The sequence below is a fragment of the Deinococcus alpinitundrae genome, assembly GCF_009982895.1.
In the GTDB taxonomy this organism is placed as follows: domain Bacteria; phylum Deinococcota; class Deinococci; order Deinococcales; family Deinococcaceae; genus Deinococcus; species Deinococcus alpinitundrae.
Genome location: NZ_WXZL01000016.1, coordinates 54,821 through 99,197 on the forward strand (window position 1 = coordinate 54,821; position 44,377 = coordinate 99,197).

Annotated in this window: 42 protein-coding genes and 1 tRNA gene (1 of these 43 only partly in view); 21 read left to right on the forward strand and 22 right to left on the reverse strand. The window is 66.2% G+C overall.

Features of this window, described 5'->3' with window-relative positions:
- Nucleotides 1-1,770, reverse strand: partial view of an ABC transporter ATP-binding protein gene (locus tag GUI70_RS14795; protein ID WP_161883091.1) — the 5' portion only. It extends 21 nt beyond the left edge of the window; the window shows 1,770 of its 1,791 coding nt (coding positions 1-1,770); it begins with the start codon at nt 1,768-1,770; its stop codon lies off the left edge, out of view.
- Between the two features lie 544 nt (nt 1,771-2,314).
- On the opposite strand from GUI70_RS14795, the gene GUI70_RS14800 reads away from it, so the two are divergent.
- The gene (locus GUI70_RS14800) at nt 2,315-3,235 is read left to right on the forward strand and encodes an acyltransferase (RefSeq protein ID WP_161883092.1); all 921 of its coding nucleotides are present in this window, start codon (nt 2,315-2,317) and stop codon (nt 3,233-3,235) included.
- A 17-nt stretch (nt 3,236-3,252) separates the two neighbouring features.
- On the opposite strand, the gene GUI70_RS14805 is transcribed toward GUI70_RS14800, so the two are convergent.
- From GUI70_RS14805 to GUI70_RS14825, 5 genes are read right to left on the reverse strand one after another with little or no spacing between them, the layout of a single operon-like run.
- Entirely contained in the window at nt 3,253-3,522 is a 270-nt protein-coding gene (locus GUI70_RS14805; RefSeq protein ID WP_161883093.1) for a hypothetical protein, read from the reverse strand.
- A 31-nt stretch (nt 3,523-3,553) separates the two neighbouring features.
- Entirely contained in the window at nt 3,554-4,303 is a 750-nt protein-coding gene (locus GUI70_RS14810; RefSeq protein WP_237724947.1) for a sulfite exporter TauE/SafE family protein, read from the reverse strand.
- Between the two features lie 37 nt (nt 4,304-4,340).
- The gene (locus GUI70_RS14815; protein WP_237724948.1) at nt 4,341-5,630 is read right to left on the reverse strand and encodes a S41 family peptidase; all 1,290 of its coding nucleotides are present in this window, start codon (nt 5,628-5,630) and stop codon (nt 4,341-4,343) included.
- Between the two features lie 38 nt (nt 5,631-5,668).
- Nucleotides 5,669-6,994, reverse strand: coding sequence for a class I SAM-dependent methyltransferase (locus GUI70_RS14820; RefSeq protein ID WP_161883095.1), 1,326 nt, complete (start codon nt 6,992-6,994; stop codon nt 5,669-5,671).
- Nucleotides 6,991-7,743: a fumarylacetoacetate hydrolase family protein gene (locus GUI70_RS14825; RefSeq protein ID WP_161883096.1), complete on the reverse strand. Its 753-nt coding sequence runs from the start codon at nt 7,741-7,743 to the stop codon at nt 6,991-6,993. The genes GUI70_RS14820 and GUI70_RS14825 overlap by 4 nt, the downstream gene beginning before the upstream one ends.
- Nucleotides 7,744-7,844: 101 nt before the next feature.
- Here GUI70_RS14825 and GUI70_RS14830 point away from each other — a divergent pair, with 101 nt between their 5' ends.
- Nucleotides 7,845-9,281, forward strand: a complete 1,437-nt coding sequence (locus GUI70_RS14830) for a class-III pyridoxal-phosphate-dependent aminotransferase (RefSeq protein ID WP_161883097.1) — start codon at nt 7,845-7,847, stop codon at nt 9,279-9,281.
- 93 nt (nt 9,282-9,374) lie between these two features.
- Nucleotides 9,375-10,508 carry a citrate/2-methylcitrate synthase gene (locus GUI70_RS14835; RefSeq protein WP_161883098.1) on the forward strand — a complete coding sequence of 378 codons (1,134 nt, stop codon included), beginning with the start codon at nt 9,375-9,377 and terminating at the stop codon, nt 10,506-10,508.
- A 66-nt stretch (nt 10,509-10,574) separates the two neighbouring features.
- Here the strand turns inward: GUI70_RS14835 and GUI70_RS14840 are convergent, their stop codons facing one another.
- The 3 genes from GUI70_RS14840 to GUI70_RS14850 all read right to left on the reverse strand — a co-directional run bounded on the left by GUI70_RS14840 (nt 10,575) and on the right by GUI70_RS14850 (nt 13,384).
- On the reverse strand, nt 10,575-11,744 hold the full coding sequence (locus GUI70_RS14840; protein ID WP_161883099.1) for a CAP domain-containing protein: 1,170 nt from the start codon (nt 11,742-11,744) through the stop codon (nt 10,575-10,577).
- Between the two features lie 309 nt (nt 11,745-12,053).
- The gene (locus GUI70_RS14845; protein ID WP_161883100.1) at nt 12,054-12,506 is read right to left on the reverse strand and encodes a hypothetical protein; all 453 of its coding nucleotides are present in this window, start codon (nt 12,504-12,506) and stop codon (nt 12,054-12,056) included.
- Nucleotides 12,507-12,598: 92 nt separating this feature from the next.
- Nucleotides 12,599-13,384, reverse strand: a complete 786-nt coding sequence (locus tag GUI70_RS14850) for a PSP1 domain-containing protein (protein ID WP_161883133.1) — start codon at nt 13,382-13,384, stop codon at nt 12,599-12,601.
- A 164-nt stretch (nt 13,385-13,548) separates the two neighbouring features.
- Between GUI70_RS14850 and kynA the strand changes: the two genes are divergently transcribed.
- On the forward strand, nt 13,549-14,445 hold the full coding sequence (kynA, locus tag GUI70_RS14855; RefSeq protein ID WP_161883101.1) for a tryptophan 2,3-dioxygenase: 897 nt from the start codon (nt 13,549-13,551) through the stop codon (nt 14,443-14,445).
- Here the strand turns inward: kynA and GUI70_RS14860 are convergent.
- From GUI70_RS14860 to GUI70_RS14880, 5 genes are all read right to left on the reverse strand, one after another.
- Nucleotides 14,442-15,695 carry a dihydroorotase gene (locus GUI70_RS14860; RefSeq protein WP_161883102.1) on the reverse strand — a complete coding sequence of 418 codons (1,254 nt, stop codon included), beginning with the start codon at nt 15,693-15,695 and terminating at the stop codon, nt 14,442-14,444. The two genes, kynA and GUI70_RS14860, sit on opposite strands and share 4 nt — an antisense overlap.
- A gap of 2 nt (nt 15,696-15,697) precedes the next feature.
- Nucleotides 15,698-16,195 (reverse strand): hypothetical protein, encoded by a 498-nt coding sequence (locus GUI70_RS14865; protein WP_161883103.1) that lies wholly within the window; start codon nt 16,193-16,195, stop codon nt 15,698-15,700.
- Between the two features lies 1 nt (nt 16,196).
- Nucleotides 16,197-17,123, reverse strand: a complete 927-nt coding sequence (locus tag GUI70_RS14870; RefSeq protein ID WP_161883104.1) for an aspartate carbamoyltransferase catalytic subunit — start codon at nt 17,121-17,123, stop codon at nt 16,197-16,199.
- A complete protein-coding gene (gene pyrR / locus GUI70_RS14875) occupies nt 17,120-17,674 on the reverse strand; it encodes a bifunctional pyr operon transcriptional regulator/uracil phosphoribosyltransferase PyrR (RefSeq protein ID WP_161883105.1) in 555 nt (184 codons plus the stop codon). Before pyrR ends, GUI70_RS14870 begins: the two co-directional genes overlap by 4 nt.
- Before the next feature lie 247 nt (nt 17,675-17,921).
- Nucleotides 17,922-18,491 carry a DUF2231 domain-containing protein gene (locus GUI70_RS14880; RefSeq protein WP_161883106.1) on the reverse strand — a complete coding sequence of 190 codons (570 nt, stop codon included), beginning with the start codon at nt 18,489-18,491 and terminating at the stop codon, nt 17,922-17,924.
- A gap of 220 nt (nt 18,492-18,711) precedes the next feature.
- Between GUI70_RS14880 and GUI70_RS14885 the strand changes: the two genes are divergently transcribed.
- Entirely contained in the window at nt 18,712-19,173 is a 462-nt protein-coding gene (locus GUI70_RS14885; protein ID WP_161883107.1) for an Hsp20/alpha crystallin family protein, read from the forward strand.
- A 127-nt stretch (nt 19,174-19,300) separates the two neighbouring features.
- Complete coding sequence (locus GUI70_RS14890) at nt 19,301-21,382, forward strand: ABC-F family ATP-binding cassette domain-containing protein (protein ID WP_237724950.1); 2,082 nt, start codon at nt 19,301-19,303, stop codon at nt 21,380-21,382.
- 95 nt (nt 21,383-21,477) lie between these two features.
- On the opposite strand, the gene rpsT is transcribed toward GUI70_RS14890, so the two are convergent.
- Nucleotides 21,478-21,759, reverse strand: coding sequence for a 30S ribosomal protein S20 (gene rpsT, locus GUI70_RS14895; protein ID WP_161883109.1), 282 nt, complete (start codon nt 21,757-21,759; stop codon nt 21,478-21,480).
- A 275-nt stretch (nt 21,760-22,034) separates the two neighbouring features.
- Here rpsT and GUI70_RS14900 point away from each other — a divergent pair, with 275 nt between their 5' ends.
- From GUI70_RS14900 to GUI70_RS14910, 3 genes are all read left to right on the forward strand, one after another.
- The gene (locus GUI70_RS14900; RefSeq protein WP_237724951.1) at nt 22,035-22,553 is read left to right on the forward strand and encodes a RecX family transcriptional regulator; all 519 of its coding nucleotides are present in this window, start codon (nt 22,035-22,037) and stop codon (nt 22,551-22,553) included.
- 113 nt (nt 22,554-22,666) lie between these two features.
- Nucleotides 22,667-22,743: transfer RNA gene (locus GUI70_RS14905), tRNA-Pro, on the forward strand.
- Nucleotides 22,744-22,849: 106 nt separating this feature from the next.
- Nucleotides 22,850-23,563, forward strand: coding sequence for a metallophosphoesterase (locus tag GUI70_RS14910; RefSeq protein WP_161883110.1), 714 nt, complete (start codon nt 22,850-22,852; stop codon nt 23,561-23,563).
- A gap of 18 nt (nt 23,564-23,581) precedes the next feature.
- Here GUI70_RS14910 and GUI70_RS14915 read toward each other — a convergent pair whose 3' ends face one another.
- On the reverse strand, nt 23,582-24,256 hold the full coding sequence (locus GUI70_RS14915) for a spermidine synthase (RefSeq protein ID WP_161883111.1): 675 nt from the start codon (nt 24,254-24,256) through the stop codon (nt 23,582-23,584).
- Nucleotides 24,257-25,126, reverse strand: a complete 870-nt coding sequence (locus tag GUI70_RS14920) for a prephenate dehydratase (protein WP_161883112.1) — start codon at nt 25,124-25,126, stop codon at nt 24,257-24,259. It abuts the gene before it with no gap.
- A 55-nt stretch (nt 25,127-25,181) separates the two neighbouring features.
- Here GUI70_RS14920 and GUI70_RS14925 point away from each other — a divergent pair, with 55 nt between their 5' ends.
- Both GUI70_RS14925 and GUI70_RS14930 read left to right on the forward strand, forming a co-directional pair.
- A complete protein-coding gene (locus tag GUI70_RS14925) occupies nt 25,182-26,633 on the forward strand; it encodes an amidase family protein (RefSeq protein WP_161883113.1) in 1,452 nt (483 codons plus the stop codon).
- Nucleotides 26,634-26,733: 100 nt separating this feature from the next.
- Entirely contained in the window at nt 26,734-27,264 is a 531-nt protein-coding gene (locus GUI70_RS14930; protein ID WP_161883114.1) for a YqgE/AlgH family protein, read from the forward strand.
- Nucleotides 27,265-27,295: 31 nt separating this feature from the next.
- Here GUI70_RS14930 and GUI70_RS14935 read toward each other — a convergent pair whose 3' ends face one another.
- The 3 genes from GUI70_RS14935 to nirB are packed head-to-tail and all read right to left on the reverse strand — an operon-like array spanning nt 27,296 to nt 31,049.
- Nucleotides 27,296-28,126 (reverse strand): uroporphyrinogen-III synthase, encoded by an 831-nt coding sequence (locus tag GUI70_RS14935; protein ID WP_161883115.1) that lies wholly within the window; start codon nt 28,124-28,126, stop codon nt 27,296-27,298.
- A complete protein-coding gene (gene nirD, locus GUI70_RS14940) occupies nt 28,105-28,470 on the reverse strand; it encodes a nitrite reductase small subunit NirD (protein WP_161883116.1) in 366 nt (121 codons plus the stop codon). Before nirD ends, GUI70_RS14935 begins: the two co-directional genes overlap by 22 nt.
- Nucleotides 28,471-28,502: 32 nt before the next feature.
- Nucleotides 28,503-31,049: a nitrite reductase large subunit NirB gene (gene nirB, locus GUI70_RS14945; protein ID WP_161883117.1), complete on the reverse strand. Its 2,547-nt coding sequence runs from the start codon at nt 31,047-31,049 to the stop codon at nt 28,503-28,505.
- Nucleotides 31,050-31,270: 221 nt separating this feature from the next.
- Between nirB and GUI70_RS14950 the strand changes: the two genes are divergently transcribed.
- The 6 genes from GUI70_RS14950 (at nt 31,271) to odhB (ending at nt 40,592) form a co-directional block, all read left to right on the forward strand.
- The gene (locus GUI70_RS14950; RefSeq protein WP_161883118.1) at nt 31,271-33,364 is read left to right on the forward strand and encodes a molybdopterin oxidoreductase family protein; all 2,094 of its coding nucleotides are present in this window, start codon (nt 31,271-31,273) and stop codon (nt 33,362-33,364) included.
- Nucleotides 33,365-33,436: 72 nt separating this feature from the next.
- Nucleotides 33,437-34,663 (forward strand): MFS transporter, encoded by a 1,227-nt coding sequence (locus GUI70_RS14955; protein ID WP_161883119.1) that lies wholly within the window; start codon nt 33,437-33,439, stop codon nt 34,661-34,663.
- Nucleotides 34,664-34,776: 113 nt separating this feature from the next.
- Complete coding sequence (locus tag GUI70_RS14960) at nt 34,777-35,190, forward strand: MerR family transcriptional regulator (RefSeq protein WP_202630489.1); 414 nt, start codon at nt 34,777-34,779, stop codon at nt 35,188-35,190.
- A complete protein-coding gene (locus GUI70_RS14965) occupies nt 35,187-36,164 on the forward strand; it encodes an aldo/keto reductase (protein WP_237724952.1) in 978 nt (325 codons plus the stop codon). Before GUI70_RS14960 ends, GUI70_RS14965 begins: the two co-directional genes overlap by 4 nt.
- Before the next feature lie 136 nt (nt 36,165-36,300).
- On the forward strand, nt 36,301-39,156 hold the full coding sequence (locus tag GUI70_RS14970; RefSeq protein WP_161883120.1) for a 2-oxoglutarate dehydrogenase E1 component: 2,856 nt from the start codon (nt 36,301-36,303) through the stop codon (nt 39,154-39,156).
- A 128-nt stretch (nt 39,157-39,284) separates the two neighbouring features.
- Entirely contained in the window at nt 39,285-40,592 is a 1,308-nt protein-coding gene (gene odhB, locus GUI70_RS14975) for a 2-oxoglutarate dehydrogenase complex dihydrolipoyllysine-residue succinyltransferase (RefSeq protein ID WP_161883121.1), read from the forward strand.
- A gap of 74 nt (nt 40,593-40,666) precedes the next feature.
- Here the strand turns inward: odhB and GUI70_RS14980 are convergent, their stop codons facing one another.
- Together GUI70_RS14980 and GUI70_RS14985 are read right to left on the reverse strand one after the other, a co-directional pair.
- Nucleotides 40,667-41,359, reverse strand: a complete 693-nt coding sequence (locus GUI70_RS14980) for a hypothetical protein (RefSeq protein ID WP_161883122.1) — start codon at nt 41,357-41,359, stop codon at nt 40,667-40,669.
- Nucleotides 41,360-41,412: 53 nt separating this feature from the next.
- Nucleotides 41,413-42,711 (reverse strand): GH39 family glycosyl hydrolase, encoded by a 1,299-nt coding sequence (locus GUI70_RS14985; protein ID WP_161883123.1) that lies wholly within the window; start codon nt 42,709-42,711, stop codon nt 41,413-41,415.
- A gap of 73 nt (nt 42,712-42,784) precedes the next feature.
- On the opposite strand from GUI70_RS14985, the gene GUI70_RS14990 reads away from it, so the two are divergent.
- The 4 genes from GUI70_RS14990 to GUI70_RS15000 all read left to right on the forward strand — a co-directional run.
- Entirely contained in the window at nt 42,785-43,309 is a 525-nt protein-coding gene (locus GUI70_RS14990) for an RNA 2'-phosphotransferase (protein ID WP_161883124.1), read from the forward strand.
- 81 nt (nt 43,310-43,390) lie between these two features.
- Nucleotides 43,391-43,573: a PadR family transcriptional regulator gene (locus tag GUI70_RS24390; RefSeq protein WP_237724953.1), complete on the forward strand. Its 183-nt coding sequence runs from the start codon at nt 43,391-43,393 to the stop codon at nt 43,571-43,573.
- 18 nt (nt 43,574-43,591) lie between these two features.
- Nucleotides 43,592-43,765 (forward strand): hypothetical protein, encoded by a 174-nt coding sequence (locus tag GUI70_RS24395; RefSeq protein WP_237724954.1) that lies wholly within the window; start codon nt 43,592-43,594, stop codon nt 43,763-43,765.
- A gap of 62 nt (nt 43,766-43,827) precedes the next feature.
- Nucleotides 43,828-44,377, forward strand: a 550-nt coding sequence (locus tag GUI70_RS15000; RefSeq protein ID WP_237724955.1) for a permease prefix domain 1-containing protein, incomplete at its 3' end; no start/stop codon positions are given.

A 44,377-nucleotide genomic window follows, 5' to 3' on the forward strand; every position in this document is an offset into this window, starting at 1 on the left:
CTGCAAGCGGGCGTAGACGCCGCCCAGTGCCATCAGTTCGGCGTGGGTGCCCTGCTCGCTCAGCCCGGCCTCGGTCAGCACGACGATGCGCCCAGCATTGCGCACGGTGGAGAGGCGGTGGGCGATGACCAGTGTGGTTCGCTGCCGGGCCAGGTTTTCCAGCGAGGCCTGCACCAGAGCTTCGGATTCGTTGTCCAGGGCGCTGGTGGCCTCGTCGAAAATCAGCACCGGCGGGTTTTTGAGAAAGACCCGCGCGATGCTCAGGCGCTGTTTTTGCCCGCCGGACAGCTTGACGCCGCGCTGCCCGATGTCGGTGTGGTAGCCGTGCGGCAGCGCCTCGATAAAGTCATGTGCTCCGGCCTGCCGCGCGGCCTCCACGATCTCGGCCTCGCCCGCGTCCGGGCGTCCGTAACGGATATTGTCCAGCACCGTTCCAGCGAACAGGTACACGTCCTGCTGCACCACGCCGATCTGCCGTCGCAGAGAAGCCAGCGTCAGAGCGGTGATCGGTGTGCCGTCGAGCAGAATCCGGCCCCCGCTGACCTCATAAAAGCGCGGAATCAGGGCACAGAGCGTACTCTTGCCCACCCCCGACGCGCCCACCAGCGCGACGTACTCGCCCGCCCGGATCCTCAGGTTGATGCCTTGCAGGGCGGGCGGCAGATCCGGGCCATACTGGAAAGTCACGTGCTGAAATTCGATCTCGCCGCGTACGCCCTGAAGCTCCAACGCCTGCGGCGCGTCCTGGATGCTGGGCACGACCGCCATCAGTTCCAGAAAGCGCTCGAAGCCCGTGACCCCTTCCTGAAGCAGCCGGGAGATGTTCACCAGCCGTGAGACGGGTTCGAGCAGCAGCCCCACGCACAGCAGGTAGGTCACCAGTTCGTCGAGCCGCAGCGTTCCGCGCAGAATGGCGAGGCCGCCGAAGGCCAGCACGGCGATCAGCATCAGTTGTGAGAAGGCGGTCATGCCCTGGTAGAAGTACGCCTCGGCGCGGTACTCGGCCCGGCGGCTGTCCACGAAGCGGGCGTTCTCGGCCTCGAACCGGCGCTGCTCGGTGGCCTCACCGGTAAAGGACTGCACCACGCGGATGCCTGCCAGGGTGTCTTCGGCCTGCGCATTCACGTCGGCGATTCTGGCCCGGCTTTGCATCAGGGCAGCGTTCATGCGGAGATTGAAGAAGACCGCATAGAGCGCCATCACTGGCAAGAAGGCGAACAGCAGCAGCGTCAGCTTGACATTGATGCTTGCCAGAATGACGAACACACCCACGAATTTCAGCAGCGCGATCAGCAGATCTTCGGGGCCGTGGTGCGCCAGTTCACCGATGTGGTACAGGTCGTTGGTGAGGCGGCTCATCAGGTGCCCGGTGCGCTGTGCGTCGTAAAAGCCGTAGGGCAACGCTTGCAGGTGCCGGAACAGATCACGCCGCATGTCGCCCTCCATGCGCGTGCCCATGATGTGGCCCTGGTAATCCACGAAGGTGTTGCACACCAGATGCAGCGCCACCAGCCCCAGCATGAACAGGCCCACGCGGGTCAGGTCGCTCAGAGCCTGCGGGCCGACCTCGCCGAATTCAATTGGGTTCAGTCCAGCGCCGCCCAGTACCGTGCGGGTCACGTACCCGGCGCACAGCGGGAAGATCAACGTGATGCCCGCCACAACAAAGGCGCACAGCAGATCGAGCGTCAGAATGCGGCGGTAGGGGCGGTAGTACGAGGCGAAGAGTTTCAGCCGGGCCAGAACCGGCAGCGCGACTGGCCCGGTCATCGGCACGCCCTGAGGCAAACAGGGGCGGCGGGGAGTTGAACTGAGACTAAGTCAGGGGTGGGATTCCACCCGTGCAGCAAGGAGAATTTGGCAATAGGCATGAAGAGCAACGTCCTCCGGGGAAAGCGGCAATCTGATTCGGGGCAGGCGCTGCGTGGGTTTTCATGGTTGGTCTCCTGAGTGCGGTTCTGGCGTCAGCATAGGCAGAGGCCGGGGCGCGGGGCATGGGCCAATCGGCTTAGGGCGAATGCCGGAAGCTGTTGTGTGTCGGCACTCGTCTGTGGCGGTGCCGATTTCAGGAACGCCGGGGAGGCTGCGGCGCGTCTGGTCGAAGCGCTGGACCTGTTCCCACGTCGCCGCCGGGTGCCGCCCCCGTTCAGCCCGTAGACGGTCACTTTCATTCGTTCGGCCTGCCGCGCCCCAGTGCCTCCCGCCTCAGCGAAGTGGCGGAGGCGAAGGGGAGCGGATCATTTTCTCAAGCAGTTGATGAAAATTGTAAACAGACCGCGCTCTTTGCCGGGAGGGCGCTGCTACACTCGCTGCCATGACCTGGCTCAAACCACTCGCCACGCCCGACGCCGCCGAGCACGCCTACACGGCCTACTTCGCCGATCTGGAGGCCAGGCTTAGCGACCCGGCGACCAACCGCCCGGAACTGGTGCGTGAGTTGCTCTCAGAGCTGGTCTACGGGCGCAGTTACGCGACCCTGCAAGCCGACGCGCCGCTCTTGGCCCTCAACCTCGATTCGCGCAACGTGACCTTCGAGGCCGAGTACTACATGGCCACCGACGACGCCGCGTTTCAGCGGGTCAAGCCGCTGCTGTGGCTGTGGAAGAATGTGGACCTGACCCCGCTGGGCCACAATCCGCTGTTCGGCATTCCGCTGCGGCAGGTGCTGGCAGGGCACATCTTCAAACGGGTGGGCCGTAACTTCAAGTGCTGGCAGAACGTGGAATTCTCGGTGGGCTACAACATGGAAGTCGGCGACGACGTGGTGGTTCACCGCAACGTGTTACTGGATGATATTGGCGGCATTGAGCTTCACGACAGTGCGTCGGTGAGCGATTACGTCAACATCTACAGCCACACCCACTCGGTGCTCGACGGCCCCGATGTGACCCTGCGCAAAACCGTGATTGGGCGCGGCGCACGCCTGACCTACCACTCCACCATCCTGGCCGGAAGCGTGGTCAGCGACGACGCCATGCTGGCCACCCACGCCCTGCTGCGCGGCAACATTGAGCCGCACGGCATCGCCATGGGCCTGCCTGCCCGCACCACCCGGCTTAAGGTCCGGGATTCGGGACCGGTGGAGGGCATCGACTCGCGTACCCATGAGGCGCAGCCGCCGCGCAAGGCCAACCCGCAGTTTCCCGAGCCGACCCCCAACCAGACCCGGCGGGTGGACGAAGCAGCCGAACCGGTAATGGCGCGTATGGGCTTCGTGGCCGGCAGCAAGCGGTAGAGGGAGGCGACCGCCCCCTACTTGAGCAGTTGCCGCCCGAGCAACACCAGACCCACGCCCAGCAGTGCCAGCAGGGCCGCCATGCTCAGGCGGCGGTCGCTGCGCCAGTTGCCGATGACCACCGCCAGGGCAGCCAGCACCGGCACCAGCATCAACCAGTAGACCGCCCAGTGGGCGAAGGCGGGCCAGATCACTCCGACGACCAGCAGGGCCAGGCCCACGCCGAAGCCCGCTGGAAAGAGCCAATCCGGCAGCCCGGCCTGTTCGCTTTTCTTCTCGTTCGTCACTGCGCTTCACCACCCTTCAGGCCTGCCGACTTCATGCCCAGTACTTCCACAGCATCTGCCCGGCGGTAAAGATCAGCAGCAAGCTGAAGGCCAGCTTCAGATTCTGGGCACTGATGCGGGTTGCCAGCCCGGTGCCCGCCCGCGCGCCGATGAGAATGCCCGCCGCTACCGCCGCCGCCAGGTGAAAGTCGAGGAAGCCCCCGGCGCTGTAGATCAGGGCGTTGGCCACCGCCGTCAGGCCCATGATGAAGGTGCTGGTGGCAATCGCTTCCCGAATGGGAATGCCCGCCAGCAAATTCATGACCGGCACCTGCACCGTGCCGCCGCCGATGCCGAGCAGTCCGCTCATGATGCCCGCGAATCCCATGGCGGGCGGCACCAGCTTGCTCGGCTCGCGCTCCTGCTCGACGCGCTTCAGGCCGCGCAGCAGGTTGTAGGCGCTGTAGAGCAGCAGGGCGGCAAACACGGTCGCCACCGCCCTGGCCGGAAGAATCAGGCCCAGGTAGCTGCCCGCCGCGCCGCCGATGATGGTGTAGGGCGAGAGCAGGTAGCCGGTGCGGGCGCGGATCAGCCCTTTTTGCAAATAGCCCGCCGTGCCCGCCACCCCCACCGCCAGCACCCCGATCTGGCTGATCGCGACGGCCTGGGTAATGCTGATGTTGTTTCCGAACAGCGGCAACACGTATTGCAGGGCGGGCACCACCACCACCCCGCCGCCCAAGCCCAGAATCGCGCCCAGCACCCCTGCGAAGAGGCCGATCAGCACAACCGCCAGAATCAAGTGGTGCTCCAATCAGGGCGGCTGGTCCGGGTTAGGCTCACTTGGCCGGGTCCATCACAGCCCCGATTCCCAGCGCCTTGAAAGCAGCGTCCAGGGTGGTGTCGTCGCCGTTCTTGATCAGCGCCTGAAGGTCGGTGGGGGCGCTCACGTCCGGCGTGATGTGGTCGGGCAGCGCTGCGCCACTCTCGTCAAAGGCCCGCAGCATGGTGAGGCTCAGCAGCCCGTGGTCGGGCAGCGGAAAGAAGTTCACGCCACTGTTGCCCACCCCCTTGGTCGCTGTACCGATCACCTTGACGCCGGTTTTCTGGGCGAAGAAGCTGAAGACCTCGGCACACGAGGCGGTGTTCTCGCCCACCAGAATCGCCGCTGGGCCGTTCCAGATATGAGCGGTGCGGTCGATGCGCGCACTCAGGGCCGGGGCCTGCTCGCCGTTGAGACCGCCGAAACTCCAGCCGCCGCTGCGGAAGCGGGCCTGATACACCACCGGCTTGAAGATGCTGGCGGCCGCCACGCACTGATCGAGCCGTCCGCCGCCGTTGTAGCGCAAATCGATGATCAGGTCGTGGGCACCCGCCGCTTGGGCCGCCTTGACTTTCTCCAGAAACAGCGGCGCGCTGTCGCCCGACAGGAAGGTCGGGAAGTTGATCAGTGCCACGCCCGGTGACGGATAACTCAGGCTCGGCTCATCGCGGGCCTTCATCTCGGTGGGGGTGACGCTCAGGGTCAGAGAAGCGGTGCCAGGCCGCTCGACGACCAGGGCCAAGGGCCCGGCGGCGCGTTCCAGGCGCACGAAGGCCAGCGAGTCCACCACCTGATCCTTGCCCGCGACCTCGCCGTTGACCGACGTGATCAGATCGTAGAGCTTGACCCCGGCCTGCTCAGCGGGGCTGCCCGGCTGCACGCCCACCACCAAGAGGCCCTGGGGCTGTTTGATAACCCTGGCTCCGGTGCGCGGCACACTCAGATCATTCTGGACTTCCATCAGGCGCTGGGCGGTTTCGGCGTCACGGACGCTGGTGTGGTCGTCGTGAAAGTGATCGAACATCTCGGTCAGCACCGCCCGGCCCGTCTCGAAACTGCACGCCTCGCCCTCGGGCGCGCAGAGCGTCTGCAACTCGGCGGCGTACTGACTGACCAGAGCGCTGCGGTCCTCGTCCGACCAGCCGTAGTACTCGCTCTGAAACAGCTCGCTCGCCCGGCCAAACAGCTCGCTGGCGGGACTGGCCTCGGCACAGGTCAGCAGTGCGCCGCACAGGACCAGTGCGCCCAGCGCCGCCCGACCCGTTTGATTGAACTTGATCACGCCCCAGCCTAGCGCGCCGGGCACAGGCGCGAGTGTGATGACCGTAGCTTGCGTGCAGGCGACTACTCCACCCGCAGGTAAATGGCCTTGAGGTACTCGGCCTCCGCAAAAGTGGCGTGGTGGTCGGGGGCGTGGCGGGTGGTGCGCAGCTCCTTCCAGGCCCGGCCACTGCGCCGCGCCACGGTGCGCACCGCCTCGAAGAATTCCTCGGCGCTGACGTGTGATGAGCACGACGCCGACATCAGCACGCCGCCGGGCCGCAGCCGGTCAATGGCCTGCTCGCTGAGGCGGCTGTAGGCGCGGATGGCCCCCTCGCGCTCGATTTCGCGCCGGGCCAGCGAGGGCGGGTCGAGCACGATCAGATCGAACGGCTCGCTCGCGCTGGTGTCGGCGGCTCCTGGCTTTGGCGATCCGGTCTCGCCCAGCCAGGCGAACACGTCGGCCTGCACCGGGCGGTGAAAGCAGCGCGCCACGCCGGGCAAGTCGCGGTTGAGCGCGAAGTTGCGCTCGCTGCTCTCCAGGGCGTGGCGGCTGATGTCCACGCTGACCACCTCCGCCGTGCCCGCCCGCGCCGAGGCCAGCGAGAAGCCGCCGGAAAAGGAAAAGGCGTTGAGCACCCGCCGGCCGTCGCCCTGCTGCACCAGTTTCTCGACCATGCTGCCCACGATCCGGCGGTTCTCGCGCTGATCGAGGAAGAATCCGGTTTTCTGGCCGCGCACGACGTCGGCCTCGAACTTCAGGCCGTACTCCTGAAAGATGACCGGGCCGCTGATGGCCTCGCCCAGCAGCACCTGGCCGTCGCTGAAATTCTGCTCGGCGGCCTGGGCCTGCATGTTGCGGCTCAGGCGCAGCACCACCCGCAGATCGGGCCACCCGCCGCGCGCCTCGGCAGGCTCGCCCTCCAGCGCCGCAGCCGTGCCGAAACGCTCTTGCAGCAGGTTCAGCAGCAGCTCCAGTTGCGGCAGCCAGGCCGCCGTATACAGCTTCATGACCAGCGTGTGGGCGTAGCGGTCGAGGACCAGTCCCGGCCAGCCGTCACTCTCACCGTTGATCAGGCGGTAGCCGTCGGTGCCCTCCCCGAAGAGGGCGGCCCGGCGCTGCACCGCGCTTTCCAGGTGGCGCTTCCACCACAGCCGGTCGAGATTGAGCGGCGACCCGGCATGCAGCACCCGCACCCGCAGCGGCGATGTGGGGTCATACAGGCCCACTGCCAGGAAGCGGTCCTGCCGGTCATAGATGATGGCCAGCTCACCGCTGTCGCCCTCGCGGTTTTGCTCGCGCACGCTGCTTTCATACACCCAGGGATGCCCGCGCCGGATGTGCCCCTCGGCGGCGGCGGTGAGGCGCAATCGCAGGCGCGGGCGCTTGGCGGGGCCAGCCTCGGTCATACGATATGGGTGGTCAGCCGGTCGAGGCCCTCGATCTCGACGCTCAGGGTATCGCCCCGCGCCAGCGGCCCCACTCCCGAGGGCGTGCCGGTCAGCACCACGTCGCCACGCTCCAGGGTCACGTAGCGGGTCACGTACGTCAGAATCTGCACCACGTCGAAGATCATGAAGCTGGTGCGGCTGTCTTGTCTGGTCTCGCCGTTGATCAGCGTGCGAATCTGCACGTCGGTCGGGTCGAATTGGGTTTCCAGGGTCGGCCCCAGCGGGCAGAAGCGGTCGGCGGCCTTGGCCCGGAACCACTGCAAATCGGTTTTCTGGAGGTCGCGGGCGGTGAGGTCCAGGGCGCAGGTGTAGCCGAGAATGGCGGCGGGCACCTCCACTGGCGTCAGGTTCTTCGCCGTCTGGCTGATGACCAGCGCCAGTTCGCCCTCGAAGTGAAAGTTCTCGGACCATTCGGGGTACTGAACATTGCCGCCGTTCTCGGCCAGCGCATTGGCCGCCTTGAGAAACAGGCCCGGCTCGCGCGGCAGCTCGCCGGTGTCGTTGCCGAGTTCCTTGATGTGGTCGATGTAGTTGCGCCCCACGCAGACGATCTTGCTGGGTTCGGCGGGAGCCAGCACTTGCACCCTGCTGAGTGCGACCGTCTCGCCGCTGACCTCGCCGCCCATGCCGGACGTGACCTCGATCTGCTCGCCTTCCAGGCGGCCCCAACGCGCGCCCGCTTCGTCCTTGAACCGGATCAGTTTCATAGCCAAGAGTGTAGCGGGGTCCGGCTTCGCTTTGAGGAGAACGCTGCGTCAGCTCCCCAGTTCTGCTGCGTCCTCAGCGGCCCCAGCACTACAATGCCCGCATGACTTCTCCCTCATCCTCCGGCTTTATTCGCGCCGACGACGTGCTGGAGGGAAAACTCTCCGGCGCTCAGGCCACCGCGCTCGAAAAGCACTCGGGTCACGGCAAGCTGATCCGGCTCCTGGAAGTGGTCGGCGTGGGCGGTCCCTTCACGGTGGCCTCGCCCTGGGAACTGGATGACCAGCGCGGGCAGCGCATCATCAACGCCTCGGGCTACGCGGCGCTGCCGTTCGGCGACAACCCACCGGAACTCAATGCTTTTTTGCGCCAGGTGCTCGAACAGACCGATCAGGTGATGTTTGGCCAGCAGTCGATCACGACTTGGCGGGCGGCGCTGGAAACCAACTTGGTGCGGCTGCTGGCCCGCGAGAGCGGTGACCATCACGACTCGCGCGTCTTCTTTTCCAACAGCGGCGCGGAGGCCATTGAGGCGGCCATCAAATTCGCCCAGGCGGCCCGGCCCCAGGCCAAGTACCTGATCAACTTCACCCGCGCTTACCACGGCAAGACGCTGGGGTCGCTGGCCATCACGCCCAATCCCAACCTCCAGGGCCCGTTTCGCAACATTCTCAACCCGGCGGTGATCACCCTGCCGTTCGGCGACGCCGAGGCGGTCGAGCGGGCCATCAAGCGGGTCGGCGATCAGGTCATCGCGGTGGTGCTGGAGCCGATTCTGGGCGAGGCGGGCGTGCGGATTCCGCCGCCGGGTTTTCTCAAGCGGGTGGGCGAGGTGTGCCGTGCGGCGGGCGTTATCGTCATCGCCGACGAGATCCAGACCGGGCTGGGCCGCACCGGCCACTGGTTCGAGAGCGTGGCGCAGGGCCTCATTCCCGACATCCTGACGCTGGCCAAGCCGCTGGGCGGTGGGATGCTGCCGGTGGGAGCCACCATCGTGCGCGACGAGATCTACAAGCCGCTGCTGGGCAGCATCGAGACGGTCAAGCGCCACTCCAATACCTTCGGTGGCAACTCGCTGGCGATGGCGGTGGGCCTCAAGAGCCTGGAACTCCTGATCGAGAACGATTACCCGGCCCGCTCCCGGATGCTGGGCGAGCGCGGGCTGATCCGCCTCAAGGCCTTGCAGCGCCAGCACCCCGGCCTGCTCGAGGACGTGCGCGGCGCGGGCACCCTGTTTGCCATGAATTTCCGGCCTGTTGCCAAGTTGCCGTTCAAGGTGCAGGAAAGCCTCATCTCGGAAGCCACTGGGATGCTGGCGCTGGCGGCTTTCTACCGCCACGGGGTGCTGCTCAACTTCTCACTCAACGCGGCGCGCACCATGCGCCTGACCCCGGCCATGAACATGCCCCAGGAGCTGTTCGACCGGATGTTCGATCAGGTGGAGGCCGCCGCCGCCGATCACCCCAGCAGCTTCTCGCTGGTGCAGAAGTACGGGCTGCCGGAGTTGCTCACGCTGGGTCAGGCTGCCTTTCTGGAGTGAGGTCTCCGCCGGGAGAAGCGGCCCGCCGTTCCCAATGCTGTAACAAGGCCGCTGGCTGGGGAAGCGTGGGGCGGGTGATAGACTCACGCCAACATGACTGACATCGCCAAAGGGTTAGAGGGCGTGCTGTTTACCGAGAGTAAACTCACCTTCATCAACGGATCGGAAGGCATTCTCACCCACTTGGGCATTCCCATTCAGGAGTGGGCGGAGAAGAGCACCTTCGAGGAGCTGAGCTGCGCGCTGCTGGCAGGCAAACTGCCGACGGCCGCCGAGCTCGCCAAATTCGACGCCGCACTGCGCGCCAACCGCGAGGTGCCCGCCGACCTCCTCAAGGAGATCAGCAGCTTTCCGCCGCACGCCAACCCGATGCAGATGCTGCGCACGGCCATCAGCGCTCTGGGCCTCTACGACCCGCAGTCGGAAGACACCAGCGAGGAAGCCCGCTCGGCTATCAGCATCCGGCTGATCGCCCAGTTCTCGACGATTATCGCGGCGATTGCCCGCGTCCGTGGCCGCCAGGACATCGTGGCCCCCCGCGCCGACCTGACGCACGCCGCCAACTTCCTCTACATGCTGACCGGCAAGGAGCCGACCTCGGAGCAGGCCCGCCTCTTCGACATCGCCCTGGTGCTGCACGTCGACCACGGCATGAACGCCAGTACCTTCACGGCGATTGCCACCTCCAGCACCCTGAGCGACATGTATTCGTGCATGGTGTCGGCCATCGGTGCCCTCAAGGGACCGCTGCACGGCGGAGCCAACGAGGCCGTGATGGTCATGCTCGACGAGATCGGCACGCCCGACAAGGCCGCCGACTTCATTACCGCCAAGCTCGACCGTCACGAGAAGATCATGGGCGTGGGCCACCGCGTCTACAAGAACTTCGATCCGCGCTCGCGGGTGCTGCGCGACTACGCCGAGCACGTGGCCAGCAAGGAAGGCAAGAGCAACTACTACCAGATTCTGGAAACCATCGAGAAGATCGTGGTGGACCGCATGGGTGCGCGCGGCATCTACCCCAACGTGGATTTCTACAGCGGTACGGTGTATGCCGATCTGGGCATCGAGAAGGAATTCTTCACCCCGATCTTCGCGCTGGCCCGCATCAGTGGCTGGTGCGCCTCGGTCATCGAGTACACCCGCGACAACCGCTTGCTGCGCCCCGACGCCGTGTACAGCGGGGCCACCGATCAACACTATGTGGAGCTGCAGGACCGCAACTAACCCGCCGCACCCGGAGAGAAGGGCCGCCAGTTCAATTGCGCTGGCGGCCCTTCTCTCTTTGAACGATTAGCGCGAGGTGCCGAAGTCCTGCACCCAGTACTTGCCGTAGCTGCCGCCCTGGACGTAGCCCACACCCAGTTCCTTGAGCGAGGCGTTGAAGATGTTCTTGCAGTGCCCGGTGCTGGCGATCCAGCCGTTGACGACCTCGGTCGGCGTCTGCTGTCCGGCGGCGATGTTCTCGGCCACCGAGCGCCAGATGTAGCCCGCCGCCGTGATGCGGTCGGAGAAGGTGCGTCCGTCGGGGCTGGTGTGCTCGAAATAATTTTTGGCGGCCATGTCGGCGGCGTGGGCCTGGGCCGAGGTCGTCAGCAGCGCGTTCCAGGTCAGCGCCGGGGCCGCAGGGTAGGCGACGCCGCCGCAGCTGCCGCCCTGGGCGCGGGCCAGGTTGGTGAGCCGCAGCACTTCCGCCACGAAGTCGCCGTTGGGTACAGGGGCCGGTGCTGGCGTCGGGGCAGGCACAGGAGCGGGGGTGGGGGGAGGCGCTGGAACTGGTGCTGGAACCGGCGCAGGCGTAGGGGCTGGTGTGACAGGTGGGGCAGGAGCCGGTGTAGGTGCAGGCGTGGGGGCCGGAGCTGGAACCGGTGTGGGCGCTGGCGTCTGGGGAGGAGCGGGTGCCGGAGTCGGTGTCGGTGCCGGTGCTGGCGGTGGCACGGGCGCGGGCTGAATGGGAGCGGGTTGTGCGGGTGGGGGAGCAGGCGGCACCGGACTGGGCTGAACTGGGCTGGGCTGGGCTGGCGGCGGTGGGTCGGCCTGCACCTGCACACTCAGCGCGAACCCCCGCTCCGGGTGGGCGGTTTCGGTGATCTGCACACGGGCCTGTCCCGCCTGGTGGGCACTGAGCATCCCGCTGTCGGTAACCGAGACGATACCTGCGTCGCTGCTCTGCCACCTCAGCCGCCCCGCTGCGGGAGCCTGGCCGCCCATCGTCGGGACCATCTGGAGGGTTTCGCCCACGCGCAGGCTCAGCGCTGCGGGCAGGGTGGCGGTGTCGAGGTCCGGGTCGGGCGCGGGTGTCGCAGGTGCAGGCGCTGGGGTTGCGGCGGGGGGGGAGGCCGCGCCGTGATTGCCCAGCAGTGCGCTGGGACTGGGCAGCGTGAGATTCTGCGATCCGCAGGCGTTCAGCAACAGTGCTGCGCTGGCAAGGAGACCGACCCGTTTCAAAACATTCACCGACATGCGTCAGTTAAGCTTATATAAAGTACTGAAGCCATGAAAAATACCCCAGAAGAAGCTGATTTTGGGAGATAGTTAAAATTCCTCTGACAGTTTTCTAACAGCTCAACCATCAGAAGAGAAGAAACCAACTTTTCTCTTGAATTGCTTTGAACTTGCAGCCACAGTGTAACCCAGGCACTTTAACATCCGAGGGGTGTGTCTAGATTTTCTGATTCGGTGTATCGAGGCATACAGAAAAAACCCGGCGAATGTGCAATCAAAATCTGCATCAACTCGCCGGGTAATACCTGGCTCCTCTGCTGGTTTTGCTCAGGCTTTCAGGCCGTTGCTGCCCTGTAAGGTGCGCTCCACCGTCTCGGTGACTTCAGTCTCGAAGCGGCGCAGATGCTCGCGCAGGCGACTAAGCTCCACGCCGTCGAGGTCGGGCAGCCACAAGACGCTGCGGCCCAGCACGGCGAAGGCCACCTTCTCCTCGTCATCCTCGTCCTCGACCGGGTCGAGCATCAAGGTGCCGTAATCGAGACCCTGGTTCATCAGGTTCATGCCCATCAAGACCTCGGCAATCGCGTCTTCCTCGACGTACAGATCGAGGTCGAGGTGCAGCCGTACCAGCACGCCGCCCTGCTCGTCGGCCTCGGCGTAGAGGGCCACACGCGATTCACCGTCTTGCACCAGCGCGCCGTCGTCCATCATCTCCACGCTCAGCCCGCTGCCCTTCAGGGACGCCACGATGCGGTGAAGCTCATTCATGTTGCGGGTCATGGCGCGGAGTATAGCGCCTGACTTGCAGCGCGATTGGGCGCGTGAAAACCGTTCAGCAAGGGGTCCTCGCTACCTTCTGCCGGGGCGGGTGTTCAGTCGTTGTTGCTGCCCGGCTTGCCGTTCTGCACCGTGTCCTTGGCTGGCCTGAGCGCCGACACCGGCACCCCCTGCATGTACCCCGCGCCTGCCTCGCCCAGCACGTCCACGCTGGCACTCAGCGGGTGCAGCTTGACGACCTTGCCGCAGGCCCCTGACTCGGTGTGACACACGCGGGCGTTCTTGCGCGGCAACTCCTTGAGCAGCTCGACGTACTGGGTGTGCTCGTACTGCAAGCAGCACAGCAACCGGCCACACGGCCCACTGAGCTTCTCGGGGTTGAGCGGCAACTGCTGGTCGCGGGCCATGCGGATGCTGACCGGGGCAAACTCCTGAAGGTGGTTTGACGAGCAGTTCTCGCGCCCGCAGGCTCCCAGCGCGCCAATGATCTGGGCCTGCTCGCGCGGGCCGATGGCGACAAAGTTGACCCGCGCGCGGGTCTGCTCGCGCATGTCCTGAATCAGCGGGCCGAGTTCCAGCCGCTCCTCGGCGCTGTAACTGACCGTCACCAGCGCGCCGTCGAGGGTAAATTCGACCGCCACCACTTTGACCGCCAGCTTGCGGTCACGCGCGCGGGCGCGCAGCAGCCATTTGAGGTCCTCGCCATCGCGCTCCAGGCGTTGCCAGTCGGCCAGGTCTGCCGGGCCAGCGGCGCGCAGGATCATGCCGTAGCGCCCGTTGCCTTCCGGTTCGGCTTCGCCGCGCACAGTGGCGACTTCGGGGCCGCGCTTACCCTGCACCACCACCCGGCAGCCCACCGCGTGCGCTTCCTCGGTGAGCATCGAGTGCAACTTGGGGCTGCGTTCAAAACGAATCGGCTGAATCCACACGTTGCACCCAAGATGGCACGCTCAGGCAGTCGGCGTGGGGGGACGGGTCACGAAGGGCCGCCGGGCGGGCTTAGACTGACCTCAGCCTGAACCTCGAACACCTTTGGAGATTACCCATGCCTGAGTCCGGCCCAGAACCGATCAACACAGCACCAATCAGCACGGACCCGGTCCATCTCGAATCCGCCAGCCCGGACTCGCCCGAGCGTGCTTACAGCGACTTTACCCGCAGCCTGAGTTATGGCGACTACCTGCGAATCGACACCCTGACCAGCGCCCACCAGCCGGTGACCCAGGCGCACGACGAGCATCTGTTCATCGCGGTGCACCACGTTTCTGAAGTCTGGCTCAACCTGATCGTGCAGGAATTGCGGGCGGCCATGACGCTGCTCGCGGCGGGCGTGACCGACGCGCCGCTGAAGATGCTCAGCCGGGTGGTGCGGGCGCAGGAGCAGATGACCAACGCCTGGGAAGTGCTCAAGACCATGACGCCCGCCGATTATTTGCAGTTTCGCAGCGCCTTCGGACGGGCCTCGGGGTTTCAGTCGGCCCAGTACCGGATGATGGAATTTTTGCTGGGCAACCGGAGTGCGACCTTGCTGCGCCCGCACCAGCACCGCCCCGATGTGCTCGGCCCGCTGGAAGCCGCGCTGAACGCCCCGAGCTTGTATGATCTGGCCCTGCGCCTGCTCTCCGAGCGTGGGCTGAATATTCCGGCAGAGGTGCTGGAGCGCGACTTCGCCCAGCCGTACACCCAGAATGAAGCGGTGCTGGCCGCCTGGCTCACCCTCTACCGCGCCCCCGAGCGCTACTGGGACGTGTACGAGCTGGCCGAGAAGCTGCTTGACGTGGAAGACAACTTCCGGCGCTGGCGATTCAACCACCTGACCACCGTGGAGCGCACCATTGGGTTCAAGACTGGGAGCGGCGGTACCAGCGGCGCGGGCTACTTGAGAAAGGCGCTCGACACCGTGCTGTTTCCCGAACTGTGGCAGGTGCGAACGGAGCTTTAGATCTTCCGCTCGAACGCCACCTGACCGCCCACCACCGTCAGCATCGGCCAGCCTTTCAGGTCCTGGCCCACCCAGGGATTGAACTTGGCTTTGCTCTTGAAGGTGGCGGGGTCGACACTCCGCACCGTTTCCAGATCGAGCAGGGTGAAGTCGGCGGGTTGCCCGGCCTCCAGACTCGGCGCGGGCCAGCCCAGCACGCGGGCCACATCTGTAGTCAGCAGTTCCACGATTTTTGCCAGGCCCAGTTCGGCCCCGAAGTTGGTCCACAGCAGTGGAAAGGCGATCTCGATGTAGGCGATGCCTGAAGGCGCTTGCAACATGTCCAGCTCTTTTTCGGCGCGGGTATGCGGGGCGTGGTCGGTGGCGAGACAGTCCACGCTGCCGTCTTTGAGACCCGCCAGCAGCGCCTGGGCGTCACTCTGGGTGCGCAGCGGCGGGGCGACCTTGTACACGGCGTCGAAGCTCCGCAGCGCCTCGTCGGTGAGCAGCAGGTGGTGGGGGCAGACCTCGCAGGTGATATTCACTCCCTGCGCTTTGGCCGCCTTGACCAGCTCCAGAGCGCGGGAAGTGGAGAGGTGCTGGATGTGCAGCCGCCCGCCGGTCATGCGGCAGATCTCGATGTCGCGGGCGATGCGGGCTGCCTCCGCCGCCGCCGGATTACCGGGCAGCCCCAGCGCCTCGCTGACGAATCCCTCATTCATCACGCCGCCGGCCCGCAGGCCCGCGTCCTCGGCGTGCACGCTGACCACGATGCCCAGCGAGTGCGCGTATTCCAGACCCAGCCGCAGCGTGCGCGCGTTCTCGTTGGTGCGCCCGTCGTCGGTAAACACGGCGGCTCCGGCTTCGGCCAGCAGCGCCAGTTCGGCCAGTTGCTCGCCCTCTTGCCCGCGCGTCAGGGCCGCGGCGGGACGCAGGCGGGCCAAGCCCAGCGCGGCGGCCTTCTCGATCAGGGCACGGACGATGGCGGGGTCGTCCACCACGGGCGCGGTGTTGGGCATGGAAATGACGGTGCCGTAGCCGCCCGCTGCTGCCGCCGCGAGGCCCGAGGCGAGGTCTTCTTTCTGCTCCTGCCCCGGCTCGCGCAGGTGGGCATGCGGCTCGATGAAGGCGGGCACCAGGGTCGCACCGTTGCCGTCGAGGGTGTCACCCTCTTCTTCGAGGTTCCAGCCCTTGATCAGACCATTCTCAATCGTCAAGGTTTCGGGTTTGTCGGAATTGGAGCGGCGGATATTGGTGATGGTCAAATTCATGGCTATACCTCGGTCAGTTTGTCGTTGTAGATAATATGAGCAGTGATTGAAATGCCGTATTCCAACCCTAGGCCCTTATAAGAGAGGTCAAGTGTGCAATCACCTATCTTCCATATGGTTGCTTTACAGAGATAAGGAGCGCCATCCATATTGGAGCATTCCAATTCAGAGCCTTGCTGGATCCCTAGAGTCTCTTCGAACTCTGCGGCGCAAGATTCATAATATTTGAAGTTGCTTTTATAATTCTCTTCAGCCCCTCTGCTATCCTTTTCTAAATTAAATTCTCGAAAGAATAGACAAAACGTAAGTGTGTTTTCCAAAACGTTTGCCGCATGAAACACATTATTCCTGATCATTTCAAATCTTTTGCTTACAATACTAAAACCAGTCAATCTGAATTTATGTTGCATAACTCCCCTCTCGAGAGGCGCTTTTGATTTCGCAGCCCCTCGGAAGATGTCGATAACTTTCTCTATAGAATTTCGGATATCAGACGTCACTTTAATTTCTGCCCACCAGCAAGTGATACAGCGTGCTCATCCGCACGGCCTGCCCATTTTCCACCTGCGCCAGGATGCGGCTGCGCGGGCCGTCGGCGGTCTCGCTGCTGATTTCCACGTCCCGGTTCATCGGTCCCGGATGCAGCACGACCGCCTCATTCGGCGCGAAGGCCAGCAAGTCCTCGTTGACCTGATACACCCGTGCGTAATCTTGCAAGCTGCCCACGTACCCGGCGTCCATCCGCTCCTGCTGTAATCTCAACGCCATCACCGCGTCGGCGTTCCCGACGGCCTCGCGGGGGTCGGTGGTGAGCGTCACACTTTCGGCGGCCAGTTCACGCGGCAGCAGGGTGGCCGGGCCGCACAGAATAACCTTCGCGCCCAGCTTGGGCAAGAGTTCTGCATTGCTGCGGGCCACCCGCGAGTGGCGCACGTCACCGATGATCGCCACCGTTTTGCCTTCTAATCCACCGAACTCGCGTCGGATGGTGTAGGCGTCCAGCAAAGCCTGGGTGGGGTGCGCCCGCCGCCCGTCGCCTGCATTGATGACCGGCTTGCCGCTGTAGCGGGCCACCAGATGCGCCGCGCCCGCCGCCTGATGGCGCACCACGAAGGCGTCCACCTTGTAGGCGCTCAGCACTTCGATGGTGTCGCGGATGCTCTCGCCCTTGCTCACGCTGCTGGCACCCGCCGCGAAACTCACCACGTCGGCGCTCATTCGCCGGGCGGCCAATTCAAAGCTGATGCGGGTGCGGGTGGAGTTCTCGAAGAAGACGGTGCAGACCGTCAGGCCTTGCAGGGCCGGAACCTTCTTCACGGGCCGGTCTAACACCTGCAACATGGTGTCGGCGTTGTCCAGTAGAGCGGCGAGGCGCTCCACATTCCAGTCCTGAAAGTCCAGCAGATGTCTGGGTTTGGGCGAAGTCATTCTCGCACACTCTGAATTTCGTCCAGATCCCACAGCTCCACGCCGTCCGTCCCGTCGGTCTCGGTGAGCTTCACCTTGACGACCTCGCTCTTGGCCGTCGGCAGGTTCTTGCCCACGTAGTCGGCCCGAATCGGCAGTTCACGGTGTCCCCGGTCCACCAGCACGGCGAGCTGAATTCCTTCCGGGCGGCCCAGGTCAATCAACGCGTCCAGGGCGGCCCGCACGGTGCGCCCGGTGTAGAGCACGTCGTCCACCAGAATGACGCGGCGCTGCGAGAGGTCAAACGGCACCTCGGTTTCACGGATGATCGGCTGCTTGGCGATCTCGCTCAAATCATCGCGGTACAGCGTGATGTCCAGCCGTCCCAGCGGCACATCTACCCCTTCGAGTTCCTGCAACTTGGCGGCCAGCCGCGCAGCAATCGGAATGCCGCGCGTATGCACGCCAATCAGGGCCAGGTTTTCTGCACCCTTGTTGCGCTCCAGGATCTCGTGGGCAATCCGCGTCAGGGCGCGGCGCATCTCGTCGGCGCTGAGAATCGAGGCCTTCATGCGCTCTGCTCGCCCAGCAGGCAAAAAAAGTGGCCGTCCATATCAACATGGCGGCGGGTCAGGGTGGTTGCAACAGTGGTCATCTGGCTCCTTTTGGGCCTCACGGGGCCGCGTTAAAAGTGCGTGGTTGGGTTGTGTACTCTCAGCAGCGCGTGGGCCGCCCGGCAGCATAGCGCAGCAGGAGGCCGGGGCCAAGCCTGCCCAGGCGCATACAGCGACTCAGTTTGCGGCTGTGAAGGCCAACCCTTCAGCCCTGGGGCGTGGCCAGCGTTTCGTGAACGCCCAGCCCGTGACGGTAGACCAGCTGGCCGCCCAGAAAGCCCCCCACCATACTCAGCGCCAGTCCGCCGTTGGCCAGCCCCTTGCCCAGGAGTCGGCGGCCTCCCCAGCGGCTGAGCAATGAGGCGGTGTAGAGCAGCACGGCGGCGTCGTTGAGCAGCGCGTGAACCGTCGCCGTGCGGCGGGCCGCGCCCCGGGTGTTGCTCCAGTCCACGAGGCCGCTGGCAATGGTGCCCAGCGCTCCCAGCGTACCGGTCAGGAGGGCCAGATCGGCGGCCCGCGCGCTGCCCCGGGCCGGAAGGTGATCGAGCACACCCGCCACCAGCCAGCCGCCCAGCGGCAGATGCACCAGCAGCGGATGCAGCGGATGGCCGATGGTCTGGCCGTGCAAGAAGGCGATCACTGGCTTGGGGACGTGCTCTAGCAGCTCGTTGACCTTGCCCTGAAGCGCCTCGGCAAGCGCCTCTACAGCGGGATGATCGGTGAGGGCGTCTTCCAGACGGTCATTGATGGTCGAATCGCGGTGGGTGGTGGTCATGTCGCCTCCTGTGGACTTCAAGCTAGGGGGAGCGCCTGCCGGAGCGGTGAGAGCGTCTTGGGGCAGCGTTTTCAGAGCGTTGTGGCAGGCCCAATCTCCCGAAGTTTAAGACGCACTAAACTTGACACAACTACGCTCAGGTTATAGGATATGGACATCGGTGAAAGACGTTCCGGCGCTCTCCCGAACCACTTCCCATCTCACCCAAGGAGGAACCCCCATGATGCGATTTGATCCGTTCCGAGAAATCGAAGAACTCAGCCAGCGTGTGGACCGGGCCTTCGGTCAGGCGGCCCAGGCTCCCGCCCGCTTCGCGCCCCCAGTAGACGTTCACGAGGACGAGCAGGGTCTGGAACTCGCGCTCGACTTGCCCGGCGTTCAGCCGGATACCATCAGCGTGGACGCCGAGAACCAGACCCTGAGTGTGCAGGCCGAACGCAAGTACACCCGCACCGAGGGCCGCACCGCCCACCGCGTCGAGCGCGCCTACGGCACCTACTCGCGCACCTTCAGCGTTCCGGCCAAGTATGACCTCAGCAAGGTGGAGGCCAGCTTCGAGAACGGCTCGCTGACCATCAGGGTGCCGCGCAGCGAGGCCGCCCAGAAGCGCAGCATTACGGTGAAGTCCGGCAAGACCGTGAATGCCGAACTTGGCAACGACACCGAAAACCCCAGCGCCTGAGCCGTTCGAACGCCGAAACCGCCCTCAAATTCTGGGGGCGGTTTTTTGTGGTGTGCCGCCGCGGCAGCAGGCGGCTCGGCGAGCTGGACCACAGCCCGGCCCCGCTGCCCGCGCTAGCCTGCTGCCCGTGACTTCCCGTTCCAATCAGACCCTGCTTGCCGCCGAAGATGTGCGGGTCGTGTACGGCGCTCAGCTGGTGCTCGGCGCGGTCTCGGTGCAGGTGTCCGGCGGCGAGCGGCTGGCCCTGCTGGGCCGCAACGGTGCGGGCAAGACCACCTTGCTGCGCGTGCTGTCGGGCGAGTGCCGCCCCGACGACGGCTCGGTGTGGCGCGCTGACGGATTGCGGCTGGCGGTCCTCGATCAGCAACCGATCTACCGCGCGGGCGTGACGGTGCGCACGCTGCAAGACGCCGTCAATCCTTACCGCGCCGTGCTGGCCGAGTTGCGGGGGCTGGAAGACGACCTCTCCGACCCGGCCCGGCTGGAGCGCTGGACGGCCTTGCAGCACCGTTTGGAAGATGCCGATGCCTATGCTTGGCCCGCGCGCGCCGCCCGCGTAATGGCCATGCTCGACCTGACCCGCTTGCTCGGCCGCGAGGCGGCCACCCTCAGCGGCGGCGAGACCACCCGGCTGAGCCTGGCCCTGGCCCTGCTGAAAGGGCCGGACGCGCTGCTGCTCGACGAGCCGACCAACCACCTCGACATCCGCATGCGCGAGTGGCTCGAAAGCTGGCTGACCGGTTACCGCGGCGCACTCATCCTGACCAGCCATGACCGCGAATTCCTGGACAGGGTGGCGACCCGCAGTGTGTGGATTGAGGCCGGTGAGGCCCAGCCCTACCCCGGCGGCTACACCCGCGCCCGTGAGCTGCGCGACCAGGAGCGCCGCGTTCAGGGCAAGGCGGCCCGCCTCAGCCGCCGGGAGGCTCAGCGTCTCTCGGGTAGTGCCGAGCGGCTCGACGTGTGGGGCCGCCGCTCGCGCTCGGTCAAGAGCCGCGCTTCGAGGGTCGAACTCATCGACGCTCCGCAGCCCGAACGCGCCCTCAAGATGCGGCTGCTGGCGGGTCAGGCCCGTGCCCGGCTGCTGCTGTGGGCCGAGCATGTCAACCGCCATTACGGTGAGCGGCTGATTCTGGAAAATGTGGCCCTCAAGCTGCGCCAGGGCGACCGGGTGGCCCTGATGGGCGCGAACGGCACCGGCAAGACGACCCTGCTCAAGTTGCTCTCCGGCGACCTCCACCCGGACGCGGCCCCGGCGGGCGAGGCCCAGGGCGTGTTGCGCCTCGCGCCCGGCGTCACGCTGGCGAGCCTGGACCAGACCTGGCACGGCCTCAACCCCGATGAGGCCCTGCACGCCCAGTTCGAGGAGCGCTTCGGCAACCGCGCTGGGGCCTTGCTGGGCCGGGCCGGATTCTCCAGCACCGACTGGCCCAAGTCGCCGCGCGAGCTGTCGGGCGGTGAGCGGGCGCGGGCAGGCCTGGCCCTGGTGAGTGCCTTGCGGGCGGATCTGCTGCTGCTCGACGAGCCGACCAATCACCTCGACGTGGAAGCGCTTGAAGCCTTGGAGGCCGCCGTCCATGCTTACGGCGGTGCGGTGGTCATCGTGACGCACGACCGCAGATTCGCCCGCGAGGTCAGCAACCGGCTGTGGGTTATTGAGGACTCACAGCTCAAAGAGGTGGAGGGCTGGGGCAGCCGCGTCACGCTCGATCCGGCCCGCAGCCTGGAAGGCGATCCGCCGCCGCCGCCCCCGCCACCCGGTCCCCGCGAGCGGATGCGGCTGAGCGAGCTGAGATTGCTGGCGATTGACACGGAACTCAACACCACCCTGACCCAGCGCGAGGAGGGGCGGCTGCGCTCGGAGCGTCATCGCCTACGCGCTGGCCTGCTCGACCTCTACGCCGAGGTTTACGGTGCGCCCCAATACGACCTGGAGGTGCGCGAAAAGCATCTGCGGGTGCGGGCGCAGCGGCTCGGAAGCGGCGGGATGTTCTGGGCCGCCCGCGACGAGACGTGTGGGCATTTTGCCTGGGACGGCCACACCCTGCGCCTGATGGGGTCGGCCCCCGCCTGGTACGCCGCCGACTTGCTGGGCGGCACGCTGCGGATTCTGTTCGAGCACTGGAATGTGGGCCGGGTGGCGCTTGGCGAGGGCGGCGCGGTGCTCAATCGGCGGCGCTACTTCGAGCGGATCGGGCTGGTGGGCTGAGCGACACCCGGTCAATGCGTTCCTCAATCAATACAGTGCTCAGCCAACAAAAAAGCCCACCCCAAAAGGTGAGCTGGAAGTTGAAAGGGTGTATCTTACTGAGCGTTCTGCGCGGCGTTGGCCCGGTTGATGGCCTTGGCCAGACGGCTCTTTCTGCGCGCGGCGGTGTTCTTGTGCAGGGTGCTGCCCTTGGCGGCCTTGTCGAGCAGGCTCTCGGCCTTGCGCTGCAACTCGGCGGCGTCGGGAGCGCTCGCAGCGGCGGCGACCAGGGCCTTTTTGGTAAAGGTCTTGATGGTGCTCTTGCGGCTGCGGTTGATCATGCGGCGCTTGAGGCTCTGGCGGTGACGCTTCTGGGCAGATTTGTGACGTAAGGCCATGTTCTTTCTCTCTTTCTTCGCGGCTTGCGAAGCGGTTCCGGTACGGCTTGATTCGGAACTCGGGGCGTCGGGGGCAGTGTCTCTGCCGCTGGCGCTGACATGCCGGAGCATGCTGCCGCCTCCTGAAAGGCAACTTTGAAAGTTTACACGCTTGCCCCTCAGCGTGCAAGGGCTAGCATGAGCGGGTGCGTAGGCCCCGCAAGTTTGGTTCGACAAACGTTCCTCCGACAAATGCTGCTTCAGCCGACTCCACGCCGGACACCGAGCAACGGCCTGTGCGTGAGAAGACGCCCGACGAGCAGCGCGCCGCTTTGATGGAGTACGCCCTGCGCGCCCTCTCGCAGCGCTCGCTCAGCGCCGCCGAACTGCGCGGCAAGCTGGGCAGGCGCAGCGAGGACGAGGAGCAGATTCAGCAGGTCATTGACCGCCTGATTGAGCTGCGCTATCTCGACGACGCCCAGGTGGCCCGTGCCGAAAACCAGCGCCGGGGCGTCGGCGCCTACCGGGTGCGCCAGCGGCTCAAGCAGCGCGGCGTCGACGAGGCACTGATTCAGGACACCTTGCAGGCCCGCGACCCCGACGAGGAGGTCGCGCAGGCGCTGAGCCTGCTGACCCGGCGACTGAGCAGCTTCCAGCGCGGCAGCAACCCCAGGGCCAAGGCCTACGGTCTGCTGGCCCGGCGCGGCTACGGCAGCGATGTGATTCGCCGGGCCTTGGCAGAACTGGACTGGACCGCCGGGGCCGGGGAGGACGAAACCTGGCTGGGCGACGGTGAGCCGGGCGAGGATGAATAGTGCAGGTGAATAGACTTTTCTCAGCTTGACACCTTTTCGGCGCGCCGTTAGACTACCTTCCGCACGAAAGCCGGGCCGGGTCAATTTTGGTCTCTGTGAGTAGGCGCGTGGTTCGGGGCGTAGCGCAGCCTGGTAGCGCACGTCGTTCGGGACGACGGGGTCGGAGGTTCGAATCCTCTCGCCCCGACCACATCAACAGCCTTCCCGGCACTGCCTTCTCGGCACTGGGGAGGCTTTTTTATATGGCCTGTCAGGGGTTGGCCCGGCAGAAGTTGAGGTTTTTTTCTGGAGTCTGTATGCGCGTATTCGCCATCGCCGATCTGCACCTGGCCTTCTCGGTGCCCAAACCGATGACGGTCTTCGGGCCGCAGTGGGCCGGGCATCCGCAGGCCATCTTCGAGCGCTGGCGCGAAGTGGTGCGCCCCGGTGATCTGGTGCTGCTGCCGGGCGATCTGTCGTGGGCCATGCGCTTGCCGGAAGCGGTGCAAGACCTCATGCCGGTGGCCGAGTTGCCCGGCACCAAGGTGCTGCTGCGCGGCAACCACGATTACTGGTGGCCCACCATCAGCCGTCTGCGTGCCGCCCTGCCGCCCGGCATGTTCGCGGTGCAAAACGATGCCCTGCGCTTCGGCGGACCCGGCCAGCCGAACGTGGTGGTCTGCGGCACGCGCGGCTGGCTGACCCCCGCCTCGGAAGCCTTCGGCCCCGACGACGCCCGGATCTATGCCCGCGAGGCCGAGCGCCTGCGCCTCTCGCTGCAAGCGGCCCGTACACTCGCAGACGACACCACCCGCACCCTGCTGATGCTGCACTACCCGCCCACCGGCCCGCAGTTTGCCGCCAGCGCCTTTACCGACCTGATCGACGAGTACCGCCCGGATCAGGTGCTCTACGGTCACCTGCACGGTCTGCCCCTCGAGCGCAGCTTACAAAGCTGGCACGGCATCCAGGCGCATCTGGTGGCGGCGGACGTGCTGAAATTCAGGCCCAAACTGATTCTGGAGCTGTGAGGCCGCCGTGGCCGGGCGTCAGCTGCGCCGCGCCAGCCAGATCATGTGTCTGGCTCCCTTGCCGGGACGGGCGCGGGCCACTTTTTCCTCGACCTGGTAGCCCGCCTCGCGCAGCCTGCGGGTAAAGCGGGTGTTCTTTTCTGCCGACCAGATCGCCAGCACGCCGCCGGGGCGCAGCGCCCGCCAGGTGGCTGCCAGGCCGGAGAGCGAGTAGAGCTGCTCATTTTCCGGGTGGGTCATGGCATCGGGGCCGTTGTCCACGTCGAGCAGCACGGCGTCGTAAGCATTTACCTGCGAGCGGATCAGTGCGCCCACGTCGCCCAGATGCAGATGGCTGCGCGTATCAGTCAGCGGTTGCCCGGCGCACTCGCCCAGCGGTCCCCGGTTCCATTCGATGACGCCCGGCACCAGTTCGGCCACCGTCACTGAGGCGGCGGGGCCGAGCACGCGCAGGGCGGCAGCCAGGGTAAAGCCCATGCCCAGACCGCCGATCAGCACGCTGGCATCTTGGCCGTGCAGGTGCTGGCAGCCCCACTCGGCCAGCAGATCCTCGGAAAAGTGCAGGCGGCTGTTCATCAGCTCGCTGACATACCCGGAAATCTGAATCGAGAACTCGTCCCCGCGCCGCGACAAGACCAGTTCGTCCTGAGAGCCGGGAATCGGCGCGCGCCCGATCTGCACCAGCGGCGGCATTTAAGGTTCGATCGGCGCGGTGGACATCGGGTAGCTGCCGATGATCTTGGCAAAGCTGGCCTTGCGCAGCACGCTGCCGAGCGCTGCGGCCACCTCGGGATCGTCGGCGTTGCCCTCGAAATCGACGTGAATCAGGTAGCTCCAGGCCCGGTCCTTGCGCGGGCGCGAGACGATGCTCGACATGTTCAGACCGCGCAACTGGTTGAGGGTGTCGAGCAGCGAACCGGGGGTGTGGCGCACCGCAAACACGACGCTGGTCTTGTGCGGTCCGCTGCTGGGCAAGGCTTCGCGGTGCGAGAGCACCAGAAAGCGGGTGAAATTGAACGGCTCGTCTTCGATGCCGCTTTGCAGGACTTCCAGGCCGTAGAGTTCGGCGGCCCGCTTGGAGGCGATCACGCCCTCATCGCGTGCGCCGCGCTCGGCGAGGTCCTTGGCGCTGCCCGCCGTGTCGTAGGCGGCGACCGGCGTCAGGTGGTGCTCTTTCATGAACTCGGTGCATTGATCGAGGGCCGGTTGCTGCGAGTAGACCCGCTTGATGTCGCCGAGCGCGACGCCGGGCAGGGCCATCATGGCGTGCGAAACCCGCACCACCACTTCCCGGATGACGTGCAGATCGGTCTCGGCCAGCAGATCGATCGACTGCAGGATCGATCCCATCAAGCTGTTTTCGACCGGCAGCACCGCCAGATCGGCGTGGCCGTTTCCGACGGCTTCCAGCACTTCGTGGAAGGTGGCGTAGCCGTGAACGGCCGCCAAGTCGGCACTGCCCAGCGCAGCAATTTCGCTGTAGGAGCCGGGGTTGCCCTGGTAGGCCACCTTGATAGCACTCTCCGGGTGGGGCAGCCGGTCTTCGGGCAAACTCATGGTCATGCCCTGAAGCGTAGCGCAGAGCCGGGACGCTGAGGGCGGTGCGCTAGGCTTGGGCATGTCTGATTTCCTGCCTGAAGCCGCCCTGTCTCCTGTTGCCCTGCTTGATCTGGACGCCACCGACCTGATCGCCGCCGTCGCCGCCGGAACGGTGAGTGCTGCCGACATCACCCGGCTGTATCTGTCCCGGATCGAGGCGCTCAATCCAGCCCTGCACGCCGTCATCGCGGTCAATCCGCAGGCACTTGAGACGGCTGAGGCGCTGGATCATCTGGCGGCCGTGCAGCGCGGCCCGCTGCACGGCCTGCCCATTCTGATCAAGGACAACATCGACGTGGCCGGCCTGCCCACGACGGCGGGCAGCGCGCTCATGGCCCGCCACCTGCCCACTGCCGACGCCCCGCTGGTGGCCCGGTTGCGGGCGGCGGGCGCGGTGGTGCTGGGCAAGGCCAACATGACCGAGTGGGCCAATTTCATGACGGTGGATATGCCCAACGGCTACTCCTCGCGCGGCGGACAGACTGTCAATCCCTGGCAAGTGGGGGCCGATACCGGCGGCAGCAGTTCCGGCAGCGGCGCGACGGTGGCGGCCCGGCTCGCGCCCGCCGCTATCGGCACCGAAACCAGTGGCAGCATTCTCTCGCCTGCCCATCAGAACGGCGTCATCGGCCACAAGCCGACGGTGGGCCTGATTCCGCGCGTCGGCGTGGTGCCGATCTCGCCCACCCAGGACACCGCCGGGCCGCTGACCCGCACCGCCCGCGACGCCGCCCTGATCTCGGGCGTGATGGCCGGAGCCGATGAACGCGACCCGGTCACCCTTTCAGCGCCGCGACAGGGGTTCCAGTTGCCGCCCGACGCCCTGCGCGGCGCGCGGATCGGCGTGGTGCGCAGCAGCTTCTGGGAGCGCCTCACGCCCGAGCAGCGTGAACGGCTGGACGCGGCCCTGGCGGCCCTGGGTGCGGCTGGCGCGGTGCTGGAAGATGTGGCCCTGGAAAGCGAGCCGGAGCTGCGCTCCGCCGGATTCGAGGTGCTGCTCTACGAATTCAGGCCCGCGCTCGACGCTTACCTGGCGGGCGTCAGCGACGGGCCGGGCAGCCTGGCGGCGGTGATCGAGGCGTCCGACGCCGACCCGCAGCGGCTCCAGCGCCACGGCATGCTGCTGCTCCAGGCGGCCCAGGCCACGCGCGGCGACCTCTCCGAGCGCGCTTACGCAGAGGCCAGGGCGCGCGACCTTCATCTGGCCGGAGAGCGCGGCCTGACGCCGCTGTTCTCGCAGTGCGAGGCCCTTATCTTTCCTGGCTACAGTGGCTACGCGCCCGCCGCCAAGCTGGGACTGCCGAGCGTCAACGTGCCGCTTGGCCTCTCGGACGGTAAGCCGGTGGGCCTGCAACTGTGTGGCCCGGCCTGGAGTGACGCCCGGCTGCTGGCGCTGGCGGCCGATCTGCACGCCCGGCTGGGCGGCTTCGTCCCTGCGCCCGACCCGGAGCAGCCGACCCAACCACAGTAAAACCACAGCAAAGTGGCCCGGTGACCCCATCCAGAAGAGAGTGTTCAGAAGGTGAGGGCATTCCGCGCCGGGACCGGGGGTCGGCGGGTATTCTGCAGCCATGACGCTCAGTCTTCTGGTGGCCACGCCGCAACTGGCGGGCAGCGTCTTCGAGCGCGGCGTGCTGCTGATGCTCGAGGACCAGGGCGGCGCGCTCGGCCTGCTGATCAACCGCCCGTCGGCGGCCACAGTGGGGGAGCTGCTGCCAGATGCAGGAACGGCGGTCTCCGGGCTGGCCGCCTACTTCGGCGGTCCGGTGGAGCGCAGCGCCGGATGGTGCCTGTACCCGGCGGCGGTAGGGGAGGCCGAGGAACTTCAGCTCGCGCCGGAGCTGTGGCTCTCGCGCGATCAGGGCGTGCTGAGCCGCCTGCTCACCGGGACGCAGCGCTTTTACCTGTTGCTCGGCTACGCGGGCTGGTCGCCGGGCCAGCTCGAGCGCGAGGCGCGTGCCGGAAGCTGGCTGTGGGGCGAGGTCGCCGACACCGACCTCGCCGCGCTGCTGTGGCGCACCTCCGACGAGCACAAGTGGCCCGCCGCGCTGACGCTCCTCGGTACCCCGCCGGAGAATGTGGTGGGCGGCGCGCAGGCCTGAGGGAAGGGGTCAGTCGTTCGGCCCTCTGAATTCAGACGGCCGCTTGCTTGCGTCCCAGCCACCCCGCCGCGTGTTCGGCCGCGCCGCGCACCAGAATGCCCATCTTGTGCGGATTGGCTTCCCAGTCGGTCTGTACGCCGAGTTCGGCGGCGGCCTCGGTGCAGGCCGGGCCGATGGAAGCCACGAACATACCGCGCAGGGCGGCGCGCAGCGGGTCTTCCAGATTCAGCATGCGGGCCAGGCGTAGAAAGTGCAGGACCTGCCGCCCGCTGGAGAGCAGCAAGACCTGCTGTTGCCCGGCCACGCAGCTGCGCACGGCCTGTTCGAGCGGCGCGGTGTCGTCCGGCAGGGCGCAGCGGTAGACTGGCAGACTGGTCACGCGAATGCGCTCGGCGCTCAGGGCCGCTACGAACGGCGGGGGCGACGGCTCGCCGTATTCCAGCACCACCGCGTGCTGAAAGGGCCGTAGGGTCGCCTGAAGGTGGTCTTGCACCTCGCGCCAGGTATGCGGGCGCGGCACCAGCACGGCTTTGAGGCCGTAGAGCTTGAGGGCCGCCTGCGGCTTGTTGCCCCGCGCCACGATGGGGACCTGCATCAGTCTCGGCAGGGCTTCGGGGTAATCGCGCACCAGATCGCGCAAAAAGAACTTGGTGCCCACCCCGGTCATGCAGGCCAGCGCATGCACGTCGCCGTTCATCAGGGCCGTGTAAAAGGCGCTGACCAGATGGGCGTTGTCCACCTCGGTCTGGCGCATGCTGGGCGCGACGGTCGCCTGCCCGCCGTACTTGCCGATGAGCACTTCCATTTCCTCGGCCCGGCGCGACTCCAGGCTCAGGACCTTCAGTCCGGCAAACCAATCCACACGTCACCGCCTTCCAAGCGCACCGGGTAGGTTGGCAGGGCCACCTCGGGCTTATCCAGACTCAACCCCGTTTCCAGATCAAAGCCGTGCTTGAGAAGTGGGCTGACCACTTTCAGGCGCTCGCCGTAGCTGCCGGTCAGCCCCCTCGAGATGACATTCGCGCCGGTAAACGGATCGCGGTTGCCCAGCGCATACACCTGTGCGCCGAGGCGAAAGACCGCCACCTGCTGCCCACCCACCAGGGCGCAGACGCCGAGCTGATCGGGAATCTCGGTGAGGGCGCAGACGCGGGTGAAGGCGAGCTGGGGCCGGGGCCGGGCGTAGGTATTTTGAAGCTGGGTCATGGTGGCTCCTTTCAAAATGAGCGGCGAACGGGTCAGTCCGTTCCCGCCATCGCCAGCAGCGGCAATTCATGCTCGTAGGCCGGGCGGCGCTGTTCACGCTCCTCCACGAACACGATGTCGGGGTCGGGGGTATCGGCGTTGACGAAACTGCGGAACCGTGCGAGTTTGTCGGGGTCGGCCAGGGTGGTGGCCCACTCGTCCTGGTAGGTGCCGATGTGGCGCTGCATGGCGGCTTCCAGCTCGGTGCACAGGCCCAGGGCGTCGTCGATGATCACCCCGCGCAGGTAGTCCAGGCCGCCGGGCAGCTTCTCCAGCCAGGTGCTCGTGCGCTCCAGGCGGCCCGCCGTGCGGACGTAGTACATCAGGAAGCGGTCGAGGTACTTGATCAGCGTGGCGGTGTCTAAGCCCTCGGCCAGCAGCACCGCGTGCTTGGGCGTCACACCGCCGTTGCCCGACACGTACAGGTTCCAGCCCTGCTCGGTGGCGATGACGCCGAAATCCTTGCCGCGTGTCTCGGCGCACTCGCGGGTGCAGCCCGACACCCCGCCCTTGAGCTTGTGCGGGCTGCGCAGACCCCGGTACCGGAGTTCAAGCTGAATGGCGAGGCTGGTGGAATCCTGCACCCCGTAGCGGCACCAGGTGTCGCCCACACAGCTCTTGACGGTTCTCAGCGACTTGCCGTAGGCGTGCCCGCTCTCGAAGCCTGCTTCCACCAGTTCGCGCCAGATGGCCGGAAGCTGCTCGAGCCGTGCGCCCAGCAGATCGATGCGCTGCCCGCCGGTGATCTTGCAGTAGAGGTCGTACTTCCGGGCGACCTCGCCCAGCACGATCAGTTTGCCCGGCGTGATCTCGCCCCCGGCCACGCGCGGCATCACGCTGTAGGTGCCGTTTTTCTGGATGTTGGCGAGGTAGGCGTCGTTGGTGTCTTGCAGCGGCGCGTGGGCGGGTTTGAGAATGTACTCGTTGTAGAGGCTCGCCAGAATGCTGCCTACCGCCGGTTTGCAGACTTCGCAGCCCTGGCCTGTGCCGTGCGCGGCCAGCACCGCGTTCCATGTCTGGTGCCCGTGCACTCGGATCAGGTCGAAGAGTTCCTGGCGGCTGTGAACGAAGTGCTCACACAGGCTCCTGTCCACCGCCTTGCCCAGCCGCAGCAGTTCCGCGCCGAGCAGATCGTGGAGCTGCGGCACGCAGCCGCCGCAGCCGGTTCCGGCCAGGGTACATTTCTTCAATCCCGCCACGTCGCAGACGCCGCCCTGAACGGCGTCAATCAGGGTGCTGGCCCGCACGCCCTCGCACGAGCAGATCAGTGCGTTGGCGGGGGCAGCCGCGACTCCCGGAAGCAGCGGTACGATCAACGTTTCCGGCGGCACGGTCAAGACGGTCTGGCTCAGAGTCAAGTCCAGCAGATCGCCGTAGGCGCTGCTGTCACCCACCAGCAGGCCGCCCAGCACCGTTGTTCCGTCTTCCGATAAGGTCAGCTTCTTGTAGGTGCCGCGCACGTTGTCGGTGAGGCTCAGCGCCCGCGACCCTGGCGTCGCACCCTTGGCGTCCCCGAAGCTGGCGACCTCCACGCCCAGCAGCTTGAGCTTGGTGCTGAGGTCGGCCCCAGTGAAGCTGCTGTCCTCGCCGGACAGCCGGGCAGCCAGCACGCGGGCCATCTGGTAGCCGGGAGCGACCAAACCGTAAATCCTGCCCGCGTGCAGGGCGCACTCACCCACCGCGTACACGGCGGGGTCGGAGGTGGCGCAGCCGTCGTCGATCACGATGCCGCCGCGCTCGCCGGTAGCAAGGCCGCAAGCGCGGGCCAGATCGTCGCGGGGCCGGATGCCCGCCGAGAACACCACCAGATCGGCGGCCAGGTGCGTGCCGTCCGAGAAGGCCAGCCCGGTCACTTGCCCACCCTCTACGGTGATTTCGCTCGTCGCCTTGGCGGTATGCACGCCGATGCCCAACTCCTCGATGATGCCGCGCAGCACCGCGCCGCCGCCCTCGTCGAGCTGGGCGGGCATCAGTTGCGCAGCGAACTCCACCACGTGCGTCTCCAGACCCAGTTTGCGCAGTGCCCCCGCCGCTTCCAGCCCCAGCAGGCCGCCGCCGATGACCACGCCGACCCTCGACTTGAGGGCCCCGGCCCGGATGGCTTCCAAGTCTTCAAGCGTGCGGTAGACGAAGCAGCCAGGTGCGTTCTTGCCCGGCACCGGCGGCACGAAGGGCGAGGAGCCGCTGGCGAACACCAGCGCGTCGTATTCGAGGGTGGTTTCTGTCTGCCCGCGCACCGTCACGGTTTTGGCTTCTCGGTCCACGTGCTCGGCGCGGCCGTACACGACCTTCACGCCGAGTGCGGCATACCCGGCCTCCGTCGCCAGCGCCAGATCGGGGCGCGGCTCGTCGAAGTGGGCGCTCAGGTGAACGCGGTCGTAGGCCAGCCGGGGTTCCTCGCTGATGACCGTGACGGCGAACGCGCTGGGTGTCAGGCTCTCCACGAAGCGGTGGCCGACCATACCGTTGCCGATGACGACGACGCGGCGGGGCGGGCAGGTAGGATCGGCGGGCAAAGCAATCGGGGGGATCGGTGGCATACGTGACCTCTCGGTGGGCGGTGAGAATGGCGGAACCGAGGCCCAGTCCTGCCTCATCATGCCTGTCTCGTGCGGGATGTCAAGAGCAAACACTCTTTCGGGCCAAAAAACTAGACAGACCCGCCTTTAATGTTCATTTATTTGCAATCTGTTCAAAAATATGGTCACGTTTTGTAGATTTGGCCTTGACACCCTCCTGTCCCTGAGGCAAGGTGGGCGGCATGACGGTCCCCACCCTGCTCCAAGCACCGCGCCGTGTCCGCACGACCTGTCCGTACTGCGCCGTGCAGTGCAACTTCGAGCTGACGCTGGAGAACAACCTGCCGATCAAGGTGTCGCCGGTCAAGGACTGCCCGGTGGCGCACGGCACCGTTTGCAAGAAGGGACTGGCGGCGCTGAGCGACCTGCGCCACGCCGAGCGTCTGACCTCGCCGCTGCTGCGTGTGAACGGCGAACTGGTGCCGGTGGGCTGGGCGGCGGCGCTGGATTACCTGCGCACAGCCCTGCGCCCGCTGGTCGAGTCGTCTCCCGAGCGCGTCGGCGTGTTCGGCAGCGGAGCGCTGACCAACGAGAAGACCTACCTGCTCGGCAAGCTGGCGCGGGTGGCCCTACGCACGCCGCACATCGACTACAACGGGCGCTACTGCATGAGCAGCGCGTCGGCGGCACTCAACAAGACCTTCGGCATCGACCGGGGCCTGGGCTTTCCGCTGGAGGAAATCAGCCACTCGGATTTGATCTTGCTGTTCGGTGCGAACATCGCCGAGACCCTGCCGCCGCTGATGCAGTACCTCAAGGCCGCCAAGGACCGGGGGGCCGTCATCTACAGCATCGACCCGCGCGCCACCGTGACCGCCAAAGTCGCCGGTCGGCACCTGGGCCTGCGGGCGGGAAGTGACGCCGCGCTGGCGCTGGGCATTCTGCACCTGCTGGCGGTGTGGGGCAAGATCTTGCCCACCGCTCCCGCCGAGAACGTCAAAGCGGTGCTCGACGATGCCCGGTATTACACCCCGGCGCGGGTGGCGCAACTGTGCGGCATAGACGAGGCCGAGTTGCTGACGCTGGCCCGTGCCTACGCCTCCGCGAGCCGCCCGCTGATTCTGACTGGGCGGGGAGCCGAGCAGCACCAGCATGGCACCGACACCGTGCAGGCGCTGATCAACCTGGCATTTCTGGCCGGGCATTTCGGCAAGCCCGGCGCGGGCTACGCGCCGCTGACCGGCCAGGGCAACGGCCAGGGCGGGCGCGAGCACGGCCAGAAGAACGACCAGTTGCCGGGCGCGCGCAGCCTGCGCGACCCGCAGGACCGCGCCCACATGGCGGCCTTCTGGAACATGGCGGAAGCTGACCTGCCGCAGCCGGGCTACAGCGCCCAGGAACTGCTCAACGCCTGCGGCACGCAACTGGAAGCGCTGATCGTGTTGGGGTCCAACCCGGTGGTGAGCGCGGCGGGCACCGGTCAGATCACCGAGCGCCTGAAAGCACTCAAGCACCTGATCGTCATCGAGGTGCTGCCCTCGGAAACCGCGCAGCTCGCCACGCTGGTCTTGCCCGGCAGCATGTGGTGCGAGGAGGACGGCACCACCACCAACCTGGAAGGCCGGGTGCAGCGCCGCCGCAAGGCCGTGACCGTGCCGGGTCTGGCCCGCGAGGACTGGCAAATTCTGTGCTTGATCGCCGCAGCGGTGGGCCGCCCCCAGGGCTTCGAATTTGCCGACTTTGCCGCGCTTCAGACCGAGTTTCTGCGCTCCACCGCCGGGGGCAAGGCCGATTACAGCGGCCTGAGCGCCGCGCAACTCGACGCGGGCAGCGCCCAGTGGCCGGTTCCCGCTTCGGGCATCGCCTCGCCGTACGCCTACGCCCCACCCTACCGGCATGTCGGCGGGCAGGCCCGGTTGCGGGTGCCCAGCGTGCCTGCCCAGATCTCCGGCGGCCTGACGCTCACCACCGGCAGGCACGCCAACCAGTACCAGTCCGGGACCCAGACCCGGCGCAACCCCGGTCTCAAGGCCAGCTTCGAAGTTCAGCTTCACCCCGACACCGCCCGCGAGTACGGCCTCAAAGCAGGCGACCTCGTGACCCTGAAAACGGCACACGGCGAACTGACCCTGCCGGTGCTGCTCGCGTCCGGCCTGCGCCCTGACACCGTGTTCATCCCGTTTCATTGGCCTGGCGCGAACGCCCTGACCGACCCCGACACCTTGGACCCCCACAGCAAAATGCCCGCCTTCAAGTCGGCGGCGGTGACGCTGTGGCCGCTGCGGGTGGGCGTGCCTGAACCGGTGAGAAGCGAGGTGGTGAGCTATGGCCTGTGAACACTGAGGACCCGCGAGCTTTTTCTCTTCTTCCGCAGGCCACGTGCCGCCCACCCGACTGAAAGGAGCCAGATGACCCACGCCACCCCGCCCGCCCTGACGCCCGCCGCCCGCCGTGTGGTCTTCAGCTCCACGCTCGGCTTCACGCTGATGTTCGCCGCCTGGGTGATGTTCGCCATCGTCGGGCTGCCGATTCGCAAGCAACTGGGCCTCAGTGACGCGCAGTTCACGCTGCTGGCCGCCCTGCCGGTGCTGACCGGTTCGCTGCTGCGCCTGCCTGCCGGACTGCTGGCCGACCGCTTCGGCGGCAAGCGGCTGTTTGTCATCAACACCCTGCTCACGGCGCTGTTTTCGCTGGCACTGTGTTTTGCCCATAGCTACAACACGCTGCTGGCGCTGGCGCTGGGCGTGGGACTGGCAGGCGCGAGCTTCGCGGTGGGCAATTCCTGGATCGCCCAGTGGGTACCGGTGGAGCGCCGGGGCCTTTCGCTGGGGACCTTCGGGGCTGGAAACGCGGGCGCAAGTCTGACCAAGTTGCTGGCTCCGTTGCTGATTGTGGCGCTGCCCGCTGCTATTCCCTTCATCGGCGGCTGGCGATTCGTGCCGTTTCTGATCGGGTTGCTGCTGATCGCCTGCGCCGCCGTGATTCAGTTCGGTGCGCCCGCCGACCGGGTCAGCGCCTCGCCGCGCACCCTGGCCGACTGGCTGGCTCCGCTGAAATTTGCCCAGGTGTGGCGATTCGGCCTTTATTACGTGGTCTTTTTCGGGGCTTACGTCGCCTTGAGCCTCTACTTGCCCAAGTTCTATGTGGACACTTACAAAGTCTCTTTGCCGGAAGCGGGTCTACTCACCGCGCTGTTCATCTTTCCGGCCAGCTTGCTGCGGCCCCTGGGCGGCTACCTCTCCGACCGCTTCGGGCCGAGAAGCGTGACCCTGGCGGCCTTCGTCGTGATGCTGCTGGCCCTCGCGCCGCTCATCACGCTGGCCGCGCCCGGCCTCAGCGCCGTGCTGACACTGACGCTGGTGCTGGGCATCGGTATGGGCGTGGGCAAGGCCAGCACCTACACCCTGGTCGCCCAGTGGTTTCCGCGCGACATGGGCGTGGTCGGCGGGTTGGTGGGGCTGCTGGGCGGGCTGGGCGGCTTCTTTTTGCCGCTGATCTTCTCGGCCCTCAAGCCCAGCCTGGGCAGCCACGCGGCCTTTCAGACGCTGCTCGTCACGACGCTGCTCGCCACTGCCGTCTTTCTGGTCAGTATGCTGCGGCTGCGGGCACGGGGGCTGCGGCCCGCGCTGGCCTGACACCCTACGCCTTCAACCGTTTTCCCCCCGCCGCACGGTGGGGGATTTATAAATGGCTTATGCCTTCCTGCGGTTCTTGACTTGGAGTGCACTCGAAGGACTAGGCTGAACCCGTGCCCACCGCCACGCCCGCTGTGCCCGTTTCATTTGCCCTGCTCAGCATCGGGGAGGTGGCGGCCCGGCTGGGCGTCAGTGTTCATACACTGCGCTACTACGAGCGGGCGGGCCTCATCGACGTGCCGCGCCAGGAAAGCGGCGTGCGGCGCTACAGCGGGCGTGAGATCGAACTGCTGCGCTTTTTGCTGGCGCTGCGGGCCACCGGCATGCCGATTGCCCTGATTCGGCGCTACATCGGGCTGGCCCGTCTGGGCGAGGTCAGCGAAATCGAGCGCCGCGCCCTGCTGGTGCAGCACCGGGGGGACGTGCTGGCCCGCATTGAGGCACTCAACACCGATCTGGGCGCAATCGAGCGCAAGATCGAGCTGTACGACCAGAAGTGTGACGAGAAGCACAGGGAGACGAAATGACCACGGAAAAGACGAGCATGCAGCAGATCAAACTCGGTTCACAGGGCCTCAGCGTCAGTCGCCTGGGGCTGGGCTGCATGGGCATGAGCGAGTTCTACGGCGAGGCCGACGACGCCGAGAATCTGCGGGTTTTCGAGACGGCGCTGGACGCGGGCCTGACCTTCTTCGACACCGCCGATATGTACGGCGTCGGCAAGAACGAGGAATTGGTGGGTCGGGCGCTGGGCAAGGTGCGCAGTCAGGTCGTCATCGCCACCAAGTTTGCCCTGATGCGCGGGCCGAATGGCGAGCGGGTGGGCATCAACGGGCGGCCCGAGTATGTGCATGCGGCGGTGGACGCCAGCCTCAAGCGCCTGAACACCGACTACATCGACCTCTATTACCAGCACCGGGTCGACCCCAACGTGCCGATCGAGGACACCGTGGGCGCGATGGCCGAACTCGTTCAGGCGGGCAAGGTGCGTTACCTGGGCTTATCGGAGGCTACCCCCGAGCAGATTCGCCGGGCGCACCGGGTTCACCCGATCACCGCGCTGCAATCCGAGTACAGCTTGTGGAACCGCGAACCGGAAGAGGAAGTTCTGCCCACCGTGCGAGAACTCGGCATCGGCTTCGTGCCGTATAGCCCACTGGGGCGCGGTTTTCTGACCGGGGAACTCAAGTCGCCCGCCGACTTCGGCGAGGGCGATTTTCGCCGCAACAATCCCCGCTTTCAAGGCGAGAACTTCCAGAAGAACCTCAAGCTGGTGGAGGCCGTGCAGCGGCTGGCCGAGCAAAAAGGCGTCAGCACCGCGCAACTGGCGCTGGCCTGGGTGCTGGCGCAGGGCCAGGACCTCGCGCCGATTCCCGGCACCAAGCGCGTCAAGTACCTGCAAGACAATATCGGGGCGCTGGATGTGGTGCTGAGCGCCGCCGAGTTGCAGCAGCTGGCCGAGATCGCGCCGGTGGGGGCAGCGGCAGGCGCGCGGTACTGACCCGAACCGAAGCGTATGGAGGAGCGCGGGCCACCCGTGTCACCCGCTGGGTGAAGACGCCGTCAGTCGGGCGGTGGCAAATGAGAGTTTGAGCCGCAGCCGCCGGGCACGTGGGGGGGTATGCTGGAGGGCGCTTATGGACGACTCCCAACATGCGACGGTGATGTACGGCGGCAACGCGGCCTTTGTGGAAGCGTTGTACGAAACCTACCTCACCGATCCGGCCAGCGTGGACAGCGACTGGCGTTCCTACTTCGACGAGGTGCGCTCCGGCGCGGCAGAAACGGCCCACAGCGCCGTGCAGCAACGCTTTTACGAGCTGGGCCGACGTCGCCTGCAAGCGGCAGCCCCGGCGCCCGCCGCTGCCGCTGTGCAGGGCACCAGCGCCGCGCAGCAGGCGGCGGGCGCCCTTATCAGCGCTTACCGGGTCTACGGCCACATCAGCGCGGCCAAGAACCCGCTGACCATCCGCCCGCCCGCTGTGGTGCCGGAACTCACGCCCGAGTATTACGGCCTGAGCGTTCAGGATTTGCAGACTCCGGTGCAGGAAGGCCACTTCAGCGGCACGCTGGGGCAGATCATCGATCAGCTCGACCTGAGTTACTGCGGCGCGATCGGCTTCGAGTTCTCGTACCTGCCGTCGAGCGAGCGCGAGTGGTTTCAGCAGCGCATCGAGGCCTCCAAGGGCCGGGGCAGCTACAGCGCCGAGCAGAAGAAGCGCATCTACGCCAAGCTCAACGCTGCCGAGGGACTGGAGAAGTACCTCCACCAGCGCTACGTGGGCCAGAAGCGCTTCTCTCTTGAAGGCGGCGAGAGCTTCATTCCGCTGATGGACGCCCTCATTCAGGGCGGCGGCAGCGTGGGCATCAAGGAAACCGTCATCGGCATGGCCCACCGGGGCCGCCTCAATGTGCTGGTCAACATCTTCGGCAAGAAGCCCGCTGACCTCTTCGACGAGTTCGAGGGCAAGAAGGTGCTCTCCGACGACCCCGACGTGGCGGGTGACGTGAAGTACCACATGGGCTATTCCAGCGACGTGCGCACCGGCGGCGGCCCGATGCACCTGGCGCTGGCCTTCAATCCCTCGCACCTGGAAATCGTCTCGCCGGTGGTGCACGGCAGTGTGCGTGCCCGCCAGGACCACCGCGACGACGCGGAGCGCAAGCAGGTCTTGCCGATCACCATTCACGGCGACGCGGCGGTGTCGGGACAGGGCGTGGTCATGGAGACACTCAACCTCTCGCGCCTGCGCGGCTTCTCGACCGGCGGCGCGGTGCGCATCGTCATCAACAACCAGATCGGCTTCACCATCAGTGATCCGCGCGACACCCGCAGCAGCCGCTACTGCACCGATATCGCCAAGATCGCCAATGCGCCTGTGATGCACGTCAACGGCGACGACCCCGAGGCGGTGGTGTTCGCCGGAGAGCTGGCCCTGGCCTACCGCCAGGAATTCGGCAAGGACGTGTTCGTGGACCTGATCTGCTTTCGGCGGCACGGCCACAACGAGGGTGACGATCCCACCATGACCCAGCCGATCATGTACCGCGAGATCAAGGTGCATCCCGGCACGCGGGCCTTGTACGCCAAGACGCTGGAGAAGGAAGGCGTGCTGAGGGCCGGTGAGGAGGCCGAACTGGTGACGGTGTTTCGCGACAAGCTTGATGCGGGCGCGTCGGTGGTCACCGAGGTCGCCAACGAGGAGCAGAGCAAGCTGGCGATCAACTGGAGCCGCCACCTCGGTACCCACTGGACCGAGGACGCCGAGACCAAAGTCAGCGCCGACCGCATCGCGGCGCTGGGCGAGGCGCTGACCCGTGTGCCGGAAGGCTTCGCGCCGCACCGGGCCGTCGAGCGGGTCCTGAAAAACCGCCTGGAAATGAGCCAGGGCCTGCAACCCGTCGACTGGGGCATGGGCGAGACGCTGGCCTACGCCACCCTGCTCGAAGACGGCTTCGACGTGCGCCTCGACGGGCAGGACGCCGGACGCGGCACCTTCGTTCACCGCCACGCCGTGCTGCACGATCAGGCCGCTCAGGACGCCCAGAACGAGGAATACCTGTCGCTGGCGCACCTGCCGGGGGTCGGAAGCCGCGTCGAGGTCATCGACTCCACCCTGTCGGAAGAGGCGGTGCTGGCCTTCGAGTACGGCTACTCGACCAGTGCGCCCGAGGCCCTGGTCATCTGGGAAGCGCAGTTCGGCGACTTCGCCAACGGCGCGCAGGCTGTGATCGACCAGTTCATCAGCGCGGGCGAGAGCAAGTGGCAGCGCCTGAGCGCCTTGACGCTGCTGCTGCCGCACGGCTACGAGGGCCAGGGACCGGAGCACAGCTCGGCCCGGCTGGAGCGCTACCTGCAACTCTGCGCCCAGAAGAACATGCAGGTGGTGGTGCCGTCGAGCGCCGCGCAGATCTTTCACTTGCTGCGCCGCCAGGTGATTCGCAGCTACCGCAAGCCGCTGATCATCATGTCGCCCAAGAGCTTGCTGCGCAACAAGGCGGCCATGTCGCCGCTGTCCGACTTTACCGAGGGCCGCTTCTGCGAGGTGATCGGCGACGACACCCGGCCCCACGCCCGCCGGGTGGTCGTCAGCAGCGGCAAGCTGCACTGGGAACTCTCCGAGACGCGCCAGAAGGCCGAGAACGAGGGCCAGCCGCTCGACGTGGCATTGATCCGCCTGGAGCAGCTTTACCCCTTTCCCAGCCAGTACCTCGCCGAGGAACTCGCCAGGTATCCCGGCGCGGAGGTGATCTGGGCGCAGGAAGAACCCCAGAACCAGGGCGCGTGGCTGATGATCAGGGATGATCTGCAAGCAGCCATGCAGCCCGACCAGCGACTGCACTACGCCGGACGCCCGCGCAGCGCCAGCACGGCGGTGGGCTACAAGCAACTGCACGACCGCGAGCAGGCCAGGCTCATTCAGTCGGCGCTGGGCAGTGACGTCGAACCCGAGCAGACCCGCGTCAAGCGCGAGGCCACGCCGCAGTCGTAAGGTGCTCAGTGGTGCGGCCCCCGCCCGCTGAGGTGGTGGGCCGTATCCACGTCTGAAGCGCGGTATTGTCTTTCATTGAACCGCACGAGAGGGCCGCAGCGCCGCCGCATCTATTTCGAGGAGTCTTTATGCCTGAGATCAAAGTTCCTGTTTTTTCCGAATCTGTCAGTGAGGGCACCCTGCTCACCTGGAACAAGAAGCCCGGCGACGCCGTGACGCGCGGCGATATTCTGGCCGAGATCGAGACCGACAAGGTGGTGCTGGAAGTCACCGCCCTGCAAGACGGCGTGCTACAAAGTATTGCCAAGCAGGAGGGTGACACGGTGCTCAGCGAGGAAGTGCTGGGTGTGCTGGGCGAGGCGGGATCGGCTCCCGTGTCTTCAGCACCGGTACCCGCCGCCGACCGCGAAGCTGGCCCGATTGCCGGGGAGCAGAGCGCGGGCGGCACGGCCACCCAGCCCGACAGCCAGCCCACGGCTCAGGCGTCGGGCACGCTCGGCGGCACCGGTACCCTGCCGCCCGCTGCCCGCAAGATCGTGGCCGAAAACAACCTCGACGCCTCGCAGATTCAGGGCACTGGACCCAAGGGCAACATCACCAAGCAGGACGCCGTTTTAGCGGCCCAGGGCGGCGGCACCGATCAGGGACCGCAGGCGGCCGCCGAACCGGCCTCAGCGCGGGCCAGCGAGGCCAGAGCGCCCGCCTCGGCTCCGGTCCAGAACGTTCCCAGCGGTCCGCGCGCCGAGCAGCGCGTGCCGATGACCCGCATCCGCCAGCGCATCGCCGAGCGCCTCAAGGAAGTGCAGAACACCGCCGCCATCCTGACGACCTTCAACGAGGTCAACATGCAGCCGAGCATGGACCTGCGCAAGAAGTATCAGGACCAGTTCGTCGCCAAGCACGGCGTCAAGCTCGGGTTCATGAGCCTCTTCGTGCGGGCGGCCACCGAGGCGCTGAAGGCCTTCCCCAACGTCAACGCCAGCATCGACGGCAAGGACATCATCTACCACGGCTTTTACGACATCGGCATCGCGGTGGCGTCCGAGCGTGGGCTGGTCGTGCCGATTTTGCGTGATACCGACGCCATGAACCTGGCCGATGTGGAAAAGGCCATTGCCGGATTTGCCCAGAAAGCCAAGGCGGGCAAGCTGACCATGGAGGATATGTCGGGCGGGACCTTTAGCATCACCAACGGCGGCACCTTCGGCAGCATGATGAGCACCCCGATCATCAACCAGCCTCAGAGCGCCATTCTGGGCATGCACAACATCATCGAGCGTCCGATTGCCGTCAATGGTCAGGTTGTGATCGCCCCGATGATGTACCTGGCCCTGAGTTACGATCACCGCATCATCGACGGCAAGGAGGCGGTGCAGTTTCTGGTGCTGATCAAGAACCTGCTGGAAGACCCGGCCCGGTTGCTGCTGGACCTGTAAGCACCAAAAATGGACGCCGCCAGCCGCCGGGAAGGAGCTGGCGGCTTTTTTGCGGCGCTCAGACGGAGGCCGAATTATTTCCGGATGCTCACGCTGTAGGCCTGAAACGCTTCCCGGCTCAGCACCTTGCCGCCGCGCAGCACACTCAGCGTCGCGCCGGGGTCGCCCAGCTTCAGGGCGTAGGCGTAGCCGCTCTTGGTCCAGCGGTATTCGTCGCCCTTGTGGGTGCCACCCGTCAGGTAGACGCCCGCCGTGCCGTCACGGTTGCTGCTGCGGTAGGTCAGCTTGCCGCCGCTCTCCCAGACGGTGATGCTGTGCCGGGCGGTGGCTCCCATGAAGGCGGCCTGAGGCTGGTAGCGGCACTCAAAGACTCCGGCAGGCAGCTTGAATTCGCCCACCTTGGTCATCCGGTACGCTGGGTCGCTGACATTCTCGATGTTGCTGGAGTGGATGAAAGCGCCGGGCGAGTCGCTGACCGGCTGGCCCGCCGGGGTGAGCACCGTATAGAGCTGCCCCGCGCCAGGGTCGCTGGGACCGAGCTGGTAGTTCTGCCAGGTGTGATTGGCCGAGGTCCACTGCACCAGCTTGACCGGCTGGGGGTTGTCTGTCGTCTGCGGCGGCTGCGTGACCGCCAGCACCCGCCCCGGCGTGTCGCACCAGTAGGCGGCAGGTTGCCAGCCGTTCAGATTGAGGTACGACTTCATCTCGTAGCCCTGCGCGGAGGCGAGCGAGGCGGCGGCCAGCAAGGAAAGCCAGAGCGGTTTCATGCCCTCAGCCTGCCCCTGAACCCTGAAGGCGACCTGACGAAAAGCCCAAACCTTTACTGCTTTTTATACACCAGCCGGGTCAGCGAGCGGGCGGGCAGCTCCAGTGTGGCGGCCAGCGGCAGGCGAATCATGGGGCCCTCGTCGTCCACCGTTTTCTGGGTAAAGGTCTTGCCGCCGACGAGCTGGTAACCGGGCAGCGCCGCGCTGAGTTGATGCGCTTCGGCGGCGGTATTGGTCACCAGCACCGTCAGCAGTGCGCCGTCCTGGGCCGCGTGGGTCCACAGGGCCGCGTCGTCGCTGGTCATGGGCAGCCCACTTCCGGTCAACGCCCGAAGCTGCTGAAAGGCGTAGAGGGTGGGTCTGGGAATGCCTGCCAGATCGACCAGACCGTGCCCGCCGGTGGCTTGCAGGGCGAAGTAGGCGGCCACTGACGCGCCGTTCTCGGCCAGCCGCACGGTGGCCTCGGCGGCCCACAGCGCCCCCACCTGATCGCTGAGGTGGCGCGGGCGGTTGCTGAAATACGACAGGCTGTATTCGGTAACACCCAGCGGCGTGCGGCGACTGTAGCCTTTCGGGTTGCCCTCGGCGCTGTCCATCAGCGCCCGGAAACGCTTCACGTCGCGGTCGATGACCGACACGCTCGCCAGCGCCTCTTCGTCACTTTTCAGGCCGTCGGTGGGGTACTCGTGCCAGGTCAGCAGGTCCACGATATCGCCGCACCCTTTCACGAAACGGCTCAGAAAATCCACGGCCCCGTCGCCGGTGTTCGATACCGCTGGCCCGGCGAACCTGGCCGCCGGATCGACCTTCAAGATAGCCTGCCGCTGCGCGCGGAAGGTGTCGCAGTAGCGCTCAGGGGTCCAGGTCGCGTCGCCCCGGTTGACCGAATACAGATCCGGCTCGTTGCCGATTTCCCAGTAGACCACGTTCAGGCTGGCCGCTTGAACGTCTCTGGCGGCCTGGGCGGCGTCTTCCGGCGCGTTCTTGGCTCCGGGCTTGCCGCCGAACACGCGGGTCTGCACCATCAGGGCGGGCGGTGCCTTGCCGGTGGTCAGCAGTTGCAGGTTGGATTTGAGCGGCACGAGCGTCGCGGCGGTCAGGTCGTTCTCGTCACCCACATTGCCGCCGGGGAAGCGCAGCAGGGTCGGGGCCACGCTGCGCAGGTCCTTCTCGGCCTCTACCACCGGCATCCAGTTGCCGTAATTGAAGCCGCCGATAACGGTGGGCGGTAGCGGTGTGGCGGGGGCCGCGCCCAGTGTCAGGGTGGCGGGTGCGGCGGTGGCCAAGCCAGAAAGCAGCCCGGAAAACAGCAGGGCCGCGCCCAGGCGGCGCAGGGTGAGCGGTGAGGACATGCCGCTACTATAGGCAACTTTCCGGCACGCCTCCGCCACCTGACGGATGTGCGCTGGCGTCCGGTCCTCCACAATGAAAGCCGTGAATGACAAGGCCCTCTCTCATCGGCTCTCGTACCTGCTCCGGCACGCGCCGCAGAGCGCTGGACTGACGCTGGACGTCGGCGGCTGGGTGCCGGTGGCCGATGTGCTGGCCGCGCTCGGCGTGCCGCTGGCGCAGCTTGAGCGGGTGGTGGCCGATTCGGACAAGCAGCGCTTCTCGCTCTCCGGCGGGCGCATCCGGGCCAATCAGGGCCACAGCGTTGCGGTCGAGCTGCAACTCGCCGCGCAATTGCCACCGGAGATTTTGTATCACGGCACCGTGGGGAGCGCCCTGGACAGTATCCGCCGCAGCGGACTGACCCGCCAGCAGCGCCACCATGTTCACCTTTCACCCGACGCCGACACGGCCCGCAAGGTGGGCGAGCGGCGCGGCCCGCCCGTCATTCTGGTGGTGAGGGCCGGCCACATGGCGCGGGCCGGGCATCTCTTTTATTGCAGCGAGAACGGCGTGTGGCTGGCCGACAGTGTGCCGTCCGAGTTTATCCAGTTTCCCTGAAGGGGCTGTCCTGACATGCCGCTCGTTCGGGCACAATATATAGGAACGCGATAAAGTGTTTCGATACAAGGAGACCCATCCATGTTCAGCGCTGCCCCCGATTCACCCGACGCCAACCTACTGCGCGGCCACCTCAACCTGATTTTGCTGAGCATCATCCAGGGGGAGCCGAAATACGGTCTGGAGATCAGCAAGCAGGCCCAGGAGCGCACGCAGGGCTACTTCGAACTCAAGGTGGGCAGCCTGTATCCGGCGCTGCACTGACTGGGAAAAGTCGGATTCGTGCGCGGCGAGTTCCGGAGTGCCCCGCGCAGCGGCAGCCCGGTGAAGGTCTACGCCCTGACGGAGAGCGGTGGCAAGGAACTCGAAGCGCGGCGGCGGGAGTTCGAGACGTTCACGCGGCAGCTCGGCAAGCTGTGGCAACTGGAGGCTTTGAACCGGGGAGGCACAGCATGAACCAGACCGAGCGGTACTTGAGGGCGGCCACGCGGGGACGGTGAGGCCGGGCACGGCGCGACTTGCGCACTGAGCTGGCGGGCCACTTGAACGAGCGGGTGGCGGAGTTCCGGCTGGGCGGCCTGAGCGTGGAGGAAGCCGAGCAGCGGACCCTGCGCGAACTCGGAGCGCCCGAACGGGTCAGCGGCGGGATGCTGGGCGTGCATACGCTTCCGGCGCTGGGCAAGGCAGGAGCGCTGAGTGTGCTTCTCGCGACGGCGCTGCTCACCGCCTTGCCGCAGGGGCTGGCGCAGGTGAAGGGTATTTACGGCAGCATCCCGAATATTGGTCAGGCCAGTTATCTGAACTTTGAACAGTTAAAGGCGGCCATCGAGAAGGCGGGCGGCGAACTCAGCGGTAAGCCGGACGACGCCTTCCTGACGGTCCCAGGTGCGCCGCGCTCCCACTATCCGCTCAACACCATGAAGTGGCCTAGAGCGGCCTTGGTACAGGAAAGTACGTCTTCTGAGATGCTGCGGTTTATAGTTTCATGCAAAAAAGTGCGTCGTGAACGGCATTCAGCTGATTCATTTCTAGAAATAACTCCGCGAGGCGCACCTCGGTCAGGAACTT

Bases quoted from the DNA above. Each gene is read 5' to 3' on its own strand.
- GUI70_RS14800 (WP_161883092.1), top strand. From the start codon at position 2,315: ATGACCTGGCTCAAACCACTCGCCACGCCCGACGCCGCCGAGCACGCC.
- GUI70_RS14820 (WP_161883095.1), bottom strand. From the start codon at position 6,994: ATGACCGAGGCTGGCCCCGCCAAGCGCCCGCGCCTGCGATTGCGCCTC.
- GUI70_RS14825 (WP_161883096.1), bottom strand. From the start codon at position 7,743: ATGAAACTGATCCGGTTCAAGGACGAAGCGGGCGCGCGTTGGGGCCGC.
- GUI70_RS14830 (WP_161883097.1), top strand. From the start codon at position 7,845: ATGACTTCTCCCTCATCCTCCGGCTTTATTCGCGCCGACGACGTGCTG.
- GUI70_RS14835 (WP_161883098.1), top strand. From the start codon at position 9,375: ATGACTGACATCGCCAAAGGGTTAGAGGGCGTGCTGTTTACCGAGAGT.
- GUI70_RS14840 (WP_161883099.1), bottom strand. From the start codon at position 11,744: ATGTCGGTGAATGTTTTGAAACGGGTCGGTCTCCTTGCCAGCGCAGCA.
- GUI70_RS14845 (WP_161883100.1), bottom strand. From the start codon at position 12,506: ATGACCCGCAACATGAATGAGCTTCACCGCATCGTGGCGTCCCTGAAG.
- GUI70_RS14850 (WP_161883133.1), bottom strand. From the start codon at position 13,384: ATGCTCACCGAGGAAGCGCACGCGGTGGGCTGCCGGGTGGTGGTGCAG.
- kynA (WP_161883101.1), top strand. From the start codon at position 13,549: ATGCCTGAGTCCGGCCCAGAACCGATCAACACAGCACCAATCAGCACG.
- GUI70_RS14860 (WP_161883102.1), bottom strand. From the start codon at position 15,695: ATGAATTTGACCATCACCAATATCCGCCGCTCCAATTCCGACAAACCC.
- GUI70_RS14870 (WP_161883104.1), bottom strand. From the start codon at position 17,123: ATGACTTCGCCCAAACCCAGACATCTGCTGGACTTTCAGGACTGGAAT.
- pyrR (WP_161883105.1), bottom strand. From the start codon at position 17,674: ATGAAGGCCTCGATTCTCAGCGCCGACGAGATGCGCCGCGCCCTGACG.
- GUI70_RS14880 (WP_161883106.1), bottom strand. From the start codon at position 18,491: ATGACCACCACCCACCGCGATTCGACCATCAATGACCGTCTGGAAGAC.
- GUI70_RS14885 (WP_161883107.1), top strand. From the start codon at position 18,712: ATGATGCGATTTGATCCGTTCCGAGAAATCGAAGAACTCAGCCAGCGT.
- rpsT (WP_161883109.1), bottom strand. From the start codon at position 21,759: ATGGCCTTACGTCACAAATCTGCCCAGAAGCGTCACCGCCAGAGCCTC.
- GUI70_RS14910 (WP_161883110.1), top strand. From the start codon at position 22,850: ATGCGCGTATTCGCCATCGCCGATCTGCACCTGGCCTTCTCGGTGCCC.
- GUI70_RS14915 (WP_161883111.1), bottom strand. From the start codon at position 24,256: ATGCCGCCGCTGGTGCAGATCGGGCGCGCGCCGATTCCCGGCTCTCAG.
- GUI70_RS14920 (WP_161883112.1), bottom strand. From the start codon at position 25,126: ATGACCATGAGTTTGCCCGAAGACCGGCTGCCCCACCCGGAGAGTGCT.
- GUI70_RS14925 (WP_161883113.1), top strand. From the start codon at position 25,182: ATGTCTGATTTCCTGCCTGAAGCCGCCCTGTCTCCTGTTGCCCTGCTT.
- GUI70_RS14930 (WP_161883114.1), top strand. From the start codon at position 26,734: ATGACGCTCAGTCTTCTGGTGGCCACGCCGCAACTGGCGGGCAGCGTC.
- nirD (WP_161883116.1), bottom strand. From the start codon at position 28,470: ATGACCCAGCTTCAAAATACCTACGCCCGGCCCCGGCCCCAGCTCGCC.
- nirB (WP_161883117.1), bottom strand. From the start codon at position 31,049: ATGCCACCGATCCCCCCGATTGCTTTGCCCGCCGATCCTACCTGCCCG.
- GUI70_RS14950 (WP_161883118.1), top strand. From the start codon at position 31,271: ATGACGGTCCCCACCCTGCTCCAAGCACCGCGCCGTGTCCGCACGACC.
- GUI70_RS14955 (WP_161883119.1), top strand. From the start codon at position 33,437: ATGACCCACGCCACCCCGCCCGCCCTGACGCCCGCCGCCCGCCGTGTG.
- GUI70_RS14965 (WP_237724952.1), top strand. From the start codon at position 35,187: ATGACCACGGAAAAGACGAGCATGCAGCAGATCAAACTCGGTTCACAG.
- GUI70_RS14970 (WP_161883120.1), top strand. From the start codon at position 36,301: ATGGACGACTCCCAACATGCGACGGTGATGTACGGCGGCAACGCGGCC.
- odhB (WP_161883121.1), top strand. From the start codon at position 39,285: ATGCCTGAGATCAAAGTTCCTGTTTTTTCCGAATCTGTCAGTGAGGGC.
- GUI70_RS14980 (WP_161883122.1), bottom strand. From the start codon at position 41,359: ATGAAACCGCTCTGGCTTTCCTTGCTGGCCGCCGCCTCGCTCGCCTCC.
- GUI70_RS14985 (WP_161883123.1), bottom strand. From the start codon at position 42,711: ATGTCCTCACCGCTCACCCTGCGCCGCCTGGGCGCGGCCCTGCTGTTT.
- GUI70_RS14990 (WP_161883124.1), top strand. From the start codon at position 42,785: ATGAAAGCCGTGAATGACAAGGCCCTCTCTCATCGGCTCTCGTACCTG.
- GUI70_RS24390 (WP_237724953.1), top strand. From the start codon at position 43,391: ATGTTCAGCGCTGCCCCCGATTCACCCGACGCCAACCTACTGCGCGGC.